This window comes from Sabulicella flocculans (assembly GCF_045449635.1).
Taxonomy (GTDB): domain Bacteria; phylum Pseudomonadota; class Alphaproteobacteria; order Acetobacterales; family Acetobacteraceae; genus Roseococcus.
Window position 1 is genome coordinate 1 of record NZ_JBJJBR010000008.1, and the last position, 54,584, is coordinate 54,584.

The window sequence follows — 54,584 nt, forward strand, 5'->3', positions numbered from 1 at the left end:
CGGTGGCGCCGCCGCCGGTGGTGCCGGCGCCGCCCGCGCCGCCGGCCTGACGCCGCGCCCGCCACCCCGCGCCGGTCATCACCGCCGGGATGCCGCCGCGCGCGAGCATTCCTCCCGGCGCGACGCCCCGCGCGCGCAGCCTTGACGAGGCGCTGCCCCGCACGGGCCTCCCTGGCGGCGCGGGGCCCCATGCGGGCAGCCCTGGCGAAACGCCGCCACCGCACGCGCCGTCCCGCCGGGGGCCGTGGCGGACCCCAGGCCCCGCCACCGGTTTGACTCCTCGCCATCGCGGGGCTACACGCCGCGCTTCCCCGCGCCGCCGGCCTTTTTGGACAGCCCGGCCGGGACGCGTCTCCCCCTGGCGTGGTGCCGGGGCGCGGGACGCACCACCCCACCGAGAGGAGGGCCCGAATGTCCAAGATGAAGACGACGTCGAGCGCCAAGAAGCGCTTCAAGATCACCGCCACCGGCAAGGTGCTGGCCGGCCCCGGCAAGAAGCGGCACAACCTGTCCGCCCGCTCGCAGAAGGCCAAGCGGCAGAACCGCGGCTCCCAGGTCCTCACGGACATGGACGCCAAGACGGTGAAGCACTGGCTGCCCTACGGCCTGCCCCGGTAAGCGGAAGGAGAGCGACAGATGGCCCGAGTGAAGCGCGGCGTCACCGCCCATGCCCGGCACAAGAAGGTGCTGGACCTCGCCAAGGGGTATGTGGGGCGTTCGTCCACCACCTACCGCGCGGCGCTGCAGCGCGTCGAGAAGGCGCTGCAATACGCCTACCGCGACCGCCGCAACAAGAAGCGTGAGTTCCGCGGCCTGTGGATCCAGCGCATCAACGCCGCGGTGCGCGAGCACGGCATGACCTATTCGACCTTCATCGCCGGCATCAAGGCGGCGGGGATCGAGATGGACCGCAAGGTGCTGGCCGCCATCGCCTATGAGGACCCCGCGTCCTTCGCCGCGATCGTGGAGCAGGCCAAGGCCGCGAAGCCCGTGGAAGCCGCCCCGGCGGCTTGACCTCGCGGCGCATCGCGCCAAACAGGGGCCGCGGCGCGAAGGCGCCCGCGGCCCTTTTCGCATCCGGGTGAGTGCATGACCGAAGACCTCGACGCGCTGCTGTCGCGCACCGAAGCCGAGCTGGCCCAGGCCGCCGACCTGCGCGCGCTGGACGCCGTGCGCGTCGCCACCCTGGGCAAGAGCGGCGCGCTGACCGCGCTGCTCAAGGGCCTGGGCGCCGTCCCGGCCGAGCAGCGCAAGGAGCGCGGCGCGGCGCTGAACACGCTGAAGTCCCGGCTGGAAGCGGCGCTGGAAGCCCGCCGCGCGGTGCTGGAGGAAGCCGCGCTCGACGCCCGCCTGCGCGCCGAGGCGACCGACGTGACGCTGCCCGCGCGCCCCGCGCCGCAGGGCCTGATCCACCCCATCTCCCGCACCATCGAGGAGCTGACGGCGATCTTCGGCGCCATGGGCTTCGCCGTGGTGGAAGGCCCGGACATCGAGGGCGACTGGTACAACTTCGCCGCGCTGAACATCCCTGACCATCACCCGGCGCGGCAGGACCAGGACACCTTCTACCTGCCTGGCGAGACCGACGGGCGCCGCACCGTGCTGCGCACCCAGACCAGCCCGCTGCAGATCCGCACCATGCTGGCGCAGGAGCCGCCGATCCGCATCATCGCGCCCGGCCGCACCTACCGCGCCGACCACGACGCCACGCACAGCCCGATGTTCCATCAGGTCGAAGGGCTGGTGATTGATCGCGGGATCACGCTGGGCCACCTCAAGGGCTGCCTGACGGATTTCCTGCGCGCCTTCTTCGGCATCGCCACCCTGCCGGTGCGCTTCCGCTCCTCCTACTTCCCCTTCACCGAGCCCTCCATGGAGGTGGACATCGGCTGGAACCGCCGCACCGGCGAGCTGGGCGGTGGCGGGGATTGGCTGGAGATCCTGGGCTCCGGCATGGTGCATCCGCGCGTGCTGGCCAATTGCGGGCTGGATGCGCGCGAGTGGCAGGGCTTCGCCTTCGGCATGGGGATCGAGCGCATCACCATGCTCAAGCACGGCATGGCCGACCTGCGCCCCTTCTACGAGGGCGACGTGCGCTGGCTGCGCCACTACGGCACCAGCCCGCTGGCGCCCTTCACGCTGCACGAGGCGGGCTGACATGGCCGTGCTCGCTTACGAAGGATGCGGCCGCACGGCGGACGCCGCCGCCAACCCGGCCTCCCCGCCCGCGCACCCGTCGCGCGGCGAAGCCCAGCGCGCGGATGCGCGCGCCCGGCGTCTGAGGGCATAGAACGATGAAGTTCCCGCTTTCCTGGCTGCGCGAGCACCTCGACACCGAGGCCTCGCTCGACGCCATCACCACCACCCTGTCCGCCATCGGCATCGAGGTGGAAGGCGTGGAGGACCGCGCTGCCGCGCTGGCGCATTTCCGCATCGCCCGCGTGATCGAGGCCACCCCGCACCCCAATGCCGACCGCCTGCGCGCCCTGCGCGTGGATGTGGGCGACGGCGTGGAGCGCAGCGTGGTCTGCGGCGCGCCCAATGCCCGCACCGGCATGCTGGGGGTCGCCGCCCTGCCCGGCGCCTTCATCCCCGGCACCGGCATCACGCTCAAGGCCGGCGAGATCCGCGGCGTGAAGAGCGAGGCGATGATGCTCTCCTCGCGCGAGATGGGGCTGGGCGACGACCATTCCGGCATCGTGGACCTGCCGGCGGACGCCCCTGTGGGCGCCCGCTACGTGGATTATGCCGGGCTGGACGACCCCATCATCGAGATCAAGGTCACGCCCAACCGCGGCGACGCGCTGAGCGTGCGCGGCGTGGCGCGCGACCTCGCCGCCGCGGGCCTTGGCACGCTGAAGCCCTGGAACGCCGAGCCCGTCGCGCCCGCCTACGAGACGCCGCTGCAATGGCGCATCGAGGACCCACGCGCCTGCACCTGGGTGCTGGGGCGCGCGGTGCGCGGCGTGCGCAACGGCCCTTCGCCGCAATGGCTGCAGGACCGGCTTGTGGCGATCGGGCTGCGGCCCATCTCCGCGCTGGTGGACGTGACCAACTGGTTCACCTTCGCCCTCGGCCGCCCGCTGCACGTCTTCGACGTGGCGAAGGTCAAGGGTCCCACCGTCACCATGCGCTTCGCCCGCGAGGGCGAGGCGATGCTGGCGTTGAACGGCAAGACCTACGCCCTCACCCCGGAGGACGGCATCATCGCCGACGCCGACGGCCCGGAAGCCCTGGGCGGCGTCATCGGCGGCGAGCACAGCGGCTGCGACGAGACGACCACCGAGGTCTTCATCGAATGCGCGCTGTTCGACCCCGTGCGCATCGCGCTCTCCGGCCGCCGCCACGGCATCCACACCGACGCCCGCGCCCGCAACGAGCGCGGCCTGGACCCCGCCCTGATGCGCCCGGCCCTGGAAGCCGCCACCCGCATGATTCAGGAGCTCTGCGGCGGCGAGGCCTCCACCATCACCGAGGCCGGCGCCGAACCGGCGTGGCGCCGCACCGCCACCCTGCGCTTCGCGCGCATCGCCACCCTGGGTGGACTGGACCTGCCGCCCGACGAGGCGGTGGCGCGGCTGGAGCGCCTGGGCTTCACCGTCGCCGCGCGCGACGCCGCCTCCGTCACCGTCCACGTCCCCTCCTGGCGCAACGACATCGCGGCGCCGATCCTGCTCGACCAAGACCCGGCGCTGGACCCCGCCCGCGCCGCCACCGCCGCCGAGGGCTGCGCCGCCACCGAGGCCGAGGCCGACTTGGTGGAGGAGGTGCTGCGCCTGGGCGGGCTGGACGCGGTGCCCGCCGTCTCGCTGCCCGTGGCCGCCGTGGTGCCCGCCCCGGCGCTGGACGCCCGGCAGACGCGCACCGCCCTGGCGCGCCGCGTGCTGGCCGCGCGCGGCCTGCTGGAATGCGTGACCTACGGCTTCACCAGCCGCCGCGTCGCCGCGCTGTTTGGCCCCGCCGCGGAGCGGCCAGGCGATGGCCCGTCGGATGCGCTGCGGGTGGAGAACCCCATCAGCACCGACCTGGACCAGATGCGCCCGACGCCGCTGGCCACCCTGGCCCTGGCCGCCGCCGGCAATGCCGCGCGCGGCTTCGGCGACGTGGCGCTGGGCGAGGTCGGCGGCGGCTACCTCGACCCCTCGCCCGCCGGGCAGCGCGCCATGGCCTGCGGCATGCGCACCGGCCGCACCGCGCTTTCCTGGGCCCCCCCCGCCCGCGCGGTGGACGCGCTGGACGCCAAGGCGGACGCGCTGGCGGTGCTGGAAGCCCTGGGCGTGCCGATGGCCGCCTTGCAGGTCACGGCGGATGCGCCGGCGCATTACCACCCCGGCCGGTCCGGCGTGGTGCGCCAGGGGCCGAAGACCGTGCTGGCGCGCTTCGGCCAGTTGCACCCGCGGCTGTGCGCCGCGCTGGACCTGCCGGAAGGCGCCGTGGGCTTCGAGGTCTTCCTCGACGCCGTGCCGGAGCCCAAGCGCCGCAGGAAATCCGCGCCCGACCTGCCCCTCTTCCAGCCCATCCGCCGCGACTTCGCCTTCCTGGTGGATGCCACCGTACCGGCGGAGAAGCTGCTGCGCGCCGCCCAGAACGCCGACAAGGCCCTGGTGACGGAGGTGGTGCTGTTCGACCGCTACGCCGGCCCCAACCTGCCCGAGGGCAAGGTCAGCCTCGCCATCCAGGCCACGCTGCAACCGCGCGAGCGCACGCCCACGGATGCCGAGATCGAGGCGGTGGCGCAGAAGATCATCGCCGCCGTGGCCAAGGCGACGGGCGCGGCGCTGCGCTAGATCATGATCCGCAAACGCGGGTCATGATCCAGCCTTTGCTGAGGGGACGATTCACCGCCTTGACGATTTCATCAAGGCGAATCGTGCTCCAGCGCCGGTGGCGCGGGGCCAGCCGCGTCGGCGACGCGGCGCCCCTCCCGCCGGGCTTGGCCGGCGGCGCCATCGCCGGCCTGCATCGGCCGGCAGGGGCGTTCCGGCGCGATGATCCCGCGCATCGGCCGCGCCGCATCCATCCTGGGGGAACGCCGGCCCTGGCCCGGCGCCTCGTCAGCCGCAGCGATGCGCCCCGCCGCCGGGCAGCGGCGCCGGCTCCAGCGTCGCCACCGGCTGGCCCTGCCGCCACAGCATCAGCGAGCCTTCCGGAAACTCCGCCTGGGTGATGCTGCGGCCGGGCGGCGACATGGCGCTGCCCATGTGGCCGACCAGGGCGCGGTTCAGCCCGGGCGGCGGCGGCTCGGCCAGCAAGGCGCGCTGGGTGCCGGCCATGGCGCGGCGGGCGAATTCGTCGCTCAGCAGGCGTTCGTCGGGCTCCGCGGCGCCGAAGGCCAGGACCGCCGTCTCGAAGGCGCGCGGCACGGGGGAGGCGCGGACCGGGCGTTCCAGCGGCACGCCGGCCAGCGCGGCGCCGATGCGCGCGGCCTGCGCGCGGCCCTCGGGCGAGATGTGGCGCTGGCGGGCGGCGTCGCGCCAGTCATCGGTGGCGTCGCAGCCGGTGCCGCGCGTGTCGGCGTGGCGCAGCATCAGGGTGAAGCCGCCGCCGGCCAGCGCCGCCAGCCAGGGGCGCAGCGCCTCGCCGCGCAGCACCGGCGGCGGCGTGAAGCCGGCAAGCGGCAGGAGGAGCAGGGCCCGGCGCAGCATGGGGCCGCAGATGGCCCCGCCTAACTCCCTGAACAAGCGCGATATTTGAAGACGTGTTCACCTATGCCACGCTGCGCGGGATGCATCGCCGCTGGCCCAACCTCCTGCTCCTGCTGCTCGGGGTCATGCTGGCGCCGGCGGTGTGGTTCGCCGGCACCGCCGCGGCGCCCGCGCTGCTGGCGCAGGACGCCATCACCCGCGCCCAGGCCGGCTGGCTGGCGGCGGCGGTGCAGGCGGGCTTCGTGGGGGGCACGCTGCTTTCGGCGCTGCTGTCGCTCAGCGACCGCTGGCCGGCGCGCCGCCTGTTCCTGGGCAGCGCGCTGGTGGCCGGGCTGGGCACGGCGGCGCAGGCTTTCATCGAGCCCGCCGGGCCGGGGGCCTTCGCCCTGCGGGTCCTGGCCGGGGCGGCGATGGCCGGCATCTACCCGGTGGGGATGAAGCTGGCCGCCACCTGGGCGCGCGGCGACATGGGGCTGCTGATCGGGCTGGTGGTCGGCGCGCTGACGCTGGGCTCGGCGGCGCCGCACGCCATCCCGGCGCTGCTCGGCTCGCCGGATTGGCGGGTGGTCTACCTGGTGGCGGGCGGGGTGGCGCTGCTGGGGGGCTTGTGCGTGCTGCCGGTGCGCCCCGGCCCGCTGGAAACCCGCCGCCCGCCCTTCGACCCCCGCCAGGTGCTGGAGATCTGGCGCGACCGCCGGCTGCGCCTCGCCACCCTGGGATACCTGGGCCACATGTGGGAGCTGTATGCGGTCTGGGCCTGGGTGGGGCTGTTCCTGGCGGCGCAGGGGGCCGGCTGGCCGGCGGGGGCGCTGACGGCGCTGGTGGTGGGCGCCGGGGCCATCGGCTGCGTCGCGCTGGGGCTGCTGGCCGACCGCTTCAACCGCGCGCGGATGGCGGCGCTGGCGATGCTGGCCTCGGGGCTCTGCGCGGCGACCATCGGCTGGGCGCCGGCTTGGCTGGTCTGGCCGCTGGCGGCGCTGTGGGGGCTGACGGTGGTGGCGGATTCCGCGCAGTTCAGCGCCTGCACCGCGCTGTGCGCCCGGCCGGACTACCTGGGAACGATGCTCACGGCGCAGACGGCGCTGGGCTTCGCGCTGACCGTGCCGGCGATCCAGCTGATGGCCTGGGCGGTGCCGGCGCTGGGCTGGGCCGGCGCCTTCGCCCTGCTGGCGCCGGGGCCGTTCCTGGGGGCCTGGGCGATGTGGCGGCTCGCGCCGCGTCTCGACGCGGCGCGGGGGTGACGGGCGCCGCGTCTCGACGCGGCGCGGGGGTGACGGGGGCCGCGTCTCGACGCGGCGCGGGGGTGACGTGGGCCGCGGCCGGGCGCGGCGCAGAGGTTCAGACCGCCGGGTCCGTGCGCAAGCCGCAGACGAAGCCCGCAGATGCGCCAATGCGCGCGCGGCCAGCGCTTTGACTTCCGGGGGGGATGCCCTATCTCCCGGGGCAACTCCTCCCCTGCCGGGCCTCCATGACCTCCGAAACGCCGCTCGACCTCATCCGCAACTTCTCCATCGTGGCGCATATCGACCACGGCAAGAGCACGCTCGCCGACCGGCTGATCCAGAGCACGGGCACGGTGGCCGACCGCGACATGAAGGAGCAGCTCCTCGACAACATGGAGCTGGAGCGCGAGCGCGGCATCACCATCAAGGCGCAGACCGTGCGCATCAGCTACAAGGCGAAGGACGGCCGGACCTACACGCTGAACCTGATGGACACGCCCGGCCACGTGGACTTCGCCTACGAGGTCTCCCGCAGCCTGGCGGCCTGCGAGGGCAGCCTGCTGGTGGTGGACGCCTCGCAGGGGGTGGAGGCGCAGACGCTCGCCAACGTCTACCAGGCGATCGACGCCAACCACGAGATCGTCCCGGTGCTCAACAAGATCGACCTGCCGGCCGCCGAGCCCGCGCGGGTCAAGCAGCAGATCGAGGACGTGATCGGCCTCGATGCCTCCGACGCGGTGGAGATCTCCGCCAAGACCGGGCTGAACATCGAGGGCGTGCTGGAGGCCATCGTCACCCGCCTGCCCGCGCCCAAGGGCGACGGCAAGGCGCCCACCAAGGCGCTGCTGGTGGACAGCTGGTACGACAGCTACCTGGGCGTGGTGATCCTGGTGCGGGTGAAGGACGGCCACCTGCGCAAGGGCCAGAAGATCCGCATGATGAGCAACGGCGCCACCTACACGGTGGACCAGGTGGGCCACTTCACGCCCAAGATGGTGCCGGTGGACAGCCTCGGCCCGGGCGAGATGGGCTTCCTGACCGCGGCGATGAAGACCGTGGCCGACACCAGCGTGGGCGACACCATCACCGACGACCGCAACCCGGCGGCCGAGGCGCTGGCCGGCTTCAAGCCCTCCATCCCCGTGGTGTGGTGCGGCCTGTACCCGGTGGACGCCGACGACTTCGACAAGCTGCGCGACGCGCTGGCCAAGCTGCGGCTGAACGATTCCAGCTTCCACTTCGAGCAGGAGACGTCGCTGGCGCTGGGCCTGGGCTACCGCTGCGGCTTCCTAGGCCTGCTGCACCTGGAGATCATCCAGGAGCGCCTGTCGCGCGAGTTCAACCTGGAGCTGATCGCGACCGCGCCGAGCGTGGTCTACACGCTGGAGATGAACGACGGCACGGTGCAGGAGCTGCACAACCCCGCCGACATGCCCGACCCCACGAAGATCAAGGCGATCCAGGAGCCCTGGATCAAGGCCACCATCTTCGTGCCCGACGACTACCTCGGCTCCATCCTGACCCTGTGCAACGAGCGCCGCGGCCAGCAGGTGGAGCTGACCTACGTCGGCAACCGCGCCATGGCTGTCTACCGCCTGCCGCTGAACGAGGTGGTGTTCGACTTCTACGACCGGCTGAAGTCGGTTTCCCGCGGCTACGCCTCCTTCGACTACAGCATGGACGGCTACGCCGAGAGCGACCTGGTGCGCATCTCCATCCTGGTGAACAACGAGCCGGTGGACGCGCTGGCCTTCATGGCCCACCGCAGCAGCGCCGACAAGCGCGGCCGGCAGATCTGCGAGAAGCTGAAGGACCTGATCCCGCGCCAGCTGTTCAAGATCCCCATCCAGGCGGCCATCGGCGGGCGCGTCATCGCGCGCGAGACCATCAGCGCGCTGAGCAAGGACGTGACGGCCAAGTGCTACGGCGGCGACATCAGCCGCAAGCGCAAGCTGCTGGAGAAGCAGAAGGAGGGGAAGAAGAAGATGCGCCAGTTCGGCAAGGTCGAGATTCCCCAGAGCGCCTTCATCGCCGCGCTGAAGATGGACAGCTGAGGGGCTGGCGGAGGAAGCGCACCGGGATTCGAACCGTCGCCAGCACTGTGGCCCGTGCGGATCGCCTGCTTTGAATGCATGCGATCCCCGGGGTCGCCAACTGCCCGCGAGCGCCCGGCCGCAAGGCTGCTACCGGGTTTCATGCCTCGTCCAGGTTGCTTGCGAAGGCTGAAAGCGCGGCTGGCACGAGGATCGCGATCCTCTGATACCCGACGCGGACCCAGCCGCGGCTCGCGAAATCGGCGAGGCATCGGTTGACCATCTGCCGCGATGCGTTGGCCATCTCGGCGATGTCGTTCTGGGAGAGGCGGTAACCGGGCGGGTCGCCCGGCGGCATGCCACGAAGCACGCCGGTGGCCCGCAACAGCGTCGCCGCGACGCGACGGTCCACGCGCGGGATCAGGAGGTCCGAAACCGTCTCGATCGCGACGCCCATGTTGGCGTTCGCCAGGACCGCAAGGCTCCGCGCGACCGCGATGCTGCCGCGCGAGAGGTCCGAAAGCGCCGCCAGCGACACATACAGCGTGCTGGTCGGTTCGATTGCGCGGAACCCGAGAACGCGCCGCCCGCGCGTCATGAGAGGGCCGTGGCCGAACCAGGTGCCGCGCCGGGCAACATGCGCCAGGCGGGGCTCACGGCCTTCGGTCGCGACGAGAATCCCGATCGCGCCGGTCGCGATCCCGTAGGTTCCTCCGGCATCGTCGCCGATGCGGAAGACAACGTCGCCGGCGCCGAAGTTGATCGGTTGGGCGCGCGCAAGAACCGCGTCCTTCACCTCGGGGGGCTCCTGCGCCAGCCACCCATGTTCGCGCAGCGCAGTCTCGGCTTGCAATCGCTCCATGTGGTCCACTTTGCAGGCCCGCCGCGGCGCGGTCGTGACCATTCGGTCAGATGTCTGTTTTCAGACAAAGCGATCCGCCGCGCCATGACAACCTCCGCCGCGGGGAGACGATCTGCGGCGGCCGATGCGCTGCCGATGGAAGGAGGGTGCGCCCATGTGCATAGCCTGCAGCCCGCTCGGTACGCTCATTTCCACGGCCAAGCCAGCGACCCGCCGAGGCATCATGGGCGGGACGGCCCGCCTTGCTTTAGGCGCCGGCGCGGCGGGTTTCGGCCTGCGGTTCCGCTGCGCCGAGGCCCAGGCCCCCGCGCCGGGCGGTGCTGCGGAGGCGATCTATGCCGGCGGCCCGATCCTCACCATGAACGACGCCGCCCCGGCCGCCGAGGCGGTGGCGGTCCGCGGCGGGCGCATCCTCGCGGTAGGCACGCGCGCACAGGTGGAGGCGACGCGCGGCGCGGGAACGCGGATGGTCGATCTCGGCGGCCGCACGATGCTGCCTGGCTTCTTCGACGCGCATGGCCATGCTCTGGTCTGCGGCCTGCAGGCGCTGACCGCCAACCTGCTGCCGGCGCCGGACGGCGAGGGCGACGACATTCCGGCGCTCATCCGCCTGCTGCGCGCCTGGGCGGAGGCGAACCCGGCCGCGGTGCGCCGCTACGGACTGATCTTCGGCTTCGGCTACGACGAGAGCCGGCTGAGGGAACAGCGCGTGCCGACCCGCGACGACCTCGACCAGGTCTCGACCGAGGTGCCGGTGCTGATCATGCACACCTCCGGCCACATCGGGGTGGGGAATTCCAAGGCGCTGGAGATGGCGCGCATCACGGCGGAGACCACCGACCCGGAGGGCGGCTGGTTCCTGCGTCGCGAAGGCTCTCGCGAGCCGAACGGCGTCGCGCAGGAACTGGCGCTGGCGGCGCTGTTCGGGCCGCATCTCGCGCGCTTCGACCCCGATGCGTGGCTCGCCATCGTGCGCGCGGGCGCCGAGTTCTACGCCTCCTTCGGCTACACCACCTGCCAGGAGGGCCGCGCCATGCCGGGCGCGGTGCAGAGCATCGTCGCGGCCGCCGAGCGCGGGCTGCTGCCGATCGACTACATCGCCTATCCCGACATCGTCGCCGCCTCCGACCAGATCCGTGCGCCGCTGCATGCGCGGACCTACCGCAATCGATTCCGCGTCGGCGGCGCGAAGCTGACCATCGACGGCTCCCCGCAGGGCAAGACCGCCTGGCTGTCGCGCCCCTACCACGTGCCGCCGCCGGGCCAGCGCCCGGACTATGCCGGCGCGCCGACCATCGCGCCCGAGGCGGTCTTCCGCGAGGTGGACCGTGCCTTCGCCGAGGGTTGGCACCTGCTCTGCCACGCCAACGGGGACGCCGCGATCGATCTGATGATCGCCGCGGCGCGGGCGGCGACTGGGAAGCACGGCCGGGCCGAGCGGCGGATGACGCTGATCCACGGCCAGACGCTGCGAGAGGACCAGGTCGACCAGTTGCGCGAACTGCAGATCATCCCATCGCTGTTTCCGATGCACACCTTCTATTGGGGCGACTGGCACCGCGATTCCGTGCTGGGGCCGGATCGGGCGGAGAACATCTCGCCGACCGGCTGGTGCCTGCGGCGCGGGATGATCTTCACGAGCCATCACGATGCGCCGGTGGCCAAGCCGGATTCGATGCGCGTGCTGTCCTCCACTGTCACGCGCCGGTCGCGCACGGGCGACGTCATCGGCCCGCAGCAGCGCGTGCCGGTTTCCGTCGCGCTGAAGGCGATGACGATCTGGCCGGCGTTCCAGCATTTCGAGGAGGCGTCGAAGGGCTCCATCGAGGTCGGCAAGCTCGCCGACTTCGTCGTGCTGTCGGACAACCCGATGACGGTGGACCCGGAGAAGCTGGCCGAGCTGAAGGTCGTCGAGACGATCAAGGAAGGCGCGAGCGTCTACCGCGCCTGATTGCGCAGGAGAAAGCGACATGACCACGACACGCCGCAACCTCGCCGGCGCCGCGCTCGGCCTCGTCGCCGCCGGCGAGGCCGCCGCCCAGGCGCTCGGCCTGCAGGACATCATCGGCCGCGTCGCGCCGCAGCGCGAGGCGACGATCTACGTGGCGCGGGAGGTCATCACCATGGACCCGCGCCGCCCGCGCGCGGAAGCCGTCGCGGTGGTGGGCGAGCGCATCGCCGCGGTCGGCACCCTGGCCGAACTCCAGGCGCTGGCGCGCGACCAGCCCTTCCGCGTGGACCGCTCCTTCGAGGGCAAGGTGATGCTGCCCGGCTTCGTCGAGCAGCATGTGCATCCCGTGCTCGCCGGGCTGATGGTGATCACCGAGGTCATCGCCATCGAGGACTGGGACACCACCACCGGCTTCCGCCCCGCCGTGCGCGACGAGGCCGGCTACCGCCGCCGCTTCGCCGAGGCGCTGGCGGCGCACAAGGCGCGCGACCCGCAGGCGGTGTTCCTCACCTGGGGCTACCACCACTACTTCCACGGCGCGATGTCGCGCGAGTGGCTCGACGCGCAGGCCGGCGAGACGCCGGTCATCGTCTGGCACCGCAGCCAGCACGAGGTCTTCCTCAACACCACGCTGATGCGCCGCATGGGGGTGGACGACGCCTTCCTCGCGACTTTCACGCCGAGCGCGCGCGCGCAGACCGATGTCGCCAAGGGCCACTTCTTCGAGCAGGGCATGCTGAAGGTGCTCGAGAAGATCGCGCCCGCCATGGCGACACCCGATCGCATGCGCCAGGGGCTGGAGTTCACCGTCGGCTACTACCACCGCAACGGCATCACCATCGCGGCCGAGCCGGGCGGCCTCTACTCGAAGCCGCTGCAGGACGCGGTGAACGCGGTCTATGCCGCGGATGCGACGCCCTTCAACCACTACTTCATCCCGGACGGGAAGTCCTTCCTGGCGCTGCACCCGGACGACCCCGCGGCGATGATCGCCGAGACGCGCAGGACGCTCGACTGGGGATCGGGCCGGGCGCGCTTCCTGCCGCAGCAGGTCAAGCTGTTCACCGATGGCGCCATCTACAGCCAGCTGATGCAGATGCAGGACGGCTACACCGACGGCCATCACGGCGCCTGGATCATGGATCCCGACCTGTTCTCGCATGCCTTCCATCTCTATTGGGACGCCGGATACCAGCTGCACATCCACAACAACGGCGATGGCGGCATGGAGGTGGTGCTGGCCAATGTCGAGCGCGCGCAACGCCGCCGCCCGCGCTTCGACCACCGCACCGTGCTGGTGCATTTCGGCTTCGCCACGCCGGACCAGATCGCGCGCGCCGGGCGGCTCGGCTGCATCGTCAGCGCCAACCCGTACTACGTGACGGCACTGGCCGGGCGCTACGCGCAGATCGGCATCGGGCCGGAACGCGCGCGGCGGATGGTGCCTCTGAAGGATGCCGAGACTGCGGGGATGTCGATCTCGTTCCATTCCGACATGCCGATGGCGCCCGCGAAGCCCCTGCAGCTGATCTGGGCCGCGGTGAACCGCACCACCGCAGAAGGTCCGGTGATGGGGGAGGACCAGCGCGTCTCCCTCGACCTCGCGCTGCGGGCGATGACGATCGAGGCGGCCTTCTCGATCAGGCTGGAGAACGAGGTCGGCTCGATCACGCCGGGCAAATACGCCAACTTCACCATCCTGGAGCAGAGCCCCTACGCGGTGGCGCCCGCCGCGCTCAAGGACATCGCGGTATGGGGCACCGTGCTGGAGGGGCGCGTGCAGCCCGCGCCGGCCGCGCCGGCGACGGGACCGCGGCGTGCCGAGGCGCCCCGCCCGGCGCGGCTGGCCGGCGGCGCCGCGCCGTCCGGCCGTTTCAGCGCCGCCGAACCGCCATCCGACGCCCGTCTTGCCGCTGCCTGCGCCGGCCACGCCTTCTGTACCCACACCGGGCCGGCCGCGGCGCTGGGCTGCGGTTGCGGCGGCGATGTCTTCGCCGCGCTGGTTGCCCTGGGGCTCGAACGGAAGGGCTGAACGGGACATGCGCACCAGATCAGCCCTGGCGGCCGCCATCCTGCGCGGCGCTGGTGCTGGTGCAGAACAACGTGCGGATGAACTTCGCCGGCCTGAGTGCCCGCGGGGTCTTCTGCGTTGACGCGCAGTACCTGTCGCCCTTCGTGAGCCCCGGCTCGATCTAACGGACCCTGCCGACAACGAACCCGCTGATCGGCGACGTCGTGGCACGGTCGGCGAATCTCGCCGCGCTTGGGCAGTCGGGGGACGGGCAGCGCTTCCTGATCACGCCCACCGCGCCGGGCGCGCAGAACGCGTTCATCTTCGTCCAACAGGAGCCGCCTGACCCGCTCCCCAGGCGAGCTGGGGCAGATCCGGCGGCCCGTCCTCGCCCCAGCCCATCGCGCACAGGGAGGCTGGCCATCGCCGTCCTGGATGGCATGCTCGATCCGAGCGCAACTGCCAAACCCGAATTCTTCAATCCGTGTCGTGGCTGAGCTGGCGGCAGGTCTGGGGGCAGCCGATCCGGAAGCACGCACCACCGCCAAAGCGCGGACACCCCGGAGAGGGTGCTAACTTGGATGGCCGCCGCAGGTACGTGCGGACGCGGAGGCGCAGGATGCTCCGACCGCGGATGAACGGATGATCCGCGCCCTGCTCGAGGCGTTGCTCGGCCTGCCTGTTGACCAATACCCCGACCGGCGGTGACTGTTTCGTCGCTCACACGGCCGGGCGCCGCTCGCTCTCCCCTGCGGGCCTAAGCGCCGCCCCGCGGGCCGGCGCTGCACCACGCCGAAGCGGCCCCTCGCCACAGGGTCAAGCCGACCGGTCAAGGAAGTGGCGGAGTTTGCCAGATACGCCGCGCGAGACGCTTGTTTCTCTCCCGCATCGAAATGACCGGTTGCCGGCGAGAAAGGCTCCGAACTCCTCGAACCCGTCGCTGGCATCGGTGGTGCCGATCACGCGCCTACGCCGGCCCGCCCGGTTCGTCGCCCTTGCCAATCACCTCGTTTGATTGCGGTCGCGCCGCAGCTTCGGCAAGTTGCCACTCGTCACACGCGCGGCATGGCGCGCAGGAGGCGATGGATGTCAGAACCGCAAGGCGCCGCGACACGAACGAATCGCCATGCCGGCCGCCATCGCGCCGACTCCGATCCCTGGGATCCCGCGCCGGAATCGCCCGGCCCATCGCCCTCCCCGCGGGGCGGCCGCTGACGCCGGCGATGGCGGGGAGGCCGCACCTGCCCTTGTTGGCCCTGCGCGCCTTCGAGGCCACCGGGCGGCTCGGCTCGGTGGCGGCCGCGGCGCGGGAACTCGGCGTGACGCATGGCGCCGTGTCCCGCCAGGTCGCACAGCTGGAGGCATGGCTCGGCACCAGCCTGTTCGAGCGGCATCCGGCGCGGCTGGTCCTGCGTGAGCCGGGCCGGGCCCTGCTGGCGGACACGACGGCGGTGCTGGACCGCCTGGCCCTGGCCACGCAGCAGGCGCGGGAACACGCGGGCCCGGGAGCCCTGCGGGTGAACGCGCCGCCTACCTTCACCATGCGCTGGCTGATCCCGCGGCTGTCCGGTTTCCAACGACGGCATCCCGGCGCGGAAGTGCGGATGACGACCGGCCTCGCTGCGGTGGCCTTCGGCGTCGGCGGCTACGACATCGCCATCCGCGGCGCGCAGGCGCCGCTGGCGGGCTGCCTGTCCGTGCCTTTCATGACGGAGCTGATCCTGCCCGTCTGCCACCCGGACCTGTGCGAGCAGGGCCCGCCGCCGCTGGAGCGCCAGACCCTGCTTACCTACGCGACCGAGCCGGTGCGGTGGGAGGAATGGCTGGAGGCCGCGGGCATGGCGCCCCCCCGCCCCGCCGCCACGCTGGGGTTCGAGCAGATGTACTTCGCCCTGCAGGCGGCGCAGGAAGGGCTCGGCCTGGCGCTGGTGCCCGCCTTCCTGGTGATGGACGACATCGCGGCCGGCCGCCTGGCTGCACCCTTCGGCACCCGCGGCGCCCGGCGCCGCCGCTACTTCGCCAATGCCGCCCGCAGCGGCCCGGCGGTGGACGCCTTCATCGCCTGGCTGGAGCAGGAAGGCCGCGACACCGAGCGGATGATGGAGGAATGGGCCGCCACGGTGCCGGGCTGAGGGCGCGTCATTCGTCCAGCCGCGCCCCGGTGCGCCGCACCACCTCGCCCCAGCGCGCGTGCTCGGCGCGCAGCAGCGCCTGGGCCTCGTCCGGGCTCGCGCTGAAGCGCGGCACCACGCCCATGGCGACCAGCCGCGCCTCGGCCTCCGGCACCTGCATGGTCCGCGCGATGGCGGCATGGGTGGCCTGCAGCGTCTCGCGCCCCACCCCCGCGGGGTAGGTGGCCATCAGCCAGGTGACGGCGGTGAAGCCGTCCATCCCCTGCTCCTGCATGGTGGGCACGTCGGGCAGGGCGGGCAGGCGCTCCCGCGTGCCGGCGGCCAGCGCCCGCAGCCGCCCGGCCTGGATGTGCGGCACGGTGGCCGCCGCCGTCTCCAGCGCCAGCTGCACCGTGCCGTTGATGACGTCCGTCACCCCCAGCGCCGAGCCGCGGTAGGGCACGTGGGTGATCTGCATGCCGTTGATGCGCTTGATCTCCTCCATCGCCAGGTGGGACACCTGCCCGATGCCGGAGGAGGCGTTGGAGAGCCGGTCCGGATTGGCCTGGGCGAAGCGGCGCAGGCTGGCGAGGTCGGTCACCGGCACGGCGGGGTTGGCGACCAGCACGAAGGGCAGGTCGGCCAGCAGCCCCGCCACCTCGAAGTCGCGCAGGGTGTCGTGCGGCACCTGGCGATAGACGTGCGGATTGACGCACAGCGCGCTCATGTGCGCGACCATCATGGTGGTGCCGTCCGGCGCCGCGCGCGCCAGGGCACCCAGCGCGAGGCTGCCGCCCTGGCCGGGCCGGTTGTCCACGATGAAGGTGTCGCGCGAGTTCGCGCCCATGCGGTCGGCCCACATGCGCGTGACGATGTCGGTGGCCTGGCCGGGCGGGAAGCCGACCAGGATGCGGACCACGCGCCCGGCCTGGGCCAGGGCCGGCGCGGCGAGGGGCAGGGCGAGGGCGGTGCCGAGCAGCGCGCGGCGGGGAAGGGCGGCGCGCATCTCAGTGGGCCGGCTTCTTCATGGCCTGGGCCGTGTTGACCATGGAGTGCAGGGCACGCGCGTAGTCGATCGCGCCGGCATCATCCATGCGCGGGGCCACGCGCAGGTATTCCTTCAGCCCCAGGATCGCCGGGCGGGGGCGGGAGAGGGTGAGCTGGCAGAAGCGCTCCACCTGCGCGTCCAGCTCCGCCTCCGGCACCACCTCGGAGACGATGCCGTATTCCATCGCGCGCTGGGCGGGGATGAAGTCCATCGAGTAGGCCATGCGCAGGATGGCGTTGCGGTTCATGCGGTCATACACCGCGCTCATCACCATGGTCGGCATCACGTTGTGGCCGATCTCGGGGATGTTGAAGCTGGCGGTGTCGGCGGCGAAGCTCACGTCGCACAGGGCGGCGACGGCCAGGCCGTAGCCCATGGCGCGGCCGCGGATGGCGGCGATGACCGGAACCTGCGCCTCGCGGATGGCGCGGTAGGAGCCGAAGACGCCGTTGTATTCCGGGCGCCGCTCATAGGCGCCGGCGGCGGCCGGGCCGGGCACGTCGCGCACGCGGCCGGTGCAGAAATCCGCCCCCGCGGAGGTCAGCAGCACGGCGTCCGATGCCTCGTGCGCGGTGCGCAGCGCCTCGGACATGGCGGCGGCCATGCTGTCCGTCACGCCGCAGCCCTCGCGGGCCAGGGTGACGCGCAGCAGCCTGCCGTCCTGGGTGATCTTCAGCGCCTCGCTCATCGGCGTCCCTCCTGGTTGGTTGACTGGATGGCCCGCCACAGGGCGGCGGGCGTCATGGGCAGCGCGTTGATCTCGGCGCCGATCGGCGCCAGCGCGTCGTTCAGCGCGGAGGCGATGGCCGCCGGCCCGCCCAGGTAGCCGGCCTCGCCCGAGCCCTTCTGGCCGAACTCGGTCAGCGGCGAGGGCGTGCAGTGGTCCACGATGGAGACGGACGGCACCTCCTGCGCCGAGGGCAGCAGGTAGTCCATGAAGGAGCCGGCCATGAGCTGCCCGTCCTCGCTGTAGGCGAAGCGCTCCATCAGCGCCGCGCCCAGGCCGTGCGCGACGCCGCCATAGGTCATGCCGTGGACCACGTCGGGGGAGATCATCACGCCGCAGTCGTGGCCGACGACGTAGCGGTGGATCTCCGGCTTGCCCGTCTCGGGGTCGATGCTGGCCAGCACGACGTGGCTCTCGAAGGAATGGCAGGGATACATCTGCACCCGCCCATCCTCCGTGGGGATCATGCCGCCGGTCGGCACCTCCCACACGAACTTCTCCTGCAGGCCGGGCTCCATGCCGTCCGGCAGGTTGTGGAACTCGCGATGGGCGATCTCGACGAGGCGGCCCCAGGTGATGCGGGCCTCGCCCAGCACGGCGTCGCCATCCTCCCAGCGCGGGGCGTCGGGCGGGGCCTGGAACTGGTGGGCGGCGATGGCGAGCATCTTGGCGCGGATGCGCTTCGCCGCCCCCGCCGCCGCCCCGCCCAGCATGATCGCCATGCGCGAGCCGACGGGGGAGTTGGAGGGCAGGGCATTCAGGCTGTCGGCGTGGATGACGCGGATGGAATCCGGCTGGCGCTGGAGCACCTCGCCCACCACGGTGGAGACCAGCGTCTCGTGTGCCTGGCCGGAGCTGGTGGTGCCCATCACGGCGGTGACGGCGCCGTTCAGGTCCACCCGCACCAGGCAGGAATCCATCCAGGTGGTGGTGGTGTTCTTCGGGTTGAACAGCGGCTCGAACGAGGAGTTGCCGCCCGAGGGCTCCAGGCAGGTGGAGACGCCGATGCCGGCGAGCCGCCCCCCGGCGCGCAGCGCGTCGCGCTGGCGCCGCAGGTCCTCGTGCCCCGCGGCGGCCAGGGCCTTGTCCAGCACCGCCGCGTAGTCGCCGCTGTCGTAGGAGGTGCCCGAGGGGATGAGGTAGGGGAAGGCGTCGGGCGGGATGAGGTTGCGCCGCCGCAGTTCCACCGGGTCCATGCCGAGGAAGCGCGCCACGCGGTCCATCCCCGTCTCGATGGCGTAGTTGGTGGGGGACTGGCCGAAGCCGCGCACCGCCTCCTGCGGCGTCTTGTTGGTCATCACCGACCAGGCGTCGTAGGTGACGGCGCCGATGGTGTAGGGGCCGACGATGGCGCCCACCGGCTTGCCGAGCTGCAGCGGCGATCGCCCGGCATAGGCGCCGACGTCGTCCAGCGCCTTCATGCGCATGGCACGCACGCGCCCATCGGCCTCGAAGGCCAGCTCCACGTCGAAGACGCGGTCGGGGCCCTGCATGTCGCCGCCGCGCATGTTCTCCAGCCGGTCCTCCAGGAAGCGCACGGGGCGGTGGAGGTGCCGCGCCAGCCAGCCCACCAGCACGGAGTGCTTGAGGCCGCGCTTCACGCCGTAGGAGCCGCCCACGTCCACGTCGTAATGCACGCGCACCGCGTTGCCCGGCAGGCGCAGGGCGCGGGCGAGCTGGTCGGGGAACTTGGGCATCTGGATGGAGGCCCAGACATCCAGCAGCCCCGTCGCGTCGCTCCATTGCGCGGTGGCGACGAAGGTCTCGATCGGCACGGTGGAGGAGCGCGCCCAGCGCACGCGGTAGCGCAGCCGGTGCGCGGCGGCCGCGAACTCGGCGTCCACCGGCCCCCAGTCGAAGCGGCGGTGCCAGATGACGTTGGAGCCGTGCGCCGGATGCACCAGCGGGGCGCCTTCGCGCGCGGCGTCCTCCGGGTCCACCACGAAGGGCAGGCCCTCGTATTCCACCTGCACCAGCTCGGCGGCGTCCTCGGCCAGGGCGCGCGTCTCGGCCACCACGGCGGCCACCCATTCGCCGGCGTAGCGCACCACGCCGCGTGCCAGCGGGAAGCGGGTGACGGCGGGCGCGTCCACGCCCGGCAGCATGGGTTCCAGCTCCCCGTTCAGCTCCTCGCCCGTCACCACCGCATGCACGCCCGGCAGGGCCAGGGCAGCGGCGGCGTCCACGGAGAGGATGCGCGCGTGCGGATGCGGCGAGGCGACGATGGCCACGTGCAGCAGCCCGGCCGGCACGATGTCGGCGGCGTAGCGCCCTTGGCCGCGCACGAAGCGCCGGTGCTCGACGGCGCGGCGGCGCTTGCCGATGAAGCGGAACTCAGCCATGCGCGGGCGCCCCTTGGCCGGAGGCGAGCTTCACCGCGTCCACGATCTGCTTGTAGCCGGTGCAGCGGCAGATGTTGCCGCCGATGGCCTCGCGGATCTCGGCTTCCGTCGGGTGCGGCACCCGGGCGAGCAGGTCGGTGCAGGCGACCAGCATGCCGGGCGTGCAGTAGCCGCATTGCAGCGCGTGGCATTCCAGGAAGGCGTCCTGCAGCGCCGACAGCGCGCCGCGCGCCGGGGCCAGCCCCTCGACGGTGGTGACGGACATTCCCTCGACCTGGGGGGCGAAGACGCAGCAGGCGCGCACCGGATCGCCCTCCAGCAGCACGGAGCAGGCGCCGCAGATGCCGTGCTCGCAGCCCGCATGGGTGCCGGTCAGGCCGAAATGGTCGCGCAGCAGGTCCAGCAGGGTGGTGCGCGGCTCGACCAGCGCGGTGCGCGGCATGCCGTTGACGGACAGGGTGACGGGGATGGGCGCGGTCATGCGATCCTCGGGGCGGCGGCGCGCAGCAGGGCGCGGCGCAGCAGCACGGCGGCCAGGTGGCGACGATAGGCGGCGTCGGCGTGCATGTCGGTGCCCGGCTCGCTGCGGGCGGCGGCGGCGGTTGCCACCTCGGCGGCCAGGGCCGCGTCCAGGCGGCGGCCGTGCAGGGCGGTCGCGAGGTCGGGAAAGGCAAGCGGGGTGCCGCCCACGCCGCCCAGCCCCAGCGCCGCCCGCGCCACGGTGCCGTCCGGCGCCAGCGCCAGCTGGCAGCAGGCCGAGGCCATGGCGAAGTCGCCGTGGCGGATCGCCACCTCCTCGAAGGCGGCGCGCGCGCCGGGCCAGACCGGCCACTCGCTCGCCAGCAGCAGCTCGTCCTCCGCCGTGGCGGTGAAAAAGGGGCCGTGGAAGAACTCGCGCGCCGGCACCCGGCGTTCGCCGCCCGGGCCGCGCAGCACCAGCGTGGCGTCCAGCACGGCGGCGGCCAGGGGCAGCTCCGCCACCGGGTCGGCATGCACCAGCGAGCCGCCGACCGTGCCGCGGTTGCGGGTCTGCACGTGGCCCACCCAGCGCAATGCCTCCGCCAGCAGCGGCACGGCGTCCAGGGCGGCGGCGTCGGCCAGCAGGTCGCGCTGGCGCAAGGTGGCGCCGAGGCGCAGGCGCCCCCCGTCCAGCGCGCGGTCGCGCAACATGTCCAGCCGGTTGACGTCCATCAGCACGGCGGGGCGCGCCAGGCGCATGGCCATCATCGGCACCAGCGACTGCCCGCCGGCGATCGGCTTGCAGTCGCCGCCGTGCTCGGACAGCAAGGCGAGGGCGTGGTCCAGCCCCTCGGCACGATGGAAGGTGAAGGGCGCGGCCTTCATCGGACGTCGCCTGCCATGACTCCGTATCCCCCCAGCTGCATGCCAGCGGCAGGATAGGGAGGCGCAGGCCCACTTCGGAACGGCAGGAATATGATCGCTGGCGTGACCTGGGATCACGCTCTATCGAGCTTGGCCTCGGTTTTTCTGGGCGAGGGGGTATCTCACTTCGCGTGGGCAGATCTCGTCATGTGCGTGCGCCGTGGCAGCGTGCCGCGCCGGATGCTGCGCTTCGCCCGAGCGACCTTCCGGCTCTCCTCCGCATTGTTTCGGCGGTGGGGCCCCAAGGGGTGCAGTGCGCCTCATCGCGACGCTCCCGTGAACGCCGCGCCACCCGTGCATCCGTAGAACGGCAAGGAAGCCTTCGCCCATGTTCAGAGGCATTCGGCCATAGCCGCAGCATCGTAGGTGGAATCGGGGTGTACTGGCCACGAAATCACGAAAATTGGTGGCATCTGGCGGAGGAGGTGCGACCGGTTACAAACGGCCCCTCGCAGGTTTTCGCTCGGCTTCGATGGTGTCCCGCGGGGATGCGCGCGCCAGAGCGAAAAGCAGCGTAGCGGTGCGAACCAGAGCGAAACTGGCGGAGCGGTGGGAACCGGAGTCCAACCTTCGCTGGGCAAACCGCGGCGATGGCGACCGCCCCCGCGCACCGGACAGTTTCTCGGCTGACAGCGGCTATCCCTCAAATCTGACGTGGTGTTCGACGATCGTTCTAGGCTGGCGCATGTTCGCTATCATGGCTCTGATCCGCGCAGTAATCGTGCGCGGCGTCGGCCAGCACCTCGATCACGCGGCACTCGGAGACTCGCTCGTTTTGGCAGTGGCTCATCCGTTCGAGTTCCGCCTCGAGCGAGCGGAGCCGGGCGATGCGGTCCCGGACAGCGGCAAGGTGGCGGCAGGCGATGACGTCGGCGCCCTCGCAGGGCGCGTCCGGCGCGGCATCGGCCAGGCGCAGCAGCTCGCGGATATCGTTCATTCCGAAGCCGAGCTCGCGCGCGTGCCGGACGAAGCCGAGCCGGCGCAGATGTCGGTCGGTGTAGAGCCGGTGCCCGCCCGCGCTGCGCATGGCGGGCGGCAAAATCCCCTCCCCCTCGTAGAAGCGGATGGTCGTGGCCTTCACCCCCGTGGCGCGCGACAGGTCGCCAATGGAGAGCCCGTTCCCCATGGCCGCCGGCCTCACGCCGGCCGGTCGCCGCGGGCCCGCGCGAAGGGCTCGCGCCGCCCGTCCGCCGCGAAGACGTAGACCGTGTAGGCGCGGGGCGCCGTGCCGGGCATTTCCATGCCCGGCGAGCCGATGGGCATGTCCGCCACCGCGATGCCGCGCCAATTCCCCGGTGCATCTAGGAACCGCCGGAGCGCGAAGGCGGGCACGTGCCCCTCCACGACGAGGCGCCCGTCGATGGTCATCCCCGTGTGGCACCCCGCCAGGTCTTCCGGGACCCCCGCGGCGCGACGCGCGGCGTCCAGGTCGGACGAGTCCTCGACGGTGACTGCAAAGCCGGCCGCGCGGAGGTGCTCCGCCCAACCCTCGCAGCAGCCACAGCCCGGGCTGCGCAGTACCCGCAGGGCTGTCGCGGCGCGCGCGGCGCACGGAAGAGGAATGCCGGCTGCAGCCGGGGCCAGGGCCAGCATGAGGGCGCGGCGGGGGAGGCGCAGGGGCAAGGGTGGTCTCCTCAAATTGCGTGGGAGCGGTCGGGCGGGCGCCCGGCAGACGCTCCTCTCGGGAGATAGGTGGGCTGGGTAAAACCTCTAGCGGCTGGAGATGCGTTCCATTTGGTAGCACGGATGGCGAGGATGTCGATGGCCGACGACGATGACGATCTGGACTACGCAGGGGCAAGCCCGGCCTACCGGCGCGCGCTCGGTTGGGTGGTCGCCCTGAACCTCGGTTATGGGGCCGCGGAGATCGTTGGCGGCCTGATGGCCGGCTCGCAGGCGCTCAAGGCCGACGCGCTCGACTTCCTCGGCGACGGTGCGATCACGCTGCTCGGCCTGCTCGCCATCGGGTGGGGGTTGGCACTGCGCGCGAAGGTCGCCTTCCTGCAGGGCCTGTTCCTCGCCGCGCTCGGCCTCGGGGTGCTGGCGACAACGGCGTACCGGGTGCTGGTGCAGCGCGTGCCGGAGGCAGAGGTGATGGGCCTGTTCGGCGCCGCGGCCCTGGTCGTGAACGTGGCCGCCGCTCTGATCCTGGCGCCGCACCGAAAGGGCGCAGGCGACGCCAACGCCCGGGCGGTCTGGTTGTTCAGCCGCAACGACGCGATTGGCAACCTGGCCGTGCTGGGCGCGGCGGGGCTGGTCGCCTGGACCGGCACGTCCTGGCCAGACCTCGCCGTCGCCGGCGTGGTGGCCGGGATCTTTCTGCACTCCGCTTGGCAGATCCTGCACGATGCCCGCCGCGACCTGCGCCGGGCCTCCACGGGAGGGGAAGGGCGAACCAAGGGGGGTTGAACCTCTAGTGGCTGGAAGTCCCATAACAGCGGACGACGGTCTTGGAGGTGTGGCATGGACGGCGGACGCGGTGCGGGTTCCCGGCTGGAATGGCGGGTGGAGGGCATGGACTGCCCGACCTGCGTCGGAAAGATCGAGCGGGCGGTCGGGCGCCTTACAGGCGTCTCCGAGCTCTCCGTGAACATGGCCAGCGAGCGGCTGAGCCTGTGCCTCGCCCCCGGCGGCGCGACGGCCGAGGAGGTCGAGCGCGCGGCCGCGGCCGTGGGCCACCCGGCGCGGCGCCTCGCCCCGGCGGCGGAGACCAGGGTGCTGGAATGGCGCGTCGAGGGCATGGACTGTCCGAGCTGCGTCGCCAAGATCGAGGCCGCCGTCGCGCACCTCCCCGGCGTCTCGGACGTCTCGGTGAACATGGTTGCCGAGCGCCTTCGGCTACGCCTCGCCCCCGGCGAGGCGACGGCTGAGGACGTAGAGCGCGCGGCTGCGGCCGTGGGCCATCGTGCGCGTCGGGTTGAGGCGCCGGCGGCGGAGGGCGTGGCAGGAAAGCAAGGCCCCTCCCGGCCGGCGGATCGGGACGACGACGGCGCGGCGCGGGCCTGGTGGGCGACGGGCAAGGCACGGCTGGTCTGGCTTCTCGGCGCGCTCGTCGCCGCTGCCTGGGTCGCGGCGCACCTTTTCCCGGCCGCGTCCTATCCTCTCTACCTCGGCGCCACGTTCGTCGCGCTGGTCCCGTTTGGTCGGCGCGCCTTCGCCCTCGCCCGCGTGGGCAATCCGTTCTCGATCGAGACGCTGATGGTGACCGCTGCGTTCGGCGCCGCTCTCATCGGCGCGGCCGAGGAGGCAGCGCTCGTCGTACTGCTCTTCGCGGTTGGTGAGCTGCTGGAGGGCATCGCGGCAGGACGCGCGCGGGCCGGCATCCGAGCGCTGGTCGCGCTGATGCCGCGCACGGCGCTGTGCCGCCTGCCAGACGGCACGACGGAGGAGGTGCCTGCGGAGCGGCTGGCGGTGGGCGACCTCGTCCTCGTCCGCCCCGGCGACCGCGTGCCGGCCGACGGCGTGGTGGTGGAAGGACAATCCGCCCTCGACGAGAGCCCGGTGACGGGCGAGAGCGTCCCCGTCACCCGCGGATCTGGTGACCCGGTGGTGGCCGGCAGCGTGAACGCGGAGGGCGCGCTAGTGATCCGCGTCACCGCCGCCGGCGAGGGTAGCACGCTCGCGCGCATCGCCCGCATGGTGGAGGAGGCCACGGCGACCCGCGGGCGCACGCAGCGCTTCATCGAGCGCTTCTCGGCCTGGTGGACGCCGGGCGCGATGGCCGTCTCGGCACTCGTCGTCCTCGTGCCACCCCTGCTCTTCGGCGGCGACTGGGGGACCTGGATCTACCGTGGCTTGGCGCTGCTGCTGGTGGCCTGCCCCTGCGCGCTGGTGATCTCGGTGCCCGCCGCCATGGCCTCTGGCCTCTCGGCCGGTGCCCGGCGCGGTCTGCTGGTGAAGGGCGGCGCGGCGCTGGAGGCGATCGGGCACGCGCGCACCGTCGCCTTCGACAAGACCGGCACCCTCACGGAGGGCAAGCCGCGCGTCACGGATGTGCTGCCCGTCGAGGGCGTGGCTGAGGCGGAGCTGCTGCGGCTCGCGGCGGCGGTGGAGGCTGGATCCTCCCATCCTCTCGCGCGCGCGGTCCTCGCCGAGGCCGCCGCCCGGAGCATCGCGCCCCCGCCAGCTCGTGCCGCAGCGGCGATCCCCGGCAAGGCAGTGGCGGCGAGCGTCGAGGGCCGCCGGATCGGCGTCGGGAGCCCTGCCTGGGCCGCGGAGGGCGGCGCGGCCTTGCCGCCGGCGCTGGACGCGGCGCGGGCCCGGCTGGAGGCGGAGGGCAAGACGGTCGCCGTCGTCACCGCCGACCGCGCCGCGCTCGGCCTCCTCGCGCTGCGCGACGAGCCCCGCGCGGATGCGGCGGAGGCCGTGGCCGCCCTGAAGCGCCTCGGCGTCGGCGCGGTGATGCTGACGGGCGACAACCTGCGCACCGGCGCCGCCATCGGCGGGGCGCTCGGCCTGGAGGTGAAGGCGGGCCTGCTGCCCGCCGACAAGCTGCGCGAGATCGCCGCCCTGAAGGAGCGCGGCCCGGTGGTGATGGTCGGCGACGGCATCAACGATGCCCCGGCGCTCGCCGCCGCGACCGCCGGCGTGGCGATGGGTGGCGGCACCGACGTGGCGCTGGAGGCGGCCGACGCCGCGCTTCTGCGCGAGCGCGTCTCGGGCGTCGCTGAGCTCGTGCAGCTCTCCCGTGCCACGCTGACGAACGTGAAGCAGAACGTGGCCGTCGCGGTCGGGCTGAAGCTTGTCTTCCTCGTCACGACCGTCACGGGAGTGACGGGGCTCTGGCCCGCGATCCTCGCCGACACGGGCGCGACCGTGCTCGTTACACTGAACGCGCTCCGCCTGCTCGCCTGGAGGCCCACACGATGATGCCGAAGAGAACTGCCCTTGCCGCGCCCCTGCTCGCCCTCGTCCCCGCCACGGCCCTGGCGCAGCCGATGGGGCCGGGTGGCGGCTGGGGCGACCGCCCCTGGATGATGATGCACGGCAGCTGGGGGTGGGGCTGCGGCCTTGCCTGGCTGGTCGCGTTGGGCGCGCTGGCCGCGCTCGCGGTGGTGCTGTTGCGCCGCCGCGGGGGCGGCGCGGCGGCCGGCCTGGCCGGCGCCGCCGTCGAGGCTCTCGACCTGCGCTACGCGCGCGGCGAGATCGAGCGCGACGAGTACGTCCGCCGCAAGGCCGACATTCTCGGCCGCGGCTGAGGCATCCCGCTCGCCGACCGGCGAGCGGGCCAACGCGGGGCGCAGGCCGTCACGAGCCACCGTCCCGGAGAGAAAACCAGGAGGCGCTGCCATGGCCTACCACTTCAGCACCACCGTCGAGGGCCCGATGGAGCGGGCCGTCGAGGCGACGACCGCGGCGCTCCAGCGCCACGGCTTCGGCGTGCTCACCGATATCGACGTGCGGGCGACGCTCAAGAAGAAGCTCGACGTGGACTTCCGCCCCTACCGCATCCTCGGCGCCTGCAACCCGCGGGTGGCGCACCGGGCGCTCCAGGCCGAGGACAAGATCGGCACCATGCTGCCCTGCAACGTCATCCTGCAGGAGCGCGAGGGTGGCCGCGTGGAGGTCTCCGCGGTGGACCCGGTGGCCTCAATGCGCGCCATCGAGAACCCGGCGCTCGCCGAGACGGCGGGGCAGGTGCGCGAGATGCTGCGCCAGGTCGTGGCGGAGCTCGGCGCGGCGGGGACGGCCTGCCCCGCGGCGGCGCGTTCACCCCAGGCCACGGTAAGGACATAAGGAGGAGAACATGACGATCTCACGGAAGGCGGCGCTCGGCGCCGCCGCGGCGGCCCTCATCGGTATCGGCACCGCCTGGGCGCAGACCGGCCAGCCCGGCGGTCAGGGCGGCCAGATGGGTCCTGGCATGATGGGCCCTGGAATGATGTCGCCTGGCATGATGGGGCAGGGAATGGGCCCCGGCATGATGGGCTGGGACCGCATGATGCCGATGATGCGCGGCGGCATGATGATGGGGCCTGGAATGATGATGGGCCCCGGCATGATGGGCCAGCACGTTGAGGGCCGTATCGCCTTCCTCCGCGCCGAGCTCGGCATCACCCCGGCGCAGGAGGCCCCGTGGAACGCCTTCGCTGAGGCGCTGCGGGCGAGCGCGCAGGCGATGGCCGACATGCACGGGCAGATGATGCCGATGATGCAGGGCGGGCCACCGGCGGTGCCGCTGCCGCAGCGGCTTGAGCTGCACGAGCGGATGATGGCTTCCCATCTCGAGGCGCTGCGCCGCGTCAGGGCCGCCGCCGGGCCGCTCTACGCGGCCCTCGACGACCGGCAGAAGCGGATCGCCGATACCCTGATGATGGGAATGATGTAGCGGCGATGGACGACTGCGTCGGCGTGTGGCGGGGGCGCGCGTGACCCTCGAAATCTCCTTATTCGGCCTGTTCCTCGCCTTCGGCGGGGGCATGGTCTCCTTCCTCTCGCCCTGCGTGCTGCCGCTGGTGCCGGGCTACGTCGCCTGGGTGGCGGGGACGGACCTCGCCACCGCGCGGGCGGAGCGCTGGCGGGCGCTCCGGCTCTCGCTCTTCTTCGTGCTCGGCTTCGGGCTCGTCTTCGTGGGCCTCGGGCTCGGCGCCACCGCTGTCGGCGTGCTGCTGCGGCAGTGGTCATACGAGCTGACGATCGCCGCCGGGCTGCTGATCGCGGCGATGGGCTTCGTGCAGATGGGGTTGCTGCGGCTGGCGCCATTGATGCGCGACCTGCGATTCCGCCCGCCGGCGGAGGGCGGCGGCCCCGCCTCGGCGACGCTGATCGGGATCGCCTTCGGATTCGGCTGGACGCCCTGCATCGGGCCGGTGCTGGCGGGCGTGCTCGCCGCCGCCGCGCTCACCCCGGGCGCCGGCGCGGGGCTGCTCGCGGCCTACGCGCTCGGCCTCGGCGTGCCCTTCCTGCTCGCCGCCTTCTATCTGCCGGCCGCGATGGCGCGGGCGCGCCGCCTCGGGCGGCTCGGCCGGGCGCTCCAGCTCGGCAGCGGGGCGGTGATGGTGGCCTTCGGCCTCGCGATCGCCACCGGGGAGCTGGGCCGCCTCGCCATCTGGTTCCTGGAGACCTTCCCGTGGCTGGCGCGGCTCGGATGACCGCGTCGCGCCCCCGCGGCCTCAGGCGCCTCGGCCTCCTCGCGGCGCTGGCCGCCGCCGTCACCGACCAGGCGACGAAGGCCTGGGCGCTCGCGGCGCTCTGGCCGCCCTACGGCGAGGGGGTCGCACTGCTGCCGGTGCTGAACCTGCGGCTCGGCTTCAACACCGGCGTGACCTTCGGGATGTTCCGCGAGAGCGCGGCCGACGCGGTCTGGGTGCTCGTCGCCGCGAAGCTGCTGGTCGTGGCCTTCCTCGCCCGCTGGCTGTGGCGGACCGCCTCGCGCGCCGAGGCGCTGGGGCTGGGCCTAGTGATCGGCGGCGCGGCCGGCAACATCCTCGACCGCGTGGCGCGGGGCGCGGTGACGGACTTCATCGACGCGCACTACGGCGGCTGGCACTGGCCGACCTTCAACATGGCGGACGTGGCGATCGTCTGCGGCGTCGCTACCCTCGTGCTCGGCGGCCTGCGCCGGAGCGAGGGAGCCGCCAGCCCTCCCGCCCGCCGAAACGCGGACACGCCCGCCGCGGGACCGCCCTGAAAGGACCGAGACCCTCACCATGCGGACCCTCCTGCGCAGCCTTGCGGCCCCGGCCCTAGCGCTCGCGGCCGTTATCCCCGCGGCGAACGCCCAGCAGGGTGACGTCGCCGTCTCCGCGGCCTGGACCCGCGCGGTCGGCACCACTGCGCCCACGGCGGCCGGCTACATGACGCTGCGCAACCGCGGCGCCGCCCCCGACCGCCTGGTCGGCGCGGAGACGCCAGCGGCGCGCTCGGTCGAGATCCACGAACAGCGGATGGAGGAGGGCGTGATGCGCATGCGCCCGCTCCCGGGCGGCGTCCCCCTGCCGCCTGGGGAGACCGTGACCCTCGGACCGGGCGGGACGCACCTGATGCTGGTGGGGCCAACGCGGGCCCTGGCGCGCGGCGAGTGGGTGCCGCTGACGCTGCGCTTCGAGCGCGCGGGCGAGGTCCGGGTGGAGCTCTCGGTCGAGGCGGCCGGCGCCCGGCAGCCGGCCCACGCGGGGCACTGACGGTGCTGCGCTGGATCCGCCGCGCCACATTGGGCGCGGTCGCCGTGCTCAGCTTCCTGGTGCTGGCGACCTCGGCCGGCTGGCTCGTCACCGACGGGCCGCTCGCCGGCCGCCAGGAGGTCGCGTCCGGGCCGGCGAGCCTGCCGATCGGCGGGCCCTTCAGCCTGACCGACCACCGCGGCCGCGCGGTGACCGAACGCGACTTCCGGGGCCGGCCGATGGCCGTGTTCTTCGGCTTCACCCACTGCCCGGACGTCTGCCCGACGACGCTCGGCGAGATGACCGCCCTCATCGAGGCGCTCGGCCCGGACGCCGACAGGTTGCACTGGCTGTTCGTCAGCGTGGATTGGGAGCGCGACACGCCGGAGGCGCTGGCCGGCTACCTGGAGGCATTCGATGCGCGCATCGTCGGGCTCTCGGGCAGCGAGCCGCAGGTGGCCGAGGCCGCGCGCTCCTTCCGGGTGTACTACCGCCGCGTGCCGCTGGAGGGCGGCGGCTACACGATGGACCACTCGGCAAGCGTCTTCCTGATCGACGGGGCGGGGCGCTTCGCGGGGACGATCGACAACAAGGAGAGCGAGGAAGTGGCGGTGCAAAAGCTGGGGATGCTCGTGGCTCGATGACGCCGGTCAGCCGATCCGGCGCTTCGTCACCCCCACCGACAGCGTCGCCGCCGCCAAATCGAACGTCGCTGCGGAGATATTCCGCGCCATCACTCGCACCGTGTTGTTCGACCACACCGCGGCGTCGAGCTCGATGAACCGCGTCGACGACACGAGCGATGCCGTTGCCAGATCGCCGGCCCGCGCTCCGTTCACGGTGACGTCGAGCAGCGATGTCGCGCCTGGCGCCAGGCTGGGCAGATCCCAGGACACCTCCGCGGCAAACTCCCGCCGCCCGGAGCCGAACAGTGCCCCCGTCAACAGCGGCGTGCCGTTCAGCACCGCGGGCGCGGCCTCCGGCAGCCCGTAGAGCCGCAGGGACTGCAGGTCGATCGGCCCGTCGAAGCCGATCACCCCCACCTGCGCATAGGCTACCGACGCGCCGACGCGGATGGTCTGCCGGCGATTGAAGTTCGCATCATCCATCGGCGCGCCGGCGTTCCAGCCCTTGGCCGGCCCGTTCCACTGCATGGTGGTGATCGAAGCCAGCACATCGCCAGGGATGTCCTCGCGGACATTCCCCGCCCCATCGAACACCCGCACAAACAGCCGCCCGCCCGAAGCGCCGCTCGTCAGCCAATGCGCCAGCGCGAATTCCTTCGCCTGGGAGGTGTCGAGCATCCAGCCAAGCCCACGGTTCGCCGCGAGCGTGACCGCGCGATCGGTGGGCGTCAGGTCCGTCAGCCCGTTGAAGCAGAAATCCGCCATGAAGGTCGCGGTGGTGGTGGAGGTGGCGATGGTGATCAGCCCCTCCACGCCGACCTCAGTCGCCGACTGCCGGAAGGCCGCCGCGCGCGTGTTCGGCACACCGGCAAGGAAGCGCTGGAACCGCGACGCCGGCGCGCGATGCCGATTGATCACCGCGTTGCCGCAGCGATTCGCCGTCGCGGTGTAGTCGATGCCGACCAGGTAGGTGTTGGTCCAGGCGATGTCGTACTCGCAATCCTGCGCGCCGGCCGTGTGCCGTGCGGCCAGCGGCGAGCAGGCCTCCATGCGCATGTTGCGCGCGATGATGGCAGAGCCCGAGGTCTGGTTCAGGAAGGGAATGGCGATGTTGCTGCCGGCCTGGCGCAGCTCGAAGTTCGGCGCGTCAAAGACGTGGCGGTTGTGGTTGGTGTAGGCGCCGGGCTCGTTGCCGAGCCGGATCCCGAAGCGGTCCTGTGTGGCGTTCACCCCTGTCGCCTGGGCGAAGTGGCCACCGTAGTAGCGGATGGAGGTGTTCCAGGCCGTGGCCGTCGCGCACCAGATGTCGAGCCCGATGCGGTTGTTGACGATGCGTCCCAGCGTGAAGGTGCTGTCCTCCACGCCACGGCCATCGCCCAGCGTGCGCATGCCGATCGTGAAGCCTTCCACCCGGCGCAGCTCGATCTGGCTGGCATCGACATTGCGCACGGTGATGCCGATGTCGGCCTCGGAGGACCAGTCGGAGATCGTCTGCCGGATGACGTTCAGCCCGGTGTAGAGCTTCTCCGCATTGCGGATAGTGCCGCCGTCGCCGAGCACCAGCACGGAGGTGGGCGCCGTGCCGGTGTAGCGCATGGTCCCCTGCATGATCAGCCCGCGGGCGCCACCTGGCAGGGTGACGGTACCGGAGACGTTCCAGGTGCCGGGCGGGATCATGGCAAACTTCTGGTCCGCGCCGGCGCGGTCGAAGGCCGCCTGGATGGCAATGCGGTCATCCGCCACGCCATCGCCCAGCCCGCCGAAATCGTTCGGCAGCACCGCCTCGCGGTCACGGAGGTACTTGGCGAAGTCGGTCTTGTTGAGATTGGCGTTGAGGACCAGCAGGTCGTCGATGCGCGCCGGCATGGCTTTCTCCGATCAGAGGGCGGTGGCGGTGACCGGGCCGGCGAAGGCGGAGACGTTGCCCTCGGCCGAGACGCTGCGCAGCCAGTACCAACGGGTCTGGCCGGTGGTGAGGCCAGTCCGGTCCCACGGCAGCGCGGTCGGCTCGCTGGTGAGCTTCACGGCCGCGGACAGGCTGGCGCTGCTCGCCTCGAAGACCTGCAGCCGCACCGCGTCCGCGGGAAAGCCGCCCGACAGGCGCACACCGCCCGCGATGCCGGTCGCGGCCAGGCCCGACGCGGCGGCCGGCACCAGCGCCTCGCGCCAGCCCGACACTGCGCCGCTGCGCGCCTGGGCGCGCACGCGGAATGCCGTGGGCTCCGCGGTGGGGATGGCGACGGCGGTGGCGCCGAAGCCCCCTGCGTAGCCCTGCCACACGGCGACCGAGGTGGGGCGGAACTCGATCTCGTAGCCGGCGAGATAGGCAGAGCCGACTGCCGACCAGGAGACGGCGATCGCCGTGAAGGTCGTCCCAAGCGGCGTCTCCACCTGGATCGAAGCCGGCGCGGCAATCACGCCCGGGTTTGGCAGCACCACGGACGGGTTCTGCCCTGTCGCGCGCTCATCCGTCGCCGGGTTCCACGCCCAGACGGCGGGGTCCTCCTCGGCCAGTTGCAGGTTCACCCCACCATCCGGCGCCAGGGCCCAGCCCGTCACCCGCGCCGGGAATGGGGTGAGCCGTTCCAGCGCGACCGTCACCCCATCCCAGGGCCGCAGGCGCAGCGCCGAGAGATTGGCCTGCATCGCCACCTCGCGCTGGCGCCGGTTGCGCTCCAGCTCGATTTTAATCAGCCGCTGCACCGTCGCCGCGGAGGTGGTGAGCGGGAACTCCATGTCCCGGTAGATCGCCTCGCCGCCATCCTCGGTGACGTAGTTGCTGGCCAGCAGCGGCGGCGCATCGGTCGGCTGCCAGGCGGCGGCCGGCTCGACATAGACGGCACGCACCCCGTTGAAGAGATCCCGCCGCGGCCGCGAGCCCACGATGGTGACGTCGCCGCGCAGATCGTCGGAGGTGAGCGTGGCCGCCGGCAGTGCCGGCGCCCCGGCATGGATGTAGAAGCGCCCTCCGCTCACCACCAAGGCACCGGCCATGGCGGCCACCAGCTTGCGGGTGATGGCGATCTTGCCCTCGCCCAGGGTGACGGCGCCGTTCACGGTGTAGCGGCGCTCGGCGGTGCCATCGCGGCGGCCCATGATCTCGTCGCAGGTGTTGGCTGCCGCCATGAGCGCCGGCAGGTCGATATCCGCCCAGGCCGCGCGCCACCCGAAGGACGAGGTCAGGTACCAGGCCAGGCACAGCGCCGGATTGTCGGACCAGCCGGTGGCGCCGGTGCGCGGATCCATGATGGTGTCGGCGCCCTCGACGATGGCGGACAGGCTGGGCGCGCCGGAGGGGAAGGCCTCGGGTCGCAGCTTGAGCCGCACCGCGAGATAGGCGCGGCCCTGGCCACGATGGGCGGCGGTCCACTGGCCGCCGGTGTCCGCCACGAGGTTGGCATTGGCCACCTGGCCTGGATCGCCCAACGCGCGGTCGATCCTCAGCAGGCCGGCGAACTTGGCGTCGGTCGAGGCCGTGCCGTTCAGAAACACCTCGCCGATGGCGCGCACGCGATGGGCGGCCAGCACCACGACGACGTGCAGGAACCCGTCGGCGCGGCCCTCATCGTCGGTGGCGGAATGCAGGAACACGACGGGGCCGGAGGTGCGGCAGCGGCCGAAGACGATCTGGTGCTCGGTGATGGGCTGGCGGAAGGACTGGGTGCGGCCGGCGCCGGGCGTGCGGGGATCGAAGCCTGAGCCGGGACCGGTGTCGGTGCCTGGCGTGACGTTGGCGCTGCGGGCGGCGGAGGGCGACTTCGGGCGGAAGACTGCGGCCCCCACGGCCGAGACCACCAGGGCGGCGCCAGCGGCCGCCACGGCGCCCAGGACGCCACCACCGATGACGGCCGAGGCAGCAGCACCCGCGGCGGCGGCGATGAAGGGGATGGCGACGGGCATCAGCCAACCCTCCAGGCGATGGTGCAGGCGGTGATGGGCAGGCGGAGCAGGCCCGCGGGCCCGACGAAGGCGGCACGGCCGGCATCCAGCACGACGCCGAGGCGGTCCGGATCGGCGGCCAGGACCACGTCGCCGGCGCGGGCGAAGGGCACCGGCACGCGCGGGTGGCCCGTGGTGTCGGCCATCGCGGCGAGGGTCGGGCGATGCTGCCAGGACGGCCGCCGCCCCGTGCAGGCCACCACCGCGGCCATGGCGAAGCGGCCGCAGTTCCAGCGCGCGTCGTCGAAGGGCCGATGCTCCGCCGCCATAACCAGCGCCGCCAGCCGCTCCGGCCAGTCGGGCAGCCGCCCCGCGAGCAACCCCGTCACTGGATCGGCAGCCGGATCTCCGCCTCCTGGAGCGCCGGCACGAACTCGAAGAAGCGGTCGCCGGGGTATTCGGCCTGCTGGTCGGCGTCCGTGTAGCGCCGCACCTCGGCCCGTTCGAGGTCGACCAGCCGGCTCTCGCAGGCCAGCGCCACGGAGGGCTCGGCGCCGTCCGTCACCTCCATCGTGTCCATCAGCCCCGCCCAGAGCGGAAACGGGTCCGCCACGAAGGCCCCCTGCGCATCGAGCAGCGCGCCCCACAGCGTCACCGGCCGCAGGCGGTAGCTGCGCTCGGCGAGTGCGATATCCACGACCTCCTGCGGCACGGGCGACAGGGCCAGCGTCAGCCGCACCGCGCGCAGTTCGACCGTCTCCTCCACATCCGAGATGGCGCCGATGCTGCCGGCGCCCTCGAACACCTTCCCGGCCCAGTCCAGCGGCCCGAGCCCGGTCCAGACGCGAAACGGGCCGGTGGCGAAGTCGAGCTCGACCAGGACGACCGGCGTGGCGATCGGCGCAGTGGCGGCGGAGGCTGCCTGGTTGCTGAGGCGTGGGGTGCCGGACATGACTACAGCGCCTCCTTCAGCTGCCCTCGCTTGAAGGGAGATAGGATAATTATCTTGCAAAATACGCGCGGTTATGCGATAGCGAAGATGTCTTCACCCGAAATGCGTCCTGAGATCTGCGCGATCGAGGCTTTTCCTCGGCCATTTGGCGCGCGCTCACTGTCCGACGGTATTTCAGCCAGTTGGCTGGCGTCGCGGCAAAACTGGACACCTCTGGCGGTCTGCCAAAGGCTGCCAGGGCGCTTCGATTGGGTTCGTCAGCATTCCAGTTGGGCTGACCAGGCCGCGCCGAAAGGCGCGATGCTTCACTGCATTCATTCCTGTTCCATCAGACCGAGAGGCGCGAGCGCGTCTCTCGACAGCGGAGATTCGTGCGCATGTCAGAAAAGGTGCCAATCGATGCTGCCCGCCTCCGTGCCGCCGTCTCGGATGAAAGATACTGGCGGACAGGCCACCCCGAGCGTGATGCTTGGCGGGCCTGGGTCACTGACGGCTTTCAGGCCATGTACGGCAGCGACGCTCGGCCAAGCGGCGGTGTCGTTCATGTCCGGGCCTATATCCGCAACGGCCAGCCCGTCGCAGCTCACACTCGCGGTGCTCCCGCATCCGACGGCGAAGGCAGCATAGACGACCTGACGGGTCAGCCGGCGCGCGGTGGGCAGGTTGAAACGCCGGCACCCATGGATGTTGGCTTTCGCGGCATGCAGCTTCGTCGTCGAAATCTTTTGGACGACGCTCTTGTCGTGCCCGCAATGGCTCGACGGCCAGAAGATGGGGTGGTCGGTGGTCGCCGAGGAGTCATCCCGGAAGGTGGAGGCGGCGGCGGTGGCTATCGGCCCCCTGGTCGCCCTGGCCAGACGCCTGCACCGCAGGCTCCCCCGATCTCCCCCCGCAGCCAGGAACTCGTGGATATGGTTGCGCCAGGAGGCCGGCCGATCGGTACTCAGCATAAGGGAACCACTCCTGACGTGAGGACCTTGCCTGGCGGCCAGCAGGAGGCGCAAGCGACGCTCAGGCGGTTAATCGAAGGACGCGGCGCTGTCGACGTTACGCCGCGCACCTACCAGGGCCAACAATTCCGCCTCGATGATGGTTCAGTGATTGGGTATCGACCTGCTTCGAGAAGCGGCCCCTCGGCCATCGACATCAATATTCCGGGATATCCTGGCGTGGCCAAGCTTCACTTTGTCGACTAATGGAGAAGCACATGTCCCATATTCCTGAAGAGCTCACGCAACTTGCCGCATCGGCGGAGATCGATGACGTTAGCTTCCCGATGATCATCAACGCGCTGAATCGGTTGCATGAGGCGCCGCCGGGCGGTGACGACACCGAGCGCATGCTGCACTTCGTCGGCCTGATGCTCGACCAGGGCTTCATCCCCGTGTCCAGCCCCTATTCCGATCCGCCGAGCGCGCCATGGCCTGAACAGGGCAAAGCTGCCGTGCTGCGGCGGCTGCGCCAAGAATGGGAAGCACTGGATCATGACGTCACCTTTCTCGATCTGTGCTGGTTTCACAGGCCGTGACTTCCGAGGGCGACAGGCCGATCGTCTATAAAGCCTCCTCCATGCGGATGGTGACGGCGGCGAAGGGACCCGGTCGCGTCGGGTTCGCCGCCTCGTCGTCGGAGACCAGCCGCATTGGCACGCTCGGCAGCGAGAGGATCAGGGGCTCGCCCACCACCACGGCAGCCCTCAGCGGCGGCGCGATGGCGATGGTGGCAGTGCCTGCGCCGGAGGCCGCGACCGCAGCCGTGGCGATGTAGAGCCGGCCGCCCAGCCCGATGTAGTCGCCGGCGCCAACGGCGACCGTGCTGGGCCACCAGCCATGCGTCACGATGGACAGCGCCCCACGCGGCGCCCCGGACGCGAGCGAGGGATTGCCCGACCCCACCACCAGCCCGGTCCCGTCGGTGAAGATCGTCGCGTCCGAGAAGCTGTAGGGCCCGGTCGGCACGTCGTCCTGGCTGCGCGGATCGCCGGTGCGGTACTCGCGCCGCCAGTCCCAGATGCGCACGGTGTTGGCGGACCCCGCCAGAGCCGCCAGCAGCCCATCCATCAAGCCCGCCTGCACGCGCCCCAGCGGCTCGAAGCTGGCCTCCGCCACCCAGCGCGCCCCCTCGCGCCGCAGCACCTGCGTGGCGCGGGTGACCGGCGAGACAAAGCGCAGCGTGTTGTGCTGCAGGTAGAAGCTGAGCCGCGACGGCCGTAGCACGGCGGGCCAAGCGTATTCCGTCATGACGCCCTCCTTGGCCTAACCCCGCACGATGGAGGTGGCGCTGCCGCCGCGGCGGATGGCGTCGAGCGTCGCGGCACTGGCCTGCCGCACGATCTGCGCCGAGAGCACGCGCAGCCGCGCCTCGACACCGGCATCCGCGCCGCGGGCATCGATGGTGATGCTCTGGTTGATCACCGGACCGCCCGGCGCCATGCCGTTGGGCAGCACGGTGCCGCTGCGGTTCGGCACGAACCATTCGGGCCCGCGCTCACCGACGATATAGGGCTGCCCGCCCGCCACCGGCCCGCCCTCCGCGCGGAATAGCCCACCCAGCGCCGAACCCAGCCCCGAGAAGATCGAGCCGAAGTCAAAGCCACTGAGGCTGGAGGTCACCGCTGTGCCGAGCGGCTCGGTGATGGTGCGGCGGACGACGATGCGGGCGATGTCCTGCAGGATGCCCTGCAGCACCTTCGAGAAACTCTCGCCCTTGATGATCGCGTCCTCGAAGGCAGAGGAGAAGGTCAGGCCCAACTCCCGCGCGGTGTTGCTGGTGCGCTCGGTCGCCTGCTGCACGCGCTGCTGGCTGCGCTCCAGCTCCTCCAGCGCGGCATTGGCTTCGCGCGAGACCGTCTCGTCGGGGATGGGCCGGCCGATGCGCTCGGAGCGTTCGACCAGGCGGCCGAGGGTTTCCAGGCGGCGAGTGTAGCGCTCCTGGGCGTTCTCGTTGTTCTGGATCAGCCGCTCGCGCTCACGGATGATGTCGTTGATCTCGCGCTCGGCCTCGCGGTCGGGGCGCGGGATGGATGCCACGCGGCGGGTGGTGCCCTCGATGCGGCGCAGCGCCTCGTCGCGCTCGCGCAGCGCCAGGGTTTCGAGGCGGGTGCGGTCGGCGGCGGTGATGCCACCCGCGGCCTCGGCCTCGCGCAGGCGGCGGACGCGGTCCTCGTACTCGCTGTTGATCCGGAAGCGGTCGTCGAGAGCCTTGCGCAGTTCCTCGGCATCAGCGGCGGTGCGGCGGCGGCGGGCCTCGGCGGCCTGGGCGGCGGCGCCCTCCTGCTCGGTGCGCTGCCGCTCGCCGGCGGCCGCCTCGCCGCGGGTGATCTCCTCCTGGAGTTCCTGGTACTGCCGCCGCAGTTCCTCCAGCCGGGCAGCGCGGTCGACGCCGGCCTGCTGCTGCGCGGTCCCCACCAAGCCTCCGCGGATCGAGCCGCGCCGGGGCTGGGAGCGGAGGCTGTCACCCTGGCTCTCTGCCTCCAACCTAGCGATCTGGGCGCGTAGGGCCTCGGCCTGGGCACGGCGATCGGCCTCCTGCTCAGAGGGCAGCAGCAGGCCTGAGCCGCGGCGCACGCCGTCCAGAACGCGGGCGGCACCCGACAGGGCCCGGGCCAGCGCGTTGGACAGGCCGATCGCCTGGTCCAGCCGGGCCAGGAACTGGTCGGCGGCGGCGGTCAGCTGCCCGAAGGCGCGGCCGACGGACAGCGGCGCGCGCTCGAACTCACCATTCAGCCGCTCGACGGCGCGCAGCAGCGCCGGAAACACCGTGTCGGCGGTGAGCTTGCCCTCGGAGCCGAGCTTGCGCAGTTCGCCGATGGAAACGCCGAGCTCGCGGGCCAGCGCCTGCGCCAGCGTCGGCAGGCCTTCGAGGATCGACCGCAGCTCATCGCCCTGCAGCGTGCCCGACGCCAGCGCCTGGGCGAGCTGCTGCGTGCTGGAGGCGATCTCCTGCTGGCTGGCGCCGGACGCGATGGCTATGCGCTGCAGCCCGCCGACCAGCGTGGCGACCTGGTCGGAGGTGGCGCCGATCTCGCGGGCGGCGATCGAGAAGCGCGCGAACGCGTCCACGCTCTCGCGCACGGCGACGCCGGTCTGCAGGCTGTCGCGGTAGAGCCGGTCGTAGATCTCGCCGGCGCGCTCGACCGAGCCCAGCGCGGTGTTCAGCCGGCCCATGGACTGGGTGAGCGCGTCCCCGGCGACCACCACCGCACGCAGCCCGGCGGCGAGGCCGGCGATCTGCACGCCGCGCACGGCGACGTCGAGCAGGTCGAGCGCGCGGGAGGCGCGGTCGGCACCGCCCTGGATGCGCTCCAGGCTGCGGCTCCCGGTCTCACCAACCTCGCGCAGCTCCTGCTTGACCCGGGCGGCGTCGTCCAGCGACAGGCGGACGGAGACGCGGCGCGTGCTATCCGCCATGCGTCATGCCTCCTGCGTCAGTGTGGTAGTCAGGACCCGGGGGGATCAGTGCGCCGCGCAGCGCTGCCGGCGGCGAGGCCCATGCGCAGGGCCAGCAGCAGTTCCGCCGCGGCCCACCCGGTCGCGCCCATCTCGCGGGCGGTGGCGAGCGCCGCGGGCATGTCGAGATCGAGGCCCGCCATGGTCGCCGCGGCGCAGGTGGTGCCGGCCGCCCAGCACGCGGCGCCCTCGACGCTGGCGGGGGCGTGGGCGGTGTAGGGACAGGCGAGGCCGCAGTCGCGATCGAGCGCCGCGCAGCCGCGGCAGTAGTCAGGGCCCTGGCCGAAGTGCCACTCGGCCCGAGCCCTCAGCCGTTTCCCTCCAGGGCCACGGCGGCAACCGGTCCGGTGGCGCGATCCCAGAAGGCTGCGGCCATCTCGTCCATGTCCATGAGCCGCTCGACGGCCTCAGGCGAGAGCGGCAGTGGCTTGCCGGCGGCGTCGCCAACGCCCTCCCAGGCGGTGACGGCGTGGCGGGCCAGCGCCTTGACCAGGAAGGCGAAGGCCAGGCCGCGGGCCATGTCGGGGTCGAGGTCCGCCTCCGAGGCCCGCAGCGCGCCGAGACGGCGGGCCGAGCCGGCCTGGGCGGCGGCCATCACTGCGGTGGTGACGGGCCGGATTTCCACGCGGACGCCGCGCGGCAGGTCGAGCCAGTATGGCTCGACCGGGAGGTCGAGGGTGAGCATGCGATTCTCCGTTGTTCCGCTTGGGTCTTGTCCGCTCGGCGAAGCTGCCGCCGAGATGTCGGCTATTGCTGGTGCGGCCTCAGTCCCGCCGCGCCAGCGCGCTGCGCAGCCAGGCAAGTCGGTCCGCCACGGCTGTCTCGGCGGCGGCCTCCGCATCGCGGTAGGCGCGCAGCACCTCCTCGCCGAGCGGTGTGAGCCGTGCCCCGCCGCCGCCTGTCCCGCCCATCGCGGTCGCCACCAGGGGCTCCCGGAAGTCGGCGTTCAGCGCCGCCACGAGGTCGTGGGCACGTTGGTAGCTCATCCCCATCTGCCGCCCAGCCGCGGCGATGGAGCCCGCGTCGCGGATGCCGGCCAGCAAATCCGCCTTGCCGGGCCCGAGCGCCACACCCTCACCGAGCGCGAGGCGCAGCGTTAGCGCCCGGCGCGCGCCCTTCTCCCTACTGCTTCGCTTCGCCCCCATCGGGCGAGGGAACCACGGTGTCGGCAGAGGCGCCACCGCCGCCAGTTGCAGGCAGCAGCCACCGACCGCTATCTACAGAGAAAGATAGCGACAGGAGAGCCCCATGGTCCGACGCAGTCCGTCGAACCAGACCCGGCACGGCCGGCTCGGCCCTGTCGAGGGCGCCGTGGCGTTCGCCGCGCGTCCGCGCCGGGCCTGAGGTGACGCCATGGCACGACGCAGCGCCGCATGAGAACCTCGTCACTCTCCGCGCTCGGCTGGGGGGCCGCCATCGGTACTCTGGGCGGACTGATCGGCCTCGGCGGTGCGGAGTTCCGGCTACCGGTCCTGCTTGGCGTCTTTGCGCTGGCGGCGCACCAGGCGGTGCGGTTGAACTTGCTGGTCAGCCTCGTCACCCTCGGCGCCTCCGCGGTGGCCAGGCTCGGCTTTGGCACGGCGCCGGACCTCTGGCCGCACGCCCCGGAGATCGCCGCGCTCACCCTTGCTGCGATGACAGCGGCGTGGTTCGGCGCCGGATTGCTCACGCGGATCGACGCCGTCCGGCTGACGCGCGTCATCGCCGTGCTGCTGGCCGGCATCGGCACGCTGCTCCTTGTCGAAGCTATCGCGGGAGAGGCGCTGCACCTCGGGGCGGAGCCCGGCGGTTGGTGGCGCGCCCCGGCGGGCGCCGTCGCCGGGGCGGTCATCGGCCTCGTCTCCTCGCTGCTCGGCGTGGCGGGGGGCGAACTCATCATCCCGACGCTGATCTTCGGCTTCGGCCTCGACATACGCGCGGCAGGTTCCGCGAGCCTCATGGTCAGCCTGCCCGCCGTGGCCGTCGGCGTGCTGCGCCATGCCCGAGCCGGTGGCTACCGCGACCGCGCGGTCTTGCGTGGGGTCGCTGCGCCAATGGCGACCGGGTCGATCCTCGGCGCGATGGCAGGGGCCGCACTGCTGCCCTTTATTCCGGTCGACGCGTTGAAGATCGTACTCGGCGCCATCCTGCTGGCCTCGTCGGTCAAGCTATGGCGCAAGGGCGCCGCGAAGGCCGCTGCCGCGCGGGAGGCAGTTGCTCAACGCTGAGCGGACGCCGCACGGCATGTGATCCAAGGATGACGATTACCCCTGAACCAGGAGGCTTCGCATTTTGGCACATACCGGCGACGCCACGAGCGTCACGCGTACTCCGTCCCCGCCTGCTGGTTCCGCAGCACCGCCGTCATCATTCGCGTCGCAGTCGCGTTGAACGCTGCCCTGAAATCGAAGCTTGCCTCCACGCCGGCCGGCCCCTCGATCGGTGTCTTGGCCAGCGCCAGATAGACCTCGTGCAGCGTGATGGTCAGGCTGCGGTTGGCGTCGATGGTGAAGGCCAGCGCGAATTCCGCCGAGGTGCCGGCCTGCGCCTGGGCGAGCAGCGTCGTGTTCTCGAAGCGCGCCGTGATCTGGCCGGTGCAACGCGCGATGCCGGGATCCACGCCCTCGACGCGACGATCGGCGCGGATGGTGCGCACCGCCTCCATCCCGTTGGCATAGGTGAGCCGCGCGCCGGTCACCTGCGCCAGCGCCACGCTGCTGCGCGTGATCGATCCCTGGGCCTTGTTGAAGGCGGTATAGGCCGCGCTGGTGGGCGTCCCGCCTGACGTGGCGCCGGTGCGCACCGAGCCCTGGCCGAGCAGCCCGAAGGTGGCCGTCGCGGCACCGGTAGGCGTGAAGTCCATCTCCAGCGTGTCGGCGCGCACGCCTGTGCAGACGTCGAAGCTCGGCACGTCAGGATAGCCGATCTCCATCGCATTGCTGGGCAGCGAGGCCGCGCCCGAGCCGAAGGTGTGGATGAAGTTGATGGTACCGTTGGTGGTCGGCGCACCGAGCAGCAGCCGCAGCCAGTGGCCGATGTTGATCAGGTCGACCGGCACCACCGCCTGGCCGGCGACCGTCACCGTGTCGAGGAAGGGCGCGGCGGGATCCCGGTTGCTGCCGACGCCGATGACGTCGGCATCGAGTAGCGGCTGCTCCGCGCCCAGGTCGCAGGACAGGAACGGCATGCGCCGCCAGTTGCTGCCGGGCGCCGTCCCGTAGACGGTCTCGGGCAGCATGAGCAGGCGGCAATTCGCGCCGATGGCACGAGGCATGGGCTTTCTCCTGGATGGGGATCAGGCCAGCGGCGAGCCGGCAACGGTGAACCAGAGGGTGACGGGGATGGCGGCGGCGCGGGCCGCGGCGGCACCCTCGAACTCGACATCCTCGAAGGCGACGCTGCCGGGCTGCGTCCATTCGACGGCGCCGCCGAGGGTGCGGTTGGCGGTGATGGCCGCGGCGACATCGACCAGCAGCGCGTCGAGCAGGGTGTTGCGGGCGGCGGGAGTGGCGCCGGCGACGGTGATCTCGACCTCAGCACGATGCTCGATCTGCCAGGCGAGCGGGGAAAGGATCGGCGTTTCCTCCACCGTCTCGCCATCTCGGACCAGTACCAGCCCGCCAGCAGGAATGCGCTGCGGGATGGTCTCTCCGCGCAGCACGACCGGCGCCGGGTTCCTGGCCGCCAGAGACGTGACGAGCCGGCTGTGCAGCGCCGCAATGGCGGTCTCGCGCGCGCTCATCCTGCCCTCCCGCTCTCGCGCTCCCAGGCCGCTACGAAGCGGCCCGGCAGGCGACGCAGCCCGCGCTCCGCCGCGCCGCGCACATCGAGCTGCTTGGCAAGCTTCACCTGGGGCAGGAGGAGGAACATCGGCACCATCGCCTGCTCCAGGAGGCCGCGGGCCCAGGCCTCGCGCCCCTTGCGGTTGGCGGTGCCGACTTCCGTGACGCCGCCAGCCACGAGACGGGTCCTGCGCCGCCGCCCGGTCTGCTCGCCCTGGCGCAGCGGCAGGCACCAGACGAAGCCACGGCCTGACTTGAACGGCCGCAGGAAGGCCTGGCCGGAGGCGACCATCTGCGCCGGCGTGACCCGCATGCCCTTCTCGCCGCGCCCCCGGCGGCCACGCGCCGCATTGAAGCCGGTCGGGATGGCGAGGAACTTCCCGCCACCCTTGGCGCGGATCAGCGCGCCACGCTCGAAGGCGTCGATGACGTTCGGCACCTTGGTGAAGACCAGCCCCGCCGGCCGCAGCGACTGCCCGGACCGCGGGAAGATCATCGACCGCCAGGCATTGGCGATACCGCGCGCGTTGCCCGAGAAGGCGGTGGTGACCTGCCGGCGCAGCTCGGCCTTCACCTGCTCGGTCTCAGCGCGGATCGCGGTCATGGCTGCGCGCTCGCCGGCGCGCACCTCGTCAGCCAGCACCTTGCGCAGATCGCCCACGATGCTGGCGCCGAGCCGCATGGATCAGCGCCCGCCGAACTTGCGGCTGAGAATGCGCAGCAGCAGATCGTGCAGCGCGGCATAGCCGAGCGTGCCGGCCAGCCACGCGACGGCGAACAGCCACCAGCCGTCGAGCTCGAAGGCATGGGCGATGAGCCAGGCGCCGGTGCCGAGGCTGCCGCCGGCCAGCGCGTGCAGCAGATAGGCGCGGGTCAGCAGTGGCCTGTCGGCGGAGGAGAAGCGCGCCATCGCCCCGAGCGCACCCAGGGCGCCGGCAAGCAGCGCCTCACCGACAATGCCGCCGATGCGTTCGGGGTCGATCATGGCGGTGCTCCTATCGGCGGCAGAAGACGCGCCAGGCGATGCCGGCCGCGTCGCGCTCGGCGTGCTGGACGGTCAGGGTGTCGGCGCCGAGGGTGAAGGTGTCGTCCGCCCCGACGCTGGGCAGCACGGCGATGGCGACGGTCAGCACGTCGCTGGCCTGGATGACGCTGGTGCCGAAGGCGTCGCCCAGCCGATCCGGCGCCGAGCGCACCACGCGGAGCAGGACCGGCGCCCCGGTCCCACCCGCGCGATAGCTCGCCTCCGTGCCGATGTTCGGATCCGCGACCAGCGCGTCCATGGCCGCGGCGAAGGCGCTCATGCTGGCCGCCGCAGCCGCCAGGCGAGCACGCCGACCACTGCCGCCGCGATGACCGCGATGGCGACGGCGGGCGCCAGCGTGCCCAGCGCCTGAATGGCGGGGGCGGCCTGCGCCACCGCGGTGGCGATGCCGGCCGCACCCACCAGCACCGCGCCGCGGCCGGTGCCCGTTGCTGCCGCCACCTCGCGCAGGGTCACCGGCGCGGCGGGCGGCACGCCGGCGAGCGTGAGTGCCCGGTCGATCACGCCGGCCGGATAGGTCAGCCCGCCGCATTCATGATGGATGATCGCCTCGATCGGCGGGCGCAGGTGGTCGTGCCGATGCAGGTCGATCGCATCATCCGGCCCGATGCCAATCCGCCGCGCCACCACGGCGATGTAGGCCGCGGTGTCGTTCTCCACCTTCGGCGCCCAGCGCTCGATGATCGCGCGCGGCGTCCGCAGCTTGTGCCGGTCCTGGTAGGTGACCAACAGGGCGGCAAGCGCGCGGATGCCGAACTCATGGCTGGTGAAGCGGCAGAACCGCCCATCCGACGGCGGATCGGCCAGCCCCTGCCATTTGTTGGCGGGGACGTGCTCGATGTTCCCCGGGTTGCGGTTGCGATAGCCCCGCGTGGCCTTCGGATCGATGCTCACGTGCCGACCGCCGGCACGCGGTTGAGCCACACCCGGACGGTGGTGTCCGCGGCGAGCGCCGCCAGGCTGGCGATGCCGACCTGGAAGTTGCCCGTGGCGGTGGTCGTGATGCGCCGGTTGGTGTTGTCCCAGAAGACGCGCGCCCCGGCGGTGATGGCGAGCGCGGGCTCCTTGGTGATGTCGAACACGCCCTGGGTGGCGGCCTCGATGATGGCGTTCTGCGCGCCGTCGATGGCGGCGACACCGAAGAGCGCGCCGACGAGGACGCCCTGGCCGGAGAGGATGCCGCCCGCATAGGGCACGGCGATGGCCAGGCTGTTGCCCGGCTGGACGTAGTTGCGCATGGGGATGGGAGCTCCAGAAACGCAGAAGGCGCCCGGTGGGGCGCCCTCTGCATAGGTTCACGATGGAAGGGGGAGCCGGGATCAGGTGCCCGGGTTGAACCAGGCGCCGCGCCAATCGATGGCGCCGACGCCGAAGTCGAAGATCACCGAGACCTCGACGCCATCCACGCCCTGGACATTGCCGGTGGTGACCTGCGGTCCCTCGGCGCCGTTCAGATAGCCGTAGACGTAGACGGGGGCCGAGAAGGGATCGGAGAAGAGGTACCAGCGGTTGGCCGGGATCAGCGGCTCGACCAGCGGCTGGACGAAGCCGGCATAGACGTTCGCGTTCGAGGTCTGCGTCGCGGCGACGCTTACCGTCAGCTGCCGCGCCGCGAGCTCCTGGTTCGGCCCGACCAGCAGGCGCATCTGCGCGCCCACCGCGATGGGCAGGCCGTCGAGCGTCCGCTGCCGCATCACGGCGGCACGGCCGAGCGCCAGGTTCGGCAGGTCGAGCAGCGTGCCGGCACCCGCCTTGTTGGCGCGCGCCGCGGCCGTCCCGAAGACCGCGGCATTGCCGGTGATGAGCGTCGGGCCATCGCCGTTGGCACTGTTCACCAGCGCATAGGCCGTCGCGTTCTCGAAATCGGCCACGCGCCGGCCGATCATGGAGGCGAAGTCGGTGAAGGCGCCGAGGTCGTCGTTGACCAGCATCTGCCGCGTCACACGGATGCGGCGCGCGAAGGTCTGCAGGAACACCAGCTCCTGGCTTTCCGACATGGTGCCGGCCTGGATCTCGCCGTTCTCGGACAGCGCCACGAGGTTGGGGAAATCCCCCACGCGCAGGTGGCGGTGCGGCTTGAAGTCCCGAAAATCGCGGCGGAGGAACAGCGTGCGATAGGTCGGCTGCGCCGGGGCATAGGCCGCGAGCAGCATCTTGTTGGCCGCGGCCGAGAGCAGCGCGGGGAAGTCGGAGGTGGTGTGGAAGGCGCGCTCGGCGAGGATGGTCGGGTTGCGGGGGATGTTCCGCTCGCCCCGGGCGCGGAGCAGTTCGCCCATCATGTCGGAGGGGCGCCAGCCCATGAATTCAACGTGGCGGCCGGCGCCGGGACCGCTGCTGGGCGCCTGGTAGCCGGGCATGGAGCGGGCGGCGAGCGCCTCGGCCATGGCGTCGAGCAGGCTGGCCGGGTCGTCCTGGCCGGGGCCGGTCTCCGGGCGCGCCGGCAGGGAGGGCCGCGGCGCGCTCTGGGCGAAGGCGTCCCAGAGACGACCGCGCAACACCTCGGGCGAGATGCGGTCGCGGATGGCGGCCTCGCGCATGGCGTCGAGCATGTCGGGGGTCACCAGGCCGCGGGCGGCGGCCAGCACCGGCTCATAGGCGGCGATGCGCTCGACGGCGGCGCGGTCCGCCTCGGCGCGGATGGCCTCCAGGTCAGGCGTGGGCGGGGCTGCGCGGGTGGGTTCCGGCGGGGCGGTAGTGGTCACGGGGCTCTCCTGGGGCGGGGTGCTGGGCGGCGCGGGCGGCGCCGGCGCGGGATCCGGCGAAGCCGGCGTCGTCTCGGGCATGGGTGGTTCCTCGGGGATGGTCAGGGCAGGTTCGATGGCGGTGGCGGAGGTGCCCTGATCCCCCTCGCCACGGATCACGGCCAAGCCGTCCACCGGCACCGGCACGATCGAGATCTCGTAGGGCTCCCAATCCACCGCGCGGTGGATGGTCTGGCCGGTGGCGGCGTCGGGCCGGGGCTCATAGCGATGAACGCGATAGCCGACGCTGACGGACTGCAGCGTGCCGTCGGCGACGCGCTGCCAGACCGGCTCGACGTCATCGGCGCCGCTGAATTGCAGGGTGGCGTAGCCACGACCGGCCTCGAGGCGGGCGGCGGTGACGCGGCCCAGCACGTCACGCGTCCCGGCACGGCGATGCGTGTCCAGCACAGGCGCGCGACCGGAGCGGAGCGAGTCCATGCGCACCGCCTCTGGCCGCATGTCGAGCTCTTCGAGGATCGGCCCATAGGGCGGCACGAAATTGCGGGCCCGCGCGCCGGTGCTCCATACCACCTCGACGGTGCGGGCTGCGCGATTGACGGTGACGGGCGCCGCCAGGGCGCGGCAGGCTACGATCGATTGCCCAGCGGTGGGCAGTCGATCGGGCGCAGGTTCCTGCTCCGGCGCGGGGAGGTCCCCGCACGGCTCGATCGGCTCGGTCATGAGATGTGCTCCTGGGCGGCGCCGTTACGGCGCGGCGAAGCCCTGCGCGTTGATGTAGACCTGCGCGCCGGTGGTGATGCAGGCGACGTTCATCGCCGTGGCGGCGGTGCCGCGTAGCGGCGTCGGGAAGGTGATCTCGACCGGGGCCGCCATCGCCGCCGGCAGCAGCTGGCGCCAGATCACCGTGGCGCCGTCCTTGATCACCACCTCCGTTGCCACTGTCGCGTGTGCATTGCGGATATCGATCGAGGTCACGTAGTTCCGGATGCCGGCCGCCGCCGCCGCCCGGAGCACCACGTCGGTGGTGTTGATGATCCCACCCGCGGCAGCGGCGTACTGCCAGTCGGCTTCGGGGATCGCGTAGGGCTTGGTCACCAGCGCGCCGATCAGCGTCGCCAGGAGATCCACGCCGCGTGCCGTGGTGACGGCGACCGGGTTGGCCGAGTAGCCGGTGGCGGCCAGCACCGGCAGCGCACCGCTGGTGTTGCGGGCCTGGCCGCCCACCGGCGTGACGGACGGCGCGATGGTGCTTAGGACGTTCACGCCCAGCCCCTGGCCCGCAACCGACTGGCCGCGGCCGGCCGTGATTTCCGTCGTCAGCTCGGCATAGTCCGCGATGGTGACGAACTGGACCTTGATGTCCGTGTTCGAGGCGGGTGCGAGATTGCGCGAGACCGAGGCCCAGCCGGTGTTCAGGTAGGCGCCGGTGAAGGTCGAGCCGACCAGATCGAAGCTGTTCGCGTCGATCACCGTGATGGTGAAGGTCCCATTCGCGCCGGGGACGCCGGAGACATCAGCGACCGTGACCACGTCATTGGTGACAAAGCCATGCGCCGCGCGCGTGATGCGCACCGCGCCACCGCCATTGTTCGCCACCGCCGAGATGCCGCTAATGAACTGCCGGTTCCGCACGCGGATCCGAAAGCGATACAGCGCATTGGGTTCCGGAATCTGCTGGTGCCGGACATAGGAGTTCGAGCGCGCTGCCGTGGTGTCGAGCAGCCGGCCGTGGAAGTAGCATTCGTCGTTGGTCGGCTCGAGCTCCAGCACGGACCAGCCGGCCGGGGCCGTGGTCGGGATGGTGCTGCCGGAGGTGCTGCCGAGGCGCGGCGCGCCCTCGCTCTGGACTTCGTAATTCGCGAGCGTCGCGCTGGCCCCGTCCAGCCGCCAGGCCGCCGCGCTGCGGCCGTCCGGCTGCGCCGTGGTCGGATCGATGCTGACCAGCTCGAGCCAGACCGACTGGCCGACGATGCGCTGGCTCATGTTCACCGCCACCATGACCCGCAGCGGGATGGTGAAGGTGGTGCGGCTGGTGAGCGTCAGCTCATCGTCGAGCATGGTGCCGGTGGAGATGGTGACCGCGCCATCGGCCACGGTGTGGGTGATGCCGCCGCCGGTCGCCGCGATCTCCCACCGCGCCGGGTTGATCTCGGTACCGTTGAAGCTGTCGCGGAACTTCTTCTGCATGCTCTTGATCTTGAGCATGTCGTCGGTCCAGTCGTAGGCGCCTGCGATCATGGCTGTGCTCCTGGGGCAGGCTCGGCACGCGGCGAGGCGGCGCCGGTGGCGGCGATTTCGATGGCGGCGAGTTGCGCGGCGTCCTGGGCGGCGCCGGACTTCGCGACGCGGCGCGGATCGCTGTCGAGCGACAGGCCCGCCTCATCCAGCAGGGCATTGGCCTCGCGGATCATCTCGACCACCTGGCGGAAGTCGTAGCCGAAGGCGCCGACCGCCTCGGGCTGCGGCACGAAGCCGGCGCGGACCTGGGCGATCAGCGCCGTGGTGTCCTTCAGCGGGTCGATCATCTCGTGTGCTGGCGGGACGTGCGACAGGCCGTCCGGCACCTCGGCGCCCCACAGCCCGAGCAGCGCGCCCTGCGCATGGAAGCGATCGGCGATCGGCCGCACCAGCATCGGGATCAGCATGCCGTACTGGACCTGCTCGCAGAGGCGACGGAACTCGATCTTGCCGGCCCGAAGCGAGGAGTAGTTCGCCTGAGTCAGGTCGCCCGCGACCTGGTCATAGGTCAGGCCGGTGCCGACCGCGGAAGCCTCCAGCGCGCGCCGCGCGAAAGCAGCGTGCGATCCGCCGCCGGAGGGATTCACCACCTCCACGGACCCCATACCGCGGCGATAGAGGATCATGCCGGGCTCGAAGCTCTCGACGGTGCGGCCCTGCGCGTCGCGCAGCAGGCCCGACGCCGGGCCAGTCATGGCGTCATCGCCATCCTCGGAGACGACCGCGGCCAGGCAGGCCTCGATCTTGGCCTTCATCAGCAGCGCGGCCTCGTAATCCCCGAGATCGCGGAGGCGGGTCAGCACCGGGGCCAGCCAGGACACGTCGCGGAGTTGGCCGGGCCGGCGCTTGCGATAGATGTGCAGGACATCGCGGGCGGGGACGCGCTGGCTGCCCAGCCAAGTGGCACCGCCGGGCAAGACCCAGGACGCGCCCGGATGCACGCGGTGCAGCCAGTAGCCGACCGGCTCTCCGGCCTCGCCGAGCCCAATGCCCTGCAGGGTGGGGACGCCGTCGATGACGCCCTGACGTGCCGTGTCGAGGTGGTCGCTCTCCAGCACCTGGAGACGGAGCCCGATGGGATTCGCCGGCGTGATGTCGGCCGGCAGCAGCCGGACGAAACATTCGCCGCTTTCCACCACGGCGCGCATCACCAGCGCCTGGATGCCATAGAGGTCGAGCCTGCCCTCGGCGTCGCAGGCGGTGCTGTCAGACCAGCGCCGCCAGGCCTCGGCATGCGGCTTGTCCGGCCAGCGGGTGGTGATCCCCGCGCCGACGGCATTGCCAGTCCAGAGATCGACGATGCGGGCGGCGTAGGGGTCATTGCGGACTGCGTCACGGGCGCGGCGCGCCACGGTGGGTGCGGCTGCACCGACCTCGGCGGTCGCGCTGCCGCCGGACGCCGCCCAGGAGGAGGCGCGGCTATCTTGGGCTGCGGCATAGCCGCGGAACGCCTGCCAGGCATCGCGGAGACGCCCCATCACCTGGTTCCCTCGCGCGAGAAGCTGGCGAAGGTCGCGCTGGGCCGGCGTGCGGCGGCGTTCTCCGCGGCGTGCAGCACCGACAGCGCGCGGCCTAACTCATCCAGCGAGCGGTACTCCACTGTCCGGCCGTCGAAGGTTACGCGGGTCGTGCCGCCGGTGAAGGCGGCGGCCAGCACAGCCGCGCGGGTGCCAGCAGGTTGTGCCAGCGCCCAGGCGAGGACGGTCGGGTCCATGGTCGTCCTCCCTTCAGCGAAGCCAGCCCCTGCGCGGCGCGAGCCAGCCCCGCGGGCGCTGGCTGTCGGATGCGGCTGGCGCAGGTGGTGGCGACCGAGGAGCGACATTCCCAACGGCGGGAAGTTCGCTGGGCCGCAGCGGCGCATCTGCCGCCTCATCCCGCAGCCGCGCCCAGAATTGCTCGCCATAACGATCGGCGCCGAGCAGCCAGAGCGCGGCGCGCGCCAGCACGGCGCAGTCCAGCGCCTCGTTCCTCTCCCGCAGCTTTGCCCATTCCTGCCGGGCAAAACCGCGGCGGTCCTTCGTGGTGCGCAGCTGCTCCGCGACCAGCTGCTTCACCCACTCCACCTCGTTCGCGCGCGGCAGATGCACCCAGCCAGGCGGCCATTCCTCCGCGTCGCCGCGGCCGAGCCAGAGCCGGCGATAAAGATCGGCCTTCCAAGTGGAGACCGACACGGTCCATAGCTTGAGGCCGCGGCGGAGCTTCTGGCCATTGACCAGCGCGTCCACCGGCGTCGGGCCCTGCACGGGTTGCGCCCGGTTCCAGCCGTCGATGCCCTTGGTCGGCGCGATCCGCGGATCCCTCATGCGGCGCAGATGGCCATAGACGGCGGCGGTGTCGCGGCCGCCGGTGTCGACGCAGAGACGGGCAATGCGCATGGCGCCACCGCCGTGCCGCGGCCAGTCGCGCGCCAGCACCCCGGCGAGTTCATCCCAGGGCTCGCGATCTCGCGGGCTGCCCTGGATCACCACATGATCGACCAGCCAGGAGGAGAAGCCCTCCGCCCAGCCCCAGACGTCGCACTCGAGGCGATCGTCCTGCACATCCACGCCGGCCGTGAGCACCAGCGCACCGGTGGGCACGACGCCCATCGGAAAATCCTCGCGGCGTTCGACGAGCCGCTCCCAATCCGGCGCCTCGCCCTGCTCCTGCCAGGTCTCGCCGAGGACCGTGTTCCGAAAAGTCTTGATGTCCTCGGGCTTGCCCTGGGCGGCCTCCCAATCCCGGGCGATCTGTTCCCAGGACAGCCAGCCCACCGGCGAGTAGAGCGCCGAGATGTGGAAGCCGATGGTGTGCGGATCCTGGCCCTCGGCCGTCGCGCGCCACTCGCCGCCGCCCAGCATGGCGGTCTTGTCGTGCTCCTGCATGGGGTGGTCGCAGGCGGTGCAGTGGTACCGCGCCGTCTCCGGCGCACCCTTCTCCCAGATCAGCCGCTCGAAGCGCAGCCACTGCATCTCACCGCAGGCCGTGCACGGCACGAAGAACCGGCGCTGGTCGGAGGCCAAATACTCCCGCTCGATCCGGCTGCGGCCGGCGATGGTGGGCGTCGAGACCAGGAAGGCCTTGCGCCGCCAGCCGAAGGTGCGGGCGCGGGCCTCGGCGAGCGCAATCGGATCACCTTCGCCGGCGACATCGCCGGGATAGGCGTCCACTTCGTCGAGAAACAAGAACCGCGCCGTCATCGAGCGCAGGCCGACCGCGCTGTTCGCGCCGGTCAGCACCAGGATGCCGCCCGGGAATTCCTTGGACAGCATGGTGTTGCCGCTGTCGCGTGCGCGGGCCGGCGCCACCCGCTCCCGCAGCGCCGGTGTCTCCTCCAGCAGCGGGTCGATGCGCTGGCGGGAGAAGCGCTTGGCCAGTTCCACGGTCGGCTGCACCGCCAGCGCGGGGGCCGGCACGTGGTGCATGATGTAGCCGAGCCAGTTGTTTCCGCTTTCCGTGGCCCCGACCTGCGCGCCCTTCATGAACACGACGCGCCGTGCCGGATGCACCGCCGACAGCGCGTCCATCACGTCCTTGAGGTAGGGCGTGCGGCTGGTGCGCCAGGGGCCAGGCTCCGCCGAGGCGCGGCTGCCGAGCATGCGATGGCGCTCGGCCCATTCCGAGACGGTGAGCTGCGGCGGCGGGCGGAGCATGGCGCCGACGCGCCGGCGCACATGCTCACGGCTGCGAAGACCGGTCCCCTCCGAGGCCTGCTGGATCGAAGCGATCGGCCGCCTCCGTCAGCAGGTCGTTGATGTGGCTCTGCAGGATAGTCTGCAGCAGATGCGGATCGACGCTGATCTCGGCCGCGATCAGGCCAGACACGCGAGCGGGCCAGTTCAGCAGCGCGTCGCGCATGGTGCTGCCGATCTCGTCGAGCGCGGCATTGGCCTCGGTGACATCGACCAGGCGGCGCTTGGTCTCGTCCAGCGAAAGGCGCTGCGCCTCCACCTTCAGGGCGAGCTGCGCGACCTTCAGCCGGGCGAAGGGCGTGCCCTCGGCGCCGGCGCCATTCGCCAGGGGCGAGCGGACAGGATCGGCAGTCTCGGTCAGGCGGCGGCGGGTCTTGTCGATATCCCATTGGCCGTCCGGCTCGCGGGCGATGCGGCCTGCGCGCTCGGCCTTGTGGATGGCGGTGTCGCTGACACCGAGGCGGCGCGCGGCCTCGCGCGTGGAGGCGGTCAGTTCCGGCATGGCGGCGACCTCCCGCCGCGCGTGATGGCGATGCCGGCCTTGTCAGAGGGGACGAAGGGCGCGCTGGCGGGCGGCTTCAAAGGCGGTGATGGCAGCGGGCCAATCCAGCGCGGCGCCGTCGCCGAGCATCTGCACCGGCGTGAGCGCCACGCGGCGGCGCGACCAGTGGTTTCCGTCCAGCGTGGCGAGCCATCCCGCCAGCCCCTGCGCGGCAAGTGCCGCGGCGGCGGCTTCGACCTCGGCCTCGCTCGGCGGTGCGGCGCGGCCCATGGTCACGTGCCGCCCGTCCTGCGCCAGGATGATCCAGCGTCGCTCGGAGGGCATCAGCCCTCCTCCTTCTCGGTCTGCCAGGTGGCGTACTCCACCGTGGCGAAGATCCCGCGCCCGTCGCTGGCGGTGCAGACCTGGATTGTCGCGCGGCCCACGCTGTCCGTGCTGCGCGGCGCGGTGGCGAGGAGCTGCTGCCAGGCGGCTCGGCCCTGCGGGCCTTCGGCGGTCAGGTGCGAGAGGATGGTGGTGCTCATGGTCGTCTCCGTCTCGGCGGGGCGGGATGCCCTGCGCGTGACGGACGATTCGCGCTGTGTCGGAGTGCAGCCAACTCGATAAGGCGCCGGGAATCTGATTGATTCCCGGCGCTCCTGATGATGGTCGATGCAGTGGCTGGGAGGTGTCACTCCGCCAGGGCGTAGATGGTGAAGGAGCCCTTCGCCCCAGTCTTGTTGGGGCCGACCATCCGCTCCCGCGACTTCACCTCCACTGCGTGGCCCTTCTTCTTCAGTCCGGCGAAGAAGCCGCGGACCGTGTGCTGCGCCCAGCCCGTCGCCTCGGCGATCTGCGCGACCGTGGCGCCCTCGGGCCGGCGCAGCATGGCCAGTACCTGCTCCTGCTTGGTGCCCTCGCGCGGCTTGCGCGGCGCGTTGGCGTCCCGCGGGCCGCGGGCGGGCGTGCCAGCGAGGAGGGCGCGCAGGGCCTCCATCGGCGCGTCGAGGGCGCCGATCATGTCGCCCTCACGGTTCGCCTCGTCATCCCAGGCGGCCAGCACCGCCGCGGCGGCATTGCGCAGGCTGGCGCGGGGCGTGCCGGCGCGTGCCGCGAGGGCCAGGTCGAGCATGGCGATTTCCTCCGCCAGGGGCGCGGTCTGGGCGGCTTCGGGCGGCGGGGCGTCGTCACCCTGCGGCGCCGAGCCCTCCGCGCCCGTCGGCGCCGTGTCGGGCACGCTGCCCTCGATGCCGGAGCAGTCGGGCTCGCCGGCCCCCGCGTCGCCCTCGTTCGGGTCAATACCGATGGCGCGCAGCCCCTCGTCGGTGATGCGCGCCACG

At 72.1% G+C, this 54,584-nt stretch carries 55 protein-coding genes (1 of these 55 running past the window's edge); 20 read left to right on the top strand and 35 right to left on the bottom strand.

All coding sequences use genetic code 11. The features are described 5' to 3' along the window. Window positions 1-411: 411 nt before the first annotated feature. From rpmI to pheT, 4 genes are all read left to right on the top strand, one after another. On the top strand, window positions 412-618 hold the full coding sequence (gene rpmI, locus ACI6QG_RS09785) for a 50S ribosomal protein L35 (protein WP_407024375.1): 207 nt from the start codon (window positions 412-414) through the stop codon (window positions 616-618). 18 nt (window positions 619-636) lie between these two features. Further along, on the top strand, window positions 637-1,014 hold the full coding sequence (rplT, locus tag ACI6QG_RS09790; protein ID WP_407024376.1) for a 50S ribosomal protein L20: 378 nt from the start codon (window positions 637-639) through the stop codon (window positions 1,012-1,014). A gap of 75 nt (window positions 1,015-1,089) precedes the next feature. After that, on the top strand, window positions 1,090-2,157 hold the full coding sequence (gene pheS, locus ACI6QG_RS09795) for a phenylalanine--tRNA ligase subunit alpha (RefSeq protein ID WP_407024377.1): 1,068 nt from the start codon (window positions 1,090-1,092) through the stop codon (window positions 2,155-2,157). A gap of 137 nt (window positions 2,158-2,294) precedes the next feature. Then, complete coding sequence (pheT, locus tag ACI6QG_RS09800; protein WP_407024378.1) at window positions 2,295-4,787, top strand: phenylalanine--tRNA ligase subunit beta; 2,493 nt, start codon at window positions 2,295-2,297, stop codon at window positions 4,785-4,787. 267 nt (window positions 4,788-5,054) lie between these two features. On the opposite strand, the gene ACI6QG_RS09805 is transcribed toward pheT, so the two are convergent. Beyond that, window positions 5,055-5,645 carry a histidine phosphatase family protein gene (locus tag ACI6QG_RS09805; RefSeq protein ID WP_407024379.1) on the bottom strand — a complete coding sequence of 197 codons (591 nt, stop codon included), beginning with the start codon at window positions 5,643-5,645 and terminating at the stop codon, window positions 5,055-5,057. Between the two features lie 53 nt (window positions 5,646-5,698). On the opposite strand from ACI6QG_RS09805, the gene ACI6QG_RS09810 reads away from it, so the two are divergent. Both ACI6QG_RS09810 and lepA read left to right on the top strand, forming a co-directional pair. Further along, window positions 5,699-6,886 carry an MFS transporter gene (locus tag ACI6QG_RS09810; RefSeq protein ID WP_407024380.1) on the top strand — a complete coding sequence of 396 codons (1,188 nt, stop codon included), beginning with the start codon at window positions 5,699-5,701 and terminating at the stop codon, window positions 6,884-6,886. 227 nt (window positions 6,887-7,113) lie between these two features. Continuing rightward, window positions 7,114-8,922: a translation elongation factor 4 gene (gene lepA / locus ACI6QG_RS09815; protein ID WP_407024381.1), complete on the top strand. Its 1,809-nt coding sequence runs from the start codon at window positions 7,114-7,116 to the stop codon at window positions 8,920-8,922. A 139-nt stretch (window positions 8,923-9,061) separates the two neighbouring features. On the opposite strand, the gene ACI6QG_RS09820 is transcribed toward lepA, so the two are convergent. Further along, window positions 9,062-9,805, bottom strand: a complete 744-nt coding sequence (locus ACI6QG_RS09820; protein WP_407024382.1) for a Crp/Fnr family transcriptional regulator — start codon at window positions 9,803-9,805, stop codon at window positions 9,062-9,064. 112 nt (window positions 9,806-9,917) lie between these two features. Between ACI6QG_RS09820 and ACI6QG_RS09825 the strand changes: the two genes are divergently transcribed. The 3 genes from ACI6QG_RS09825 to ACI6QG_RS09835 all read left to right on the top strand — a co-directional run bounded on the left by ACI6QG_RS09825 (window position 9,918) and on the right by ACI6QG_RS09835 (window position 15,857). Continuing rightward, a complete protein-coding gene (locus ACI6QG_RS09825; protein WP_407024383.1) occupies window positions 9,918-11,714 on the top strand; it encodes an amidohydrolase in 1,797 nt (598 codons plus the stop codon). Window positions 11,715-11,733: 19 nt separating this feature from the next. Next, a complete protein-coding gene (locus ACI6QG_RS09830) occupies window positions 11,734-13,746 on the top strand; it encodes an amidohydrolase (protein WP_407024384.1) in 2,013 nt (670 codons plus the stop codon). A gap of 1,229 nt (window positions 13,747-14,975) precedes the next feature. Beyond that, the gene (locus tag ACI6QG_RS09835; RefSeq protein WP_407024385.1) at window positions 14,976-15,857 is read left to right on the top strand and encodes a LysR substrate-binding domain-containing protein; all 882 of its coding nucleotides are present in this window, start codon (window positions 14,976-14,978) and stop codon (window positions 15,855-15,857) included. A gap of 7 nt (window positions 15,858-15,864) precedes the next feature. Here ACI6QG_RS09835 and ACI6QG_RS09840 read toward each other — a convergent pair whose 3' ends face one another. The 7 genes from ACI6QG_RS09840 to ACI6QG_RS09870 all read right to left on the bottom strand — a co-directional run bounded on the left by ACI6QG_RS09840 (window position 15,865) and on the right by ACI6QG_RS09870 (window position 22,959). Next, entirely contained in the window at window positions 15,865-16,842 is a 978-nt protein-coding gene (locus ACI6QG_RS09840) for a Bug family tripartite tricarboxylate transporter substrate binding protein (protein ID WP_407024386.1), read from the bottom strand. A 1-nt stretch (window position 16,843) separates the two neighbouring features. Further along, the gene (locus tag ACI6QG_RS09845; RefSeq protein WP_407024387.1) at window positions 16,844-17,572 is read right to left on the bottom strand and encodes an enoyl-CoA hydratase/isomerase family protein; all 729 of its coding nucleotides are present in this window, start codon (window positions 17,570-17,572) and stop codon (window positions 16,844-16,846) included. Then, window positions 17,569-19,953 carry a xanthine dehydrogenase family protein molybdopterin-binding subunit gene (locus tag ACI6QG_RS09850; protein ID WP_407024388.1) on the bottom strand — a complete coding sequence of 795 codons (2,385 nt, stop codon included), beginning with the start codon at window positions 19,951-19,953 and terminating at the stop codon, window positions 17,569-17,571. The genes ACI6QG_RS09845 and ACI6QG_RS09850 overlap by 4 nt, the downstream gene beginning before the upstream one ends. Then, a complete protein-coding gene (locus ACI6QG_RS09855) occupies window positions 19,946-20,434 on the bottom strand; it encodes a (2Fe-2S)-binding protein (RefSeq protein ID WP_407024389.1) in 489 nt (162 codons plus the stop codon). The genes ACI6QG_RS09850 and ACI6QG_RS09855 overlap by 8 nt, the downstream gene beginning before the upstream one ends. After that, a complete protein-coding gene (locus ACI6QG_RS09860; RefSeq protein ID WP_407024390.1) occupies window positions 20,431-21,297 on the bottom strand; it encodes an FAD binding domain-containing protein in 867 nt (288 codons plus the stop codon). Before ACI6QG_RS09860 ends, ACI6QG_RS09855 begins: the two co-directional genes overlap by 4 nt. 712 nt (window positions 21,298-22,009) lie before the next feature. Continuing rightward, window positions 22,010-22,462, bottom strand: a complete 453-nt coding sequence (locus tag ACI6QG_RS09865) for a MerR family transcriptional regulator (RefSeq protein ID WP_220118096.1) — start codon at window positions 22,460-22,462, stop codon at window positions 22,010-22,012. Between the two features lie 11 nt (window positions 22,463-22,473). Next, entirely contained in the window at window positions 22,474-22,959 is a 486-nt protein-coding gene (locus ACI6QG_RS09870) for a DUF411 domain-containing protein (RefSeq protein WP_220118097.1), read from the bottom strand. A gap of 132 nt (window positions 22,960-23,091) precedes the next feature. On the opposite strand from ACI6QG_RS09870, the gene ACI6QG_RS09875 reads away from it, so the two are divergent. The 9 genes from ACI6QG_RS09875 (at window position 23,092) to ACI6QG_RS09915 (ending at window position 30,082) form a co-directional block, all read left to right on the top strand. Then, a complete protein-coding gene (locus tag ACI6QG_RS09875; protein WP_255575249.1) occupies window positions 23,092-23,745 on the top strand; it encodes a cation efflux transmembrane domain-containing protein in 654 nt (217 codons plus the stop codon). A 54-nt stretch (window positions 23,746-23,799) separates the two neighbouring features. Then, window positions 23,800-26,205 (top strand): heavy metal translocating P-type ATPase, encoded by a 2,406-nt coding sequence (locus tag ACI6QG_RS09880; RefSeq protein ID WP_220118098.1) that lies wholly within the window; start codon window positions 23,800-23,802, stop codon window positions 26,203-26,205. Further along, complete coding sequence (locus ACI6QG_RS09885) at window positions 26,202-26,534, top strand: SHOCT domain-containing protein (protein ID WP_407024391.1); 333 nt, start codon at window positions 26,202-26,204, stop codon at window positions 26,532-26,534. The genes ACI6QG_RS09880 and ACI6QG_RS09885 overlap by 4 nt, the downstream gene beginning before the upstream one ends. A 91-nt stretch (window positions 26,535-26,625) precedes the next feature. Continuing rightward, a complete protein-coding gene (locus ACI6QG_RS09890) occupies window positions 26,626-27,072 on the top strand; it encodes a DUF302 domain-containing protein (RefSeq protein ID WP_220118100.1) in 447 nt (148 codons plus the stop codon). A 10-nt stretch (window positions 27,073-27,082) separates the two neighbouring features. Beyond that, the gene (locus tag ACI6QG_RS09895; RefSeq protein WP_220118101.1) at window positions 27,083-27,664 is read left to right on the top strand and encodes a Spy/CpxP family protein refolding chaperone; all 582 of its coding nucleotides are present in this window, start codon (window positions 27,083-27,085) and stop codon (window positions 27,662-27,664) included. A gap of 40 nt (window positions 27,665-27,704) precedes the next feature. Further along, the gene (locus tag ACI6QG_RS09900) at window positions 27,705-28,427 is read left to right on the top strand and encodes a cytochrome c biogenesis CcdA family protein (protein WP_220118102.1); all 723 of its coding nucleotides are present in this window, start codon (window positions 27,705-27,707) and stop codon (window positions 28,425-28,427) included. Continuing rightward, on the top strand, window positions 28,424-28,966 hold the full coding sequence (lspA, locus tag ACI6QG_RS09905) for a signal peptidase II (protein ID WP_255575250.1): 543 nt from the start codon (window positions 28,424-28,426) through the stop codon (window positions 28,964-28,966). Before ACI6QG_RS09900 ends, lspA begins: the two co-directional genes overlap by 4 nt. A 19-nt stretch (window positions 28,967-28,985) precedes the next feature. Continuing rightward, window positions 28,986-29,459, top strand: a complete 474-nt coding sequence (locus tag ACI6QG_RS09910; protein ID WP_220118104.1) for a copper chaperone PCu(A)C — start codon at window positions 28,986-28,988, stop codon at window positions 29,457-29,459. A gap of 2 nt (window positions 29,460-29,461) precedes the next feature. After that, a complete protein-coding gene (locus ACI6QG_RS09915; RefSeq protein WP_220118105.1) occupies window positions 29,462-30,082 on the top strand; it encodes an SCO family protein in 621 nt (206 codons plus the stop codon). Between the two features lie 6 nt (window positions 30,083-30,088). Here ACI6QG_RS09915 and ACI6QG_RS09920 read toward each other — a convergent pair whose 3' ends face one another. The 5 genes from ACI6QG_RS09920 to ACI6QG_RS09940 form a co-directional block, all read right to left on the bottom strand. Beyond that, complete coding sequence (locus ACI6QG_RS09920; RefSeq protein ID WP_407024392.1) at window positions 30,089-31,930, bottom strand: hypothetical protein; 1,842 nt, start codon at window positions 31,928-31,930, stop codon at window positions 30,089-30,091. Between the two features lie 12 nt (window positions 31,931-31,942). Further along, entirely contained in the window at window positions 31,943-33,964 is a 2,022-nt protein-coding gene (locus ACI6QG_RS09925) for a phage tail protein (protein ID WP_407024393.1), read from the bottom strand. Then, complete coding sequence (locus tag ACI6QG_RS09930) at window positions 33,964-34,332, bottom strand: DUF6950 family protein (protein ID WP_407024394.1); 369 nt, start codon at window positions 34,330-34,332, stop codon at window positions 33,964-33,966. Before ACI6QG_RS09930 ends, ACI6QG_RS09925 begins: the two co-directional genes overlap by 1 nt. Next, a complete protein-coding gene (locus tag ACI6QG_RS09935; RefSeq protein WP_075823479.1) occupies window positions 34,329-34,895 on the bottom strand; it encodes a hypothetical protein in 567 nt (188 codons plus the stop codon). The genes ACI6QG_RS09930 and ACI6QG_RS09935 overlap by 4 nt, the downstream gene beginning before the upstream one ends. Window positions 34,896-35,275: 380 nt before the next feature. After that, on the bottom strand, window positions 35,276-35,845 hold the full coding sequence (locus tag ACI6QG_RS09940) for a hypothetical protein (protein ID WP_407024395.1): 570 nt from the start codon (window positions 35,843-35,845) through the stop codon (window positions 35,276-35,278). Window positions 35,846-36,090: 245 nt separating this feature from the next. On the opposite strand from ACI6QG_RS09940, the gene ACI6QG_RS09945 reads away from it, so the two are divergent. Further along, window positions 36,091-36,423, top strand: a complete 333-nt coding sequence (locus ACI6QG_RS09945; protein WP_407024396.1) for a hypothetical protein — start codon at window positions 36,091-36,093, stop codon at window positions 36,421-36,423. Window positions 36,424-36,448: 25 nt separating this feature from the next. Here ACI6QG_RS09945 and ACI6QG_RS09950 read toward each other — a convergent pair whose 3' ends face one another. The 5 genes from ACI6QG_RS09950 to ACI6QG_RS09970 form a co-directional block, all read right to left on the bottom strand. Further along, entirely contained in the window at window positions 36,449-37,135 is a 687-nt protein-coding gene (locus tag ACI6QG_RS09950; RefSeq protein WP_407024397.1) for a hypothetical protein, read from the bottom strand. A gap of 15 nt (window positions 37,136-37,150) precedes the next feature. Beyond that, complete coding sequence (locus ACI6QG_RS09955; protein ID WP_407024398.1) at window positions 37,151-39,304, bottom strand: tape measure protein; 2,154 nt, start codon at window positions 39,302-39,304, stop codon at window positions 37,151-37,153. A gap of 29 nt (window positions 39,305-39,333) precedes the next feature. Beyond that, the gene (locus tag ACI6QG_RS09960) at window positions 39,334-39,486 is read right to left on the bottom strand and encodes a hypothetical protein (protein ID WP_407024399.1); all 153 of its coding nucleotides are present in this window, start codon (window positions 39,484-39,486) and stop codon (window positions 39,334-39,336) included. Between the two features lie 164 nt (window positions 39,487-39,650). Further along, the gene (locus ACI6QG_RS09965) at window positions 39,651-40,028 is read right to left on the bottom strand and encodes a phage-derived protein YdaY family protein (RefSeq protein ID WP_318647669.1); all 378 of its coding nucleotides are present in this window, start codon (window positions 40,026-40,028) and stop codon (window positions 39,651-39,653) included. 79 nt (window positions 40,029-40,107) lie between these two features. Beyond that, window positions 40,108-40,488, bottom strand: a complete 381-nt coding sequence (locus ACI6QG_RS09970) for a winged helix-turn-helix domain-containing protein (RefSeq protein ID WP_407024400.1) — start codon at window positions 40,486-40,488, stop codon at window positions 40,108-40,110. 228 nt (window positions 40,489-40,716) lie between these two features. Here ACI6QG_RS09970 and ACI6QG_RS09975 point away from each other — a divergent pair, with 228 nt between their 5' ends. After that, on the top strand, window positions 40,717-41,550 hold the full coding sequence (locus ACI6QG_RS09975) for a sulfite exporter TauE/SafE family protein (protein WP_407024401.1): 834 nt from the start codon (window positions 40,717-40,719) through the stop codon (window positions 41,548-41,550). A 92-nt stretch (window positions 41,551-41,642) separates the two neighbouring features. On the opposite strand, the gene ACI6QG_RS09980 is transcribed toward ACI6QG_RS09975, so the two are convergent. From ACI6QG_RS09980 to ACI6QG_RS10055, 16 genes are all read right to left on the bottom strand, one after another. Next, the gene (locus ACI6QG_RS09980) at window positions 41,643-42,596 is read right to left on the bottom strand and encodes a phage tail tube protein (protein WP_407024402.1); all 954 of its coding nucleotides are present in this window, start codon (window positions 42,594-42,596) and stop codon (window positions 41,643-41,645) included. 21 nt (window positions 42,597-42,617) lie between these two features. Further along, window positions 42,618-43,064 carry a hypothetical protein gene (locus ACI6QG_RS09985; protein WP_407024403.1) on the bottom strand — a complete coding sequence of 149 codons (447 nt, stop codon included), beginning with the start codon at window positions 43,062-43,064 and terminating at the stop codon, window positions 42,618-42,620. After that, window positions 43,061-43,786 (bottom strand): DUF6441 family protein, encoded by a 726-nt coding sequence (locus tag ACI6QG_RS09990; protein ID WP_407024404.1) that lies wholly within the window; start codon window positions 43,784-43,786, stop codon window positions 43,061-43,063. Before ACI6QG_RS09990 ends, ACI6QG_RS09985 begins: the two co-directional genes overlap by 4 nt. A gap of 3 nt (window positions 43,787-43,789) precedes the next feature. Next, window positions 43,790-44,089, bottom strand: coding sequence for a hypothetical protein (locus tag ACI6QG_RS09995; RefSeq protein ID WP_407024405.1), 300 nt, complete (start codon window positions 44,087-44,089; stop codon window positions 43,790-43,792). 10 nt (window positions 44,090-44,099) lie between these two features. After that, window positions 44,100-44,408, bottom strand: coding sequence for a head-tail joining protein (locus ACI6QG_RS10000; protein WP_407024406.1), 309 nt, complete (start codon window positions 44,406-44,408; stop codon window positions 44,100-44,102). Continuing rightward, entirely contained in the window at window positions 44,405-45,043 is a 639-nt protein-coding gene (locus tag ACI6QG_RS10005) for a structural protein (RefSeq protein ID WP_407024407.1), read from the bottom strand. The genes ACI6QG_RS10000 and ACI6QG_RS10005 overlap by 4 nt, the downstream gene beginning before the upstream one ends. Further along, the gene (locus tag ACI6QG_RS10010) at window positions 45,040-45,387 is read right to left on the bottom strand and encodes a DUF2190 family protein (protein ID WP_407024408.1); all 348 of its coding nucleotides are present in this window, start codon (window positions 45,385-45,387) and stop codon (window positions 45,040-45,042) included. The genes ACI6QG_RS10005 and ACI6QG_RS10010 overlap by 4 nt, the downstream gene beginning before the upstream one ends. An 81-nt stretch (window positions 45,388-45,468) precedes the next feature. After that, the gene (locus ACI6QG_RS10015; protein ID WP_407024409.1) at window positions 45,469-47,574 is read right to left on the bottom strand and encodes a prohead protease/major capsid protein fusion protein; all 2,106 of its coding nucleotides are present in this window, start codon (window positions 47,572-47,574) and stop codon (window positions 45,469-45,471) included. A gap of 24 nt (window positions 47,575-47,598) precedes the next feature. Then, the gene (locus tag ACI6QG_RS10020) at window positions 47,599-49,092 is read right to left on the bottom strand and encodes a hypothetical protein (protein WP_407024410.1); all 1,494 of its coding nucleotides are present in this window, start codon (window positions 49,090-49,092) and stop codon (window positions 47,599-47,601) included. Next, window positions 49,089-50,570, bottom strand: a complete 1,482-nt coding sequence (locus ACI6QG_RS10025; protein ID WP_407024411.1) for a phage portal protein — start codon at window positions 50,568-50,570, stop codon at window positions 49,089-49,091. Before ACI6QG_RS10025 ends, ACI6QG_RS10020 begins: the two co-directional genes overlap by 4 nt. Continuing rightward, window positions 50,570-50,806 carry a phage head-tail joining protein gene (locus tag ACI6QG_RS10030; protein WP_407024412.1) on the bottom strand — a complete coding sequence of 79 codons (237 nt, stop codon included), beginning with the start codon at window positions 50,804-50,806 and terminating at the stop codon, window positions 50,570-50,572. The genes ACI6QG_RS10025 and ACI6QG_RS10030 overlap by 1 nt, the downstream gene beginning before the upstream one ends. A 13-nt stretch (window positions 50,807-50,819) precedes the next feature. Beyond that, entirely contained in the window at window positions 50,820-52,724 is a 1,905-nt protein-coding gene (locus ACI6QG_RS10035; RefSeq protein WP_407024413.1) for a phage terminase large subunit family protein, read from the bottom strand. A 25-nt stretch (window positions 52,725-52,749) separates the two neighbouring features. Next, window positions 52,750-53,265 carry a MerR family transcriptional regulator gene (locus ACI6QG_RS10040; protein ID WP_407024414.1) on the bottom strand — a complete coding sequence of 172 codons (516 nt, stop codon included), beginning with the start codon at window positions 53,263-53,265 and terminating at the stop codon, window positions 52,750-52,752. Between the two features lie 42 nt (window positions 53,266-53,307). Continuing rightward, window positions 53,308-53,589 (bottom strand): hypothetical protein, encoded by a 282-nt coding sequence (locus tag ACI6QG_RS10045; protein WP_407024415.1) that lies wholly within the window; start codon window positions 53,587-53,589, stop codon window positions 53,308-53,310. Continuing rightward, entirely contained in the window at window positions 53,589-53,789 is a 201-nt protein-coding gene (locus ACI6QG_RS10050; RefSeq protein ID WP_407024416.1) for a hypothetical protein, read from the bottom strand. The genes ACI6QG_RS10045 and ACI6QG_RS10050 overlap by 1 nt, the downstream gene beginning before the upstream one ends. Before the next feature lie 146 nt (window positions 53,790-53,935). Beyond that, window positions 53,936-54,584: the 3' portion of a DUF3489 domain-containing protein gene (locus tag ACI6QG_RS10055; protein ID WP_407024417.1), read on the bottom strand. The gene runs 209 nt beyond the window's last position; only the last 649 of its 858 coding nucleotides appear in the window; its start codon lies beyond the right edge, outside the window; its stop codon occupies window positions 53,936-53,938.

Bases quoted from the DNA above. Each gene is read 5' to 3' on its own strand.
- lepA (WP_407024381.1), top strand. From the start codon at position 7,114: ATGACCTCCGAAACGCCGCTCGACCTCATCCGCAACTTCTCCATCGTG.
- ACI6QG_RS09830 (WP_407024384.1), top strand. From the start codon at position 11,734: ATGACCACGACACGCCGCAACCTCGCCGGCGCCGCGCTCGGCCTCGTC.
- ACI6QG_RS09860 (WP_407024390.1), bottom strand. From the start codon at position 21,297: ATGAAGGCCGCGCCCTTCACCTTCCATCGTGCCGAGGGGCTGGACCAC.
- ACI6QG_RS09960 (WP_407024399.1), bottom strand. From the start codon at position 39,486: ATGGCGGGCCTCGATCTCGACATGCCCGCGGCGCTCGCCACCGCCCGC.
- pheT (WP_407024378.1), top strand. From the start codon at position 2,295: ATGAAGTTCCCGCTTTCCTGGCTGCGCGAGCACCTCGACACCGAGGCC.
- ACI6QG_RS09925 (WP_407024393.1), bottom strand. From the start codon at position 33,964: ATGCCCGTCGCCATCCCCTTCATCGCCGCCGCCGCGGGTGCTGCTGCC.
- ACI6QG_RS09985 (WP_407024403.1), bottom strand. From the start codon at position 43,064: ATGAGCGCGCGCGAGACCGCCATTGCGGCGCTGCACAGCCGGCTCGTC.
- ACI6QG_RS09825 (WP_407024383.1), top strand. From the start codon at position 9,918: ATGTGCATAGCCTGCAGCCCGCTCGGTACGCTCATTTCCACGGCCAAG.
- rplT (WP_407024376.1), top strand. From the start codon at position 637: ATGGCCCGAGTGAAGCGCGGCGTCACCGCCCATGCCCGGCACAAGAAG.
- ACI6QG_RS09895 (WP_220118101.1), top strand. From the start codon at position 27,083: ATGACGATCTCACGGAAGGCGGCGCTCGGCGCCGCCGCGGCGGCCCTC.
- ACI6QG_RS09820 (WP_407024382.1), bottom strand. From the start codon at position 9,805: ATGGTCACGACCGCGCCGCGGCGGGCCTGCAAAGTGGACCACATGGAG.
- ACI6QG_RS09980 (WP_407024402.1), bottom strand. From the start codon at position 42,596: ATGCCTCGTGCCATCGGCGCGAATTGCCGCCTGCTCATGCTGCCCGAG.
- ACI6QG_RS09880 (WP_220118098.1), top strand. From the start codon at position 23,800: ATGGACGGCGGACGCGGTGCGGGTTCCCGGCTGGAATGGCGGGTGGAG.
- ACI6QG_RS09965 (WP_318647669.1), bottom strand. From the start codon at position 40,028: ATGCTCACCCTCGACCTCCCGGTCGAGCCATACTGGCTCGACCTGCCG.
- ACI6QG_RS09865 (WP_220118096.1), bottom strand. From the start codon at position 22,462: ATGGGGAACGGGCTCTCCATTGGCGACCTGTCGCGCGCCACGGGGGTG.
- ACI6QG_RS09805 (WP_407024379.1), bottom strand. From the start codon at position 5,645: ATGCTGCGCCGGGCCCTGCTCCTCCTGCCGCTTGCCGGCTTCACGCCG.
- ACI6QG_RS09970 (WP_407024400.1), bottom strand. From the start codon at position 40,488: ATGGGGGCGAAGCGAAGCAGTAGGGAGAAGGGCGCGCGCCGGGCGCTA.
- ACI6QG_RS09910 (WP_220118104.1), top strand. From the start codon at position 28,986: ATGCGGACCCTCCTGCGCAGCCTTGCGGCCCCGGCCCTAGCGCTCGCG.
- ACI6QG_RS09935 (WP_075823479.1), bottom strand. From the start codon at position 34,895: ATGTCCGGCACCCCACGCCTCAGCAACCAGGCAGCCTCCGCCGCCACT.
- lspA (WP_255575250.1), top strand. From the start codon at position 28,424: ATGACCGCGTCGCGCCCCCGCGGCCTCAGGCGCCTCGGCCTCCTCGCG.
- pheS (WP_407024377.1), top strand. From the start codon at position 1,090: ATGACCGAAGACCTCGACGCGCTGCTGTCGCGCACCGAAGCCGAGCTG.
- ACI6QG_RS10020 (WP_407024410.1), bottom strand. From the start codon at position 49,092: ATGATCGCAGGCGCCTACGACTGGACCGACGACATGCTCAAGATCAAG.
- ACI6QG_RS09945 (WP_407024396.1), top strand. From the start codon at position 36,091: ATGGAGAAGCACATGTCCCATATTCCTGAAGAGCTCACGCAACTTGCC.
- ACI6QG_RS09920 (WP_407024392.1), bottom strand. From the start codon at position 31,930: ATGCCGGCGCGCATCGACGACCTGCTGGTCCTCAACGCCAATCTCAAC.
- ACI6QG_RS10030 (WP_407024412.1), bottom strand. From the start codon at position 50,806: ATGGACCCGACCGTCCTCGCCTGGGCGCTGGCACAACCTGCTGGCACC.
- ACI6QG_RS09840 (WP_407024386.1), bottom strand. From the start codon at position 16,842: ATGCGCGCCGCCCTTCCCCGCCGCGCGCTGCTCGGCACCGCCCTCGCC.
- ACI6QG_RS09990 (WP_407024404.1), bottom strand. From the start codon at position 43,786: ATGCGGCTCGGCGCCAGCATCGTGGGCGATCTGCGCAAGGTGCTGGCT.
- ACI6QG_RS10000 (WP_407024406.1), bottom strand. From the start codon at position 44,408: ATGAGCGCCTTCGCCGCGGCCATGGACGCGCTGGTCGCGGATCCGAAC.
- ACI6QG_RS10035 (WP_407024413.1), bottom strand. From the start codon at position 52,724: ATGCTCCGCCCGCCGCCGCAGCTCACCGTCTCGGAATGGGCCGAGCGC.
- ACI6QG_RS09845 (WP_407024387.1), bottom strand. From the start codon at position 17,572: ATGAGCGAGGCGCTGAAGATCACCCAGGACGGCAGGCTGCTGCGCGTC.
- ACI6QG_RS09995 (WP_407024405.1), bottom strand. From the start codon at position 44,089: ATGATCGACCCCGAACGCATCGGCGGCATTGTCGGTGAGGCGCTGCTT.
- ACI6QG_RS09975 (WP_407024401.1), top strand. From the start codon at position 40,717: ATGAGAACCTCGTCACTCTCCGCGCTCGGCTGGGGGGCCGCCATCGGT.
- ACI6QG_RS09885 (WP_407024391.1), top strand. From the start codon at position 26,202: ATGATGCCGAAGAGAACTGCCCTTGCCGCGCCCCTGCTCGCCCTCGTC.
- ACI6QG_RS09950 (WP_407024397.1), bottom strand. From the start codon at position 37,135: ATGACGGAATACGCTTGGCCCGCCGTGCTACGGCCGTCGCGGCTCAGC.
- ACI6QG_RS10015 (WP_407024409.1), bottom strand. From the start codon at position 47,574: ATGACCGAGCCGATCGAGCCGTGCGGGGACCTCCCCGCGCCGGAGCAG.
- ACI6QG_RS09875 (WP_255575249.1), top strand. From the start codon at position 23,092: ATGTCGATGGCCGACGACGATGACGATCTGGACTACGCAGGGGCAAGC.
- ACI6QG_RS10010 (WP_407024408.1), bottom strand. From the start codon at position 45,387: ATGCGCAACTACGTCCAGCCGGGCAACAGCCTGGCCATCGCCGTGCCC.
- ACI6QG_RS09855 (WP_407024389.1), bottom strand. From the start codon at position 20,434: ATGACCGCGCCCATCCCCGTCACCCTGTCCGTCAACGGCATGCCGCGC.
- ACI6QG_RS09940 (WP_407024395.1), bottom strand. From the start codon at position 35,845: ATGCTGAGTACCGATCGGCCGGCCTCCTGGCGCAACCATATCCACGAG.
- ACI6QG_RS10040 (WP_407024414.1), bottom strand. From the start codon at position 53,265: ATGCCGGAACTGACCGCCTCCACGCGCGAGGCCGCGCGCCGCCTCGGT.
- ACI6QG_RS10025 (WP_407024411.1), bottom strand. From the start codon at position 50,570: ATGGGGCGTCTCCGCGATGCCTGGCAGGCGTTCCGCGGCTATGCCGCA.
- ACI6QG_RS10045 (WP_407024415.1), bottom strand. From the start codon at position 53,589: ATGCCCTCCGAGCGACGCTGGATCATCCTGGCGCAGGACGGGCGGCAC.
- ACI6QG_RS09850 (WP_407024388.1), bottom strand. From the start codon at position 19,953: ATGGCTGAGTTCCGCTTCATCGGCAAGCGCCGCCGCGCCGTCGAGCAC.
- ACI6QG_RS10050 (WP_407024416.1), bottom strand. From the start codon at position 53,789: ATGAGCACCACCATCCTCTCGCACCTGACCGCCGAAGGCCCGCAGGGC.
- ACI6QG_RS09890 (WP_220118100.1), top strand. From the start codon at position 26,626: ATGGCCTACCACTTCAGCACCACCGTCGAGGGCCCGATGGAGCGGGCC.
- ACI6QG_RS09955 (WP_407024398.1), bottom strand. From the start codon at position 39,304: ATGGCGGATAGCACGCGCCGCGTCTCCGTCCGCCTGTCGCTGGACGAC.
- rpmI (WP_407024375.1), top strand. From the start codon at position 412: ATGTCCAAGATGAAGACGACGTCGAGCGCCAAGAAGCGCTTCAAGATC.